The organism is bacterium (genome assembly GCA_024226335.1).
In the GTDB taxonomy this organism is placed as follows: domain Bacteria; phylum Myxococcota_A; class UBA9160; order SZUA-336; family SZUA-336; genus JAAELY01.
In genome coordinates this window covers 1-55530 of record JAAELY010000522.1, presented here as the reverse complement: position 1 = coordinate 55530, position 55530 = coordinate 1, and the positions used below count along the sequence as shown (strand labels likewise).

Here is a 55530-nt window from a genome sequence, read left to right as displayed (position 1 = left end):
TTGAGGTGCTGGAGGCCATACGAGACGTGGCGGGCTTCGTCCTGCATGACGAGCTGGAACATCCGCTTGTCGACGGGTGTCGGCGAGATGAACTCGCTGAAGCGGAACATCGTCAGAATATTCCCCTCGGCGAGCAAGTGCATGAAAGCGCTCGCCTCGCTGTACGTATCGCACTCGAGGATCGCCTTGAGTGAGTGTTCGGCTTGCGGGCTCCCCTGCATCAGACCGACACCGCCGGCCAGCGCTCGCTTGCGGAAGACCTCCGCGTGACGCGCCTCATCCATCGCCTGCCCCGCGATGAAACCCTTGACCTCGTGAAATTGATTGTTCATCCGCCAGCACCACTTCGCGGGTAGATCCGTCGCAATCATTTCGACTTCTGTGAACATGGTGCAGAGCTGTGCGAATGCGATCTCGACCTCTTCGGGCACTTCGTATTTGTCGAGGTCGGCCCAGAGAACGTCGGTCGTCGCGTCCCACTGGCGGCTTACGGATTCCTCGTAGAACGAGGCAACCTTGTAGGCCCACACGTCACTCTTGCGATTGAGCTCGGGCCCCAGATCAGCCTGGTTGTCGACGTCGTAGCTCGCGCCTCGTGGGGCGACACCGCGCGGGCCGCGCGGGATCTCCTGAAGATCGTCATAACCGTAACTACCTTTGTTCAGATCCAGATAGGTGAGCCCGCGCTTCTTGCTGGCCGCGTTGACCTCGATCTGCTCGGTGCCGGTCTTCATCCATTCGAGATCGAGGTTGCCCTTGCGGATGTCCTTCATGCGCAGCACGAAATCGTCATCCACCAGATAGTCGGTCGACCCGTAATAACTCATGCTTTCTCCTGTCTAGCTTTCGAGTAGTTTCAGGAAGCCCTGAAGTGGACTGCGGTCTCGGCGCTCGCCGAGTCCTGCGACGGCGCAGCGTTCGAAGTACTCTTCTGCAGCCTTGCGGTAGAAGGCGGCGACGGGCTCGACGCCGCCCGAGAGTACGATCAGTGGCTCGATCAGTTCCCGCGAGCCGAGGTAGCCGATGAGCCCGTTCTCGACGAGATCGAGGTGGTCATTGGTGATTTCGACCTCGGCCGGACGAGTCCGAACGAGTTGGCGAATGTGGTCGACGCCGTACGCGACGAAGCGCGAGGCGTCCTGCACCAGGCGGGTTCCGAGATAAGTGTCGGCGGCGTTCGACGACAAGGACTCGAAACGCCTCCCGAGGCTTTGAACGAACGAAAACAGCGTGATGTTCAGCGCTGCCGACGCCAGCGGGAAGGTCTCCGATTCCATCACGATCTTGAGCAGTTCGCCGAGTTCCCGAGAATCGTGCCCCAACGCGCCCCGGCCGTAGAGTGCACGCTTGCGGAAGGCCTCGGCCAGCCGCGAAGCGTCGAACATCTGCGCGCACATCCAGTATTTGATCTCGTGGAACTCCTGGTTCATCAACCAGACCCAACGGGAGGGCACGTCCGCTGAGACGAGGCTGATCGAGATCAAACTCGTGCACAGCTGGCGGATCGCTCTGTCCTGTTCGGGGCTGAACACCGTCTCATCGAGCACAGCCCAAGGGACGTCGTGAGCCGGCGCCCAGCGTCGAGACTTGCTCTCCTCGTACAGCACCGTCGCAGAGTCGGCCCAGACATCGCTCTTTCGGTTGACGCGGTAGCCGAGCGACGGCAAGCCTTCGGACAGGGTGCTGCCGCGCGGAGCCATCGAAAAGTTGTGCCGGACGATCTCCGGTATCGCCCCGGGCCCGTAATGCGGATCGTCGTTGATGTCGTCGAGTGTGAGACCGCGCCGCGCCTGTTTGGGACGGGCGGTCATCGGGTGTGGACGGTCCTTCATCCACTCCAGATTGAGGTCGCCGCTCATGACCCGCATGACTTCGGCGATCAGGTTGGTGTCTTGCGAAAAATCTTTCGGTCCGATGTACGCCATCAGCCTAGCCCCACATCGAGGTGTTGGGCCTCGTCCAGGAACTCCTGGATGGTCGCCATGAAGCGATAGAGTCGATCGTGGCCTTCCGGGTCTTCGTATTCGACCTTCATCACGTCGCCGATATGCGTCAGCGAATTGATCGTGTGCGCGGCATCCGCGCCCCCGTTCGCAACGACGGACTCGAACATCTCCTTCCACACCTCGACAGGCGCAGAGAGGACGAAGTCCAGCGAAGCCGGATCGCTCGCTTCATCGACCTCGGTGCATTCGTACACTTCAAATTCGATCCGATAGAGATCGCTGCCAACCCGAATGCCAAACGTAGTGTCGCAAACACCGAGTTTCTCGAAAACAGCTGCGTCGTCCTTCGTGCGCTGCTGCAGCGCCTTGAAGAACTCGAGGGACGGAAATCGAATGCTCATGTGGAATCTCCTCGGGGTCGTTTCGGACCCACTGCGCGGCCGTCGTGGCCGATCTCTTCTGGCGCTGGCCGCGTCCAAGCGGGCCTCGTAAGTAGTATCATAGTAATGGATGCCTTCCAATCGACGGTCCGTCCGCGATCCGGGTTCGCGAGACGGGTACTCGAGGAGCTGCCGCGGTCACGATTGGTCCGATTGAATCCATGCGACGGGTTGTTTCAAGGCATCTGGATGGATGCGCTCCCAGTAGCGCATTGCCGCGGCGAAAAGCTTCTCGGTAACCGCCCTCGCTTCTTCGCCATTGCCGGACTCGATCGCGCGAAGAATTTCCGCGCTACCCCGGACTCCGGCCCGGCGTTGTTTCGCATCGTGTTCGACTCCCGAGCTCTCAGACATCCTGTGCAGGGCATTGACGAGCAATCCGAGGACTGCATTTCCAGACGCGGCGGCGACGAGGTCTTGAAAGCGGCACAGCTCCTCGGTCAAGAGTTCCGTGTCGTCGATGACCAGGCGCATTCGGTCGATGCTCTGATGCAAGGTCTCGATGTCCTGATGCGTTGCATTTTCGGCGGCCTCACCGGCCAGCACGGGATAGATCGCTGTTCGGGCTTCGGAGACGGAGCGAAACGACGCATTGGCGAACTGAAGCTGAAGCGAAAGCACGCTCGCAAGATGGTCGGCGCCCGGGACGCTGACGACAGGTCCTCCGCCCGGTCCGGCCTTGATGCGCAATGCGCCTTGAAGCTCGAGGAATCGCAGCGCCTCGCGAACCGTTGCACGCGCGACACCCAATTTCTCGACCATCTTGTGTTCGGCCGCGAGTTTGGTGCCCGGCCGCAGCCGTCGGCGCCGGATCTCGTTGACGATCTTGCGCGCCACGCGAACGGCCGCGCGATCGGTTGTCTTCATTGCAGCCACTCTTTCATCCGATCGTTCCGTGTCGGATCGCTCTATCCGAGTCACGCTCAATCGAACTCATAGAGACTTCTAACGGCCCTCGACCCGATGCACCATTGACCACATCAGCCCGGGTACGAAGCGCCGGAGAATCTGGGCGAACTTCGTCGTGGCCGTCGGAAAGCAGAACGCCTTGCCCTTGGCGAGGTCCCGTTCGATTGCGTCGAGGACCTCACCCGGCTCGATCGGCTTGCCGCCCTGCTCGAGCATCTTGGGCTTCGAGGTCGCCTGCTCGAGCAGCGGGGTGGCCACCGGCGGTGGGCAGACGGCGATGATGCGCACACCCGTGTCCCGGTTCTCGTGGTAGAGAACCTCGCTGAAGGCCACCACCGCGAACTTCGCCGCGTTGTACGCGCCAAAGTGCAGAGTCGGACCCCAACCGGCAATCGAAGCGAAGTTGATCAGATCGCCGCGCCCGCGCTCGAGCATGCCCGGCAGGATGGCCTTGGCCACGTGGACCACGCCGTTGTAGTCGATCTCCATGACACGCAGTATCGTCTCCGTATCCTGTTCCATGAGCAGCCCGGTAGGCATGATGGCGGCCGCGTTGTAGACGCGATCAATGGGGCCGAGGCGGTTCTCGACCTCCTTCACCGTCGCGAGCACCGCTTCGCCGTCGGTGACGTCGAGGCGGAAGGTGTGAATGGCTTCGCGCGCCTGAGCGGTTTCGGCCAGCCCCGCCTCGTTGATATCGACGGCGGCGACCTTCGCTCCGGCGTCGGCCATGCGCTGTGCGGCAAGCCGCCCCATGCCGCTTCCGCCTCCCGTGACGAACACCACCTGATCTGCGAACGACATGACGTCTCCTAATCGTGGAAAGCTGCGAGAACCGACGTCCAATTAGTATCATAGTACTGGGACCCACTCAAGAATGGACCTATGGGCCACCTGGTTCCCGCCCGCCCGGAAGATCCGCCATGGGGTTATGCTCCTGTCATCCCTTCATTCAGTGCCGAATTGCAAGCGCGAGGGTCGACGGTTGGCGACAGATCAACAGATTGCAGACGACATGATCGATACGATCCGCCAATGGGTCGACCGCGAGGTCATCCCCAACGCGTCGGCTCTCGAACACGCCGACGAATTCCCTCAGCGCATGTTCGAGCAGATGTGTGAGTTCGGACTCTTCGGCGCGACGGTCGCACCCGAGCACGGTGGACTCGGCCTCGACGTCACGACCTATGCGCGCATCATCGAAGAGCTGTCGCGCGGTTGGATGTCTCTGGCGGGCCTGCTCAATACTCACAAGATCGCCGTCTCGATGATCAGCCGTTACGGCACCGAGGCGCAGCGCCAGGAGTTCCTGCCCAAGATGGTGGACGGATCCTACCGGGCGGCTTTCTCTCTATCGGAACCCGATGCGGGTAGCGACGCCCGCAACCTGCGCTGCAAGGCCGTGCGCGACGGTGCTCATTGGATCATCAACGGGACCAAGATGTGGGTCACCAACGGCAGCCGGGCCCGCCTAGTGATGCTCCTGGCCCGAACTTCCGACGACGGAATCACGTGTTTTCTCGTCGAGAAGAAACCGGGCCAGGCCTTTGAAGGCATCAGCGTTTCCAAAGAGATCGCGAAACTCGGTTACAAGGGAATCGAGACGGTCGAGATGGCCTATAGCGATCACAGAGTGCCCAACGCGCGCATACTCGGCGGCGACGAAGGCATCGGGAAAGGTCTGCGTTACGCACTGTCCGCGCTCGAAGTCGGACGCATCAATATCGCAGCTCGTGCGGTGGGGGTGGGCCAGGCTGCGTTTGACCGCGCCATGGACTACGCGCAGGAGCGGGAGGCCTTCGGCAAAAAGATCTTCGATCACCAGGCGATCCAGTTCAAGCTCGCCGAAATGGCCACCAAGCTTCGCGCGGCCCGGCTCATGACCTACGATGCGGCTCGGCGCTTCGATTCAGGAGCGCGTGTGGATCTCGAAGCCGGAATGGCCAAGCTCTTCGCGTCCGAAGCGGCGTTCGAAATCGCAACCGAGGCTTTGCGCATCCACGGGGGCAACGGCTACGCGAGTGAATACGACGTGGAGCGCTACTACCGCGACACACCGCTGATGATCATCGGAGAAGGCACCAGCGAGATCCAGAAGATGGTGATCGCCCGCAAGCTCCGCGAACGGGGTGGGCTCCGTTGAGGTCGCCATCTTGAAACCTCGAACCGAGCACTGGCAAGCCCTGTTCGAACCCGGGGGAATCGTCGTCGCCGGCGCGACGAGTCATCCGGGGAAATTCGGTTTCTCGGTTTATCACAACCTGAAGGCCATGGGTTTTGCCGGCGAGCTCTACGGAACCAATCTTTCTGCCGAGCCCGTGTTAGGCGATCCAACCTACACCAGCATCGATGAGTTGCCCGCCGCCGCGCGCGTAGATCTCGTGTTCTCAGGTGTTCCGCAACCCGCTGTCGAAGCCGTGCTGAGGCAGGCCGCAAACAGAGGAGCCCGTGCCGTCTTCATCGCGGGTGCCGGCTTTGCCGAAGCGGGCGCCAAAGGGGTCGCCGCACAGCGAGCCCTGGTCGAGCTGGCCGATGAACTCGATCTGCTCATCGTGGGACCGAACGGGCAAGGCATCATCTCGACCCCGGTATCGATGTGCGCCCAGATCGTTGCGCCCATGCCGCCGGCGGGCCACATTGGTATCGCCAGCCAATCGGGCGGCTTCATTTCGACCTTTGGAAACTACGCTCGCCAGTGTGGTATCGGGATCAGTCGGGCGGTCTCAGCCGGAAACTGCGCTCAGATCGGGGTAGCGGATTGTCTCGACTACTTTGTCGATGATCCAGAGACTCACGTTGGCCTCGTGTATCTCGAAGACGTTCAAGACTCCGACGATCTGGTGCGGCGGCTCGCACGGGCGAACGAGTGCATGCCGGTGGTCGTGGTGCGCAGCGGCGGTTCGCGAATCGGCCCGCGTGCGGTCTCCGCGCACACGGGTTCGACGGCAACGGGTCCGGGCTTCGACGATGCCCTGCGACGCGCAGGCGTGACGATTGCGCCATCGATTCCAGAAGCCTGGGATGCGGCCGCGGGATTCGCGACGCAACCTCTGCCCGCGGGTCCACGTACCGCGGTGTTCAGCACGGCCGGTGGCTGGGCGATCCAGACGGCCGAGGCCATCGAGCGCAGTGAATTGGAACTCGTTGAACTTCCGAACGATCTGCGAGAGACGATCGACGGGCACATCCCGCCCCGCTGGAGTCGGCACAACCCGATCGATCTCGCCGGTGGCGAGACCCGGGACACGATCCCCGATCTGATGGAAGTCGTCGCTGCACATCCCGAGATCGACGCCATCATCTACCTGGGCCTCGGAATCCAATCGAACCAGGCCGCTCTTCTGGCGGCCGGTCCCTTCCACGCCGATCCCGGACTCGAGCGCATCGTGGCCTACCACGAACGTCAAGACACCCGCTTCGCAACAGCGGCCTCCGACGCTTCGGCGAAACACCACAAACCCATCCTCACGGCAACGGAGCTCGCGATCACGAACCCTGAAAATCCGGGACCGACCACGGTGCGGGCCACTGGCCGGATGTGTTACGCATCGGGCAATGCGGCCGTGACGACACTGGAGCACCTGTGGCGCGACTCCCGCTTCCGTCGCAATCGGGCTCGCAACTCCGGGGAATCAGACTGATGGCCACGCGCGAAAACTACGGACGCTACTACGAGGACTTTCGAGTCGGCGAGGTGATCGAGCACTGGCCCGGGCGCACGATCACCGAAGCGGACAACCTGCAGTTCGCACTGCTCACCATGAATCAGCACCCTCTCCACATCGATGCCGCCTACGCTGCACAGACGGAGTTCGGCCAGAGGCTCGTGGTGGGACCGCTCGTATTCAGCGTCGTCGTAGGAATGACGGTGGCCGATATCAGTGGCAAGGCCATCGCGAATCTCGCCTACGAGAACATCGACCACGTCGGCCCGACCTTCCACGGCGACACGCTGTATGCCGTGACCGAGATCCTGGAGGCGCGCAAATCGAAGAGCCGGCCCGATCAGGGCATCGTTCGCGTCGAAACCCTCGGACGCAACCAGCACGGTGAAATCGCGATTCGTTTCCGGCGCAGCGTGCTGGTTCCGTGCCGACCCAAAGCGTCGGGCTAGCCTTTCACCCCTGCACGAGGCCGACTCGCGCGGCCGCTTTCCTCAGCGCGCTAATCAGGTCCTTCGCAGTTTCCTGGAGCGGGGAGCCGATCGGATACGTCACCCCGATATCGGCTGCTGGAGTACCCAGATCGACGCGAAGTTCACGCAAGCCGAGGACCGCGCCAAACGTCGCTTGGGATCTCTGAATGACACTGAGTAGATTCGATGTGGCCACGGTGTACATCTGAAACGGAACATCCTCGGATTCGATCCTGGGTGGTGGCGCTGAGAGCCCAGCGCGCCGAAACACAAGATCGACGCTCGATCGCTCGTGCGACCCGTGTGGTGACAGTAGCCATTCTTGATCCGCCAGATCTTCGAGTGACAGGACCCCCCGGCGTCGCGCGAGCGGGTGCGACTTTCCCGCGATGACGCACAGATCCTCGCTGAAGATCTTCGTTTGTTCGAAGCCAGGCCCGGCTTCACCTGGATCGGCGAGTGGTCCTAGAACGAGGTCGACGTGTCCCGCCGCGAGTCGTTCGAGGAGCTCGCTCTGCGGCCGGGCTTCCATGCGAATGATCGTTTCGGGATGAGCGCAGCGGGTCTCGGTGATTGCATCGGCGACCAGCGGTGCCGCGACGACTGGAACCACACCCAGCCTTATGGGTTCGGCCTCGGCACTGCGCAGTGCGTCGAGGTCGAGCAAGGTCCGTTGGGCTTCTGCGCGGATGACCGTCGCGTGGCGAGCTACGGCGCGGCCGAATCGAGTCGGTGCGACACCGCGCGGACCTCGTTCGAAAAGGCGAACGTCCAGAATGCGCTCCACCTCGCGCAGCGTTCGCGATAGCGCCGGCTGGGACGTGCCGAGTGCGACGGCCGCGCCCCGCAGAGTTCCGTGCTCGGTGATCGCCAACACCGAGAGGAGTTGATCGACGCGGATGTTCAAATGCATCGAACCACGATATATCAAAATGATATCAATCGGCAAGTATTTGATAGTTCTCAGACATATCGTAGCTCGATATAAGGTCTCTCGAGGAGGACGAGATCGTGAAGTTCGGAGTCTGGTATGCCGCCGTGATGACCTTCGCTGGACCGGAGGGCGCCCGGGCGATCGCCCGAGGAGCCGAAGAGGCCGGTTTCGAATCCCTGTGGACAGGCGAACACGTCGTGATGCCGACCGACTACACCTCGTCCTATCCATACTCCGACGATGGTCGTGTGCCGGGTGAAGGTCGGGCCGATATGGCCGATCCGCTCGTCTGGTATGCGTATGCCGCTGCGATCACCGAACGCCTGCGTTTCACGACCGGGATCCTCGTCCTGCCTCAGCGCAACCCACTCGTCGTCGCGAAACAGGCTGCGACCCTCGATCGGTTGAGCGGGGGCCGCTTTAGTCTGGGGGTTGGTATCGGCTGGTTGCGCGAAGAATTCGACGCACTTGGCGTGCCGTTCGAGCATCGAGGCCAACGTCACGATGACTACGTGGGCGCCCTTCGTGCGTTGTGGAGTGAGCCGGTAGCCACCTACGAGAGTACGCATGTCAGTTTCCAAGGCACGCGCCTGACACCGCACCCGGCCTCGCCGATCCCGATCGTCATCGGTGGACATAGCGAAGCCGCAGCGCGTAGAGCCGGCCGAATTGGAGATGGCTTCTTTCCGGCCAAAGGGTCCCCGGAGGAGCTTTCGGCCCTCTTCAAACTGGCGCGGACCAGCGCATTGGATGCGGGACGCGATCCCAATGCCCTCGAGTTTACGGTCGCCGATCCGGCCGTCCTCGGGCCCGACGGCTTCGACGTCGCCCGTCGTTACGAGGATCTCGGCGCCCACAGAATCCTGGTTCCGCCACCGAGTTTCGATGTGAAAGAAATCGGTCCGGCACTCATGAACGTGCGTGAACTAACAATTTCCCGATGGGAGGAATGAGAATGAGCGTTGATCGCGAGACACTGAGGAAGGAATTGCTGAGAGCCGTCGAGACGGTTCGCCCGACACTCGAGGCATCTGCGGCGGCGTCCGAGGAGGCGCGCTGCCTCGACGGATCGGCCGTCGAAGCCTTGCACGCTGCGAAACTGTTTCGCCTGTGCTGGCCCACAGAGTTGGGAGGCTTCGAGGCCGATCCACTGCTCGAATTCGAAGTCGTTGCTGCACTGGCGGCCGCCGACACATCGGCGGGTTGGAACGTGGCCGTGGGGTCGACGCATACCGCGATGATGGGTGCGTACATCAGCCAGGAGGCTGCGGACGAGATCTTCAGCAGCGAGGTCGACGCGGTCGTTGCGGGTCAACTCGCACCGCTCGGGCGGGCGCGCCGCGTAGAGGGAGGCTTCATCGCGAGTGGTAGCCTGGGCTATGCGAGCGGCATCCACCAATCGGAATGGACCCTATCGGGATGCATTGTCGAGGCCGAAGGTGACGCTCCACCCGAGGCAATACAGGTCATCATCCCGAAAACGAGCGTGCAAGTAGCCGACAGCTGGCACGTTGCAGGCCTCAAGGGCACCGGGAGCTGCGACTACTCGTTTGATGAAGTCTTTGTGCCCGAGGGTTTCACCTACGCGTTCCCGAACCCCGAGCCACTTCGCGGAGGTCTGAGGTTCCGGCCTGGAGTCGTGCCGCAGGTTGCACCCATACATGCCGGTTTTGCCATCGGAGTCGGAGAGAGAGCGATCGAAGAGCTCACGGTGGTCGCGAAATCGAAGCAACGCCTCGGGTCTGGAACGTCCGTTGCCGACCGGGAGTCATTCCTGCGCGATCTCGGCGTCGCGCAAGCATCGCTCACAGCGTCGCGCCTCTATGCGATGGATGCGATCGGCCGAATGGAGTCCCTCAGTCGAGCGGGTGACACCGTGCCTCCCGAATTGGAGATCGAACTTCGCGCGATGGCGACCCACGCCACCCAGGCCGCACTCGACGCCGCCACGATGGGTTTCCGGTATATCGGGGCGAGTGGTCTCTACTCGACCAGCCCGATGCAGCGACTGCTCCGAGATCTGCTCGCCGCATCGCAGCACATCTTCGTCGTGGACAGCAATTTCGAAGCCTTCGGTCGCCAGCTCGTCGCGCAAGCGCCGACCCGCTAACGGAGAATGAAGCCGTGAATCAACGCGTAATCGGACAGAAGGACGCCTTGCACGTCGCCTCCGAGGATGGCAGCCAACGGGTCTGTTTCCTCATCGACCGTGGGAACTGTGGCTCCGAACGGACGACGGCCGGGCTCTATTGGCTCGCACCCGGTCGCGAAGGATCGCCCGACGTGCACCCATCGAGCGACGAGATCTACTACGTCGTCGCGGGACGGGGGAGCTTGCAGCTCGACGGCGATCACTACGAAGTCGAACAGGGACAGGCGATCTTCGTGCCCGCTGGCGTTACTCACACATCGCGCAACACCGGTGACGAGCCGCTCTGCTATTTCTTCGCCTATGTGCCGCGGCCACCGGAGATGACCGATGAGCTACCACCGGGATTCTCGATCGTCCCTCCGCTACCTGCACCCTGATCGCAAGCGAGAATCGGGCGGAAGAAGAGAAGTGAGCTGAAGCGGCCCGGCCGCATGCGCTAGTCTGCGGAATGAGGAGGGACCCGAATGTCGAAATCCGATGACGATCCGACCGATGCGGCGACCTTCGACTGGAGGGCCTTCACGCCCGAGGACTCGCCCAAGGGTCTTCCCGATATCATGGCGGACCCCGACCAGAAGCGACTGGCCACCGCCGACTTGGTCGAAGGCGACATAGCTTTCGACTTCGAGTCTCCCGTGGCCGATTTCAGTACCGGCAGCGAACGGTCGACCGGGGAGATCTTTCATCTCCAGGCCCTCGCCGCCGCTCGCCCGGTGGCGCTCATCTTCGGTTCCTACACCTGACCTCCCTTTCGCGTCCAGTTGGACGCGCTGCACGGGTTGTGGGAGCGCTATCGCGATCGCGTCGATTTCGCGGTGGTCTACATACGAGAAGCACATCCGGAAGATGGCTGGGTCGTGAACATGAATCGCGACCAGGACATTCGTATCAACGATCCTACGACGGACGCCGAGCGGCACGAGGTCGCGGCGACTTGCGCCGTTCATCTGAAGATTCGGATACCGGTCGTGATCGACGGAATCGGCGATGAGATCGCCAGCGCATACGGTGCCCTTCCGACTCGGCTCTACCTCGTAGGGCGGGGTGGGAAAGTGGCGTTCCAGGGCGATCCCGGTCCCTTTGGCCTCAAGCCCGGCGCCCTGGAAGAGGCGATTCAGAGCGAGCTGAAGCGAATTGCCTGAGATTCAACGGGTGGCGGGAGTGACTCGGATGAGGCAGGTACTCGGTAGACGGTGGATCATCCTCACGCTCGGCCTGACCTACCTCGTGTCACAACTGACGATCCTCTCGATCATCGAACCTCTGGACAGGCTACAAGTGTTCCGACTCCAGACCGCTCTATCGCCTGAGGCATTCCTGGCGATCAAGCAGTCGTGGGTTGATGCAGGTGTACTCGACGCCTACTGGCGTCACTTTGTCGTCGATTTCCCGCATCCGCTCTGGTACGGGTTGTTCCTTGCAGCTTGCGCGGCCAGTGCGCTGAACTTCTCAAATCGCCCGGATTCCTGGAACGCCCTGATCGTGCTGCCTGTCGTTGCAGGAGCATGCGACTTCGTCGAAAACAGCTTTCACGTCGTCTTCCTTTTGGAACCGGCCGCAATCGCGCACCCGTGGATTGCGATCAGCGGACTCTTCTCGCACGTGAAGTGGCTTCTCCTCGCCTCGTCGATCCTGATATCGGTCGCTCTATGCGCCACGGGTGCGAGAATCCGGATCGCAAAAAGGCACCAACTCTGAATCGAGTGTGATTCGGTGTTGCCATCCAGCGCGTCGCCTCGATCCACATCGAGGATGTCGAAGTACAGGATGTCGAACTGGCCATCTCGTTGCGCGGCACCGGCGTGCGCATCGACTATCCGCGCAAGCGCCTCGGCCTGACGCCGTACTCGAGCGATCGACCGGGCCCCAACTAGTCGTCGCCGACTCCGCCTCCGTCGGTTTCGGCATCGGTTCCCGGTAGAACCGCATCTCCCGAAACCCGACACAAGCGCAGTCCGATTCCGGTGAGCAAGCCTGCGAGTAGCAGCCAGCCGAGGGACGTATGGGGTTGGCTCAGATCGTCGAAGCCGCCGATGCCAAGCATCTGATTCTCTGCCGCCAGGCGAAGGATTCCCCAGGATGCATGCAGCGCGAGGCAGGGCAGGATCGACCCGGTTCCGTGACGCAGGATGCCCAGGACCAGTGCATTCATGATTGCGGGTACGATCGCCCAGGGGTTGAACAGGCCCATTGCAGTGGCGTAACCGCATAGCGCCGCGGTCAGGGCGATTCCCGCGCGTGTGCCGAGTTCGGCTACCAGCACCGGTTGCATCGCACCGCGGAAGAAAAGTTCGAAGGCGATCGGGAAGACCACCACGTAGGTCACGATCGAACCCAGACCGCGGTAGAAGCCCCCTTCGGGATTCGGCTCGCCTGCGTCGAAGGCGGGCATCGGGAAAAGGGCGCGGACGATATTGTCGGTTTCGCTACTGAGCAGAATCGCCCAGACCAAAAAAGCGACGGCGATCCACGCGATGCCGCGTGGAATGACGATTCCCAGATGCAATCCAGCCGGCTCCGGGATGCGCTTGGCGCAGGCCGTCAAGAGCAGCACGTAACTGAAGATGGTGGCCATGCCCGCTGAGGCGGCACCCGCAGGCACGCCCGGGCCGTTGACTAGCAGCACGAAGAACACGATTTGCAGTAGTGGTGCGGCCAGAGCCAGCACCAGCAGAAAGCCGGTATTCAGCGGCGGCGGCGGCTCGTACTCGTAGTCCTCGTCACTCATCTACTTCCGACCGAAGAGCGCCGGTTTCAGGGCCTGCCCCGTGTAGGACAGCGCGTTGTTTGCGACCTCTTCCGGAGTTCCCGTGGCGATGATCTCGCCGCCTTTGTCTCCGCCCTCGGGTCCCAGATCGACGATGTGGTCCGCGGTCTTGATTACGTCGATGTTGTGTTCGATCACCACGACCGTGTTTCCGCGTTCGACCAGCTTCGACAGTACTTCGAGCAGCTTTTCAACGTCGGCAAAGTGCAGCCCCGTCGTCGGTTCGTCCAGGATGTACAGCGTGCGTCCAGTGGCCCGCTTCGATAGCTCCTTGGCCAGTTTTATGCGCTGTGCTTCACCACCCGATAGCGTGGTCGCCTGCTGGCCCAGGTGGATGTAGCCAAGTCCCACCTCGGCCAGCGTCTGCAGGCCGTTTCGCACGCCGGGAATGTGTTCGAGAAACTCCAGGGCCTCGTCGACCGTCATCTCGAGTACATCGGAGATCGTCTTGCCCTTGAACTTCACCTCGAGGGTCTGCGGGTTGTAGCGCTTGCCCTGACACTCCTCACAGGTCACGAATACATCGGGCAGGAAGTGCATTTCGATGCGCAGAATTCCGTCGCCCTGACACGCCTCACAGCGGCCGCCCTTCACATTGAAACTGAACCGTCCGGGCTTGTAACCGCGTTGGCGACTCTCCGGAAGTTGCGTGAACAGCTCGCGAATGCCCGTGAAAATCCCCGTATAGGTAGCCGGGTTGGAACGCGAGGTTCGCCCGATCGGCGCCTGGTTTACATCGATGATCTTGTCGATGTGTTGCAAGCCGTCGATCTTCTTGAAGCTCCCCGGTCGATCTTTGCTCTTGTAGAGTTTCTGGGCGAGTGCACGGTACAGAGTGTCGTTGATCAGAGTCGACTTTCCGCTGCCCGAGACACCCGTCACCACCGTGAGCACGCCATAGGGGATGCGCAGTGTCACGTCGTGGAGGTTATTGGCAGAGGCACCGACCACGGTCACGAACTTGTCGGAGCCTGGTCGACGGCGTCGCGGTACCGCGATGGAGCGCTTCCCAGACAGGAACTGGCCCGTGGCCGACTTTTTCGACTTTGCGATCTGCGCCGGAGTTCCGGCAGCCACGATCTCGCCACCGTGCCGTCCCGCACCCGGGCCCAGGTCGATCACGTAGTCGGCCGCGCGGATCGTCTCCTCGTCGTGCTCGACGACGATCACGGTATTTCCCGTATCGCGCAGGGAGAACAGCGTGCGCAAGAGCCGCTCGTTGTCGCGCGCGTGCAGGCCGATCGAAGGCTCGTCCAGGATGTACAGCACACCGGCCAGAGCTGACCCGACCTGAGTCGCGAGACGGATTCGCTGGCTCTCGCCGCCCGATAGAGTGCCCGCCGTGCGGTCGAGAGTCAGGTATTCGAGGCCGACATTCTGCAGGAACGAGAGCCGCTCGCGGATCTCGCGCAAGAGGCGGGTGGCGATCTCCTGCTCCTGCTTGCCCAGCCGGATCTTTTCAAAATGCTGTACCGCCTGTGTGATCGTGAAGTGGCAGACCTGATCGATGCTCGTGTTTGCGATGCGCACCGAACGCGTTTCGGGGCGCAGGCGGGTGCCTTCGCATTCCGGGCACTCCGTATCGTTCATGTATTCGCGCAGGGCTTCGCGAACATTGTCGCTCTCACTATCGCGATAGCGTTTGTTCAGGATTCCCGATACGCCCAGCCACTGGCGATCGAACTTGAACTTGCGACTGCGCCCGAAGCGGAAGGTCACATGTTCCTTGCTGCCGTCCAGGATGGTCTTGCGCACCTTCAGAGGCAGCTTCTTCCAGGGTGTGTCGACCGAGCAGCCCAGATGGTCGGCCAGCGACTTGACCATCGACATGTAGTAGCCGGTGGCGCGTCCCCGTCCCATGAATGGCGCGATCGCTCCGCCGGCCAGTGACAGACTGGGATCGGGTACCAGCAGTGCCGGATCGAAGAAGTCCTTGGTTCCCAGACCATCGCAATCCGGGCAGGCGCCGTGCGGACTGTTGAAGCTGAACATGCGCGGGTTGATCTCGGGATAGCTCGCGCCGCAGTCGACACACGCGGCCAGTTCCGAGAACAGCCACTCCTCTTTACCCGGGCCGATATCGATCTTTGCGAAACCACCGGCTACGCCGAGTGCGGTTTCCAATGAGTCGGCCAGGCGTTGAGCGACTTCGGGCTTGAGTACGATGCGATCGACCACGAGATCGATGTCGTGTCGTTTCTTTCGATCGAGTTCCGGCGGGTCTTCCAGTTCGTGCAGATCGCCGTCGATGCGTACACGTACGAAACCCTGACGCGCGAATTCCTTCAACTCCTTCTTGTATTCGCCCTTTCGGTCGCGAACGACCGGAGACAAGACCTGCAGGCGCGTGCCCTCATCGAGTTCGAACACCCGATCGCACATCTGCTTGATGGTCTGAGCCTGGATCGGCTTGCCGCAGTTCACGCAGTACGGCGTGCCGATGCGCGCGTACAGCAGACGCATGTAGTCGTAGATCTCGGTTACCGTACCGACGGTGGAGCGCGGGTTGCGACTCGTGGTCTTTTGCTCGATCGAGATCGCCGGCGACAGGCCTTCGATCGAATCGACTTCGGGCTTGCTCATCTGGTCGAGGAACTGGCGCGCGTAGGCGGACAAGCTCTCGACGTAGCGCCGCTGACCTTCGGCATAGATCGTATCGAATGCCAGCGACGATTTTCCCGAACCCGAAAGTCCGGTGATCACCACCAGCTTGTCGCGCGGGATGTCGATATTGATCGACTTCAGATTATGTTCGCAAGCGCCGCGAATCACGATGTCCTGGGGGCCGCTGGTCATGCTTCGGTCTTCCTCGCGTTCGAGCTCAATTCGATCGCCAATCGTAGCGCTTCTAGCATCGATCCGGGATCGGCTCGGCCGCTTCCCGCGATTTCAAACGCCGTACCGTGGTCGACGCTGGTACGGATCAGTGGCAGGCCTAGCGTTACGTTGACCGAGCGATTGAAGGCGTGCGTCTTCAACGGACCCAGCGCCTGGTCGTGATACATGCCGAGTACGGCATCGAACTCGCCCTGAAGTGCGCGGTGGAACAGGCTGTCAGCCGCCCAGGGGCCGCTCGCGTCGATACCGTTCTTGCGCGCGCGTGCGATGGCCGGCTCGATCACCCGGAACTCTTCGTCCCCGAACCGGCCCGACTCTCCGGCGTGGGGATTGAGTCCACAGACGGCAATACGCGGATCCGGGATCGCGAAGCGTCCCGTCAGGTCGGTGTGCATCACGCCCAGCACTTCGGCGATGCCGTCCACGCTCAATCGTTCCGGAACGTCGCGCAGGGCGCAGTGGATCGTCGCCAGACCTACGCGTAGTCCGCCTCCCACGAGCAGCATCACGGCTGGTTCGTGCCCGGCGACCTCCGCGAGAAGCTCGGTATGGCCCGGAAAGGAAAAGCCGGCGTCTCCGATCACTTGTTTGGAAATCGGAGCGGTCACCATCGCGTCGAGTTCACCCGAGAGACAGTCCTGGGCAGCGCAGCGGATCGCGTCGATGATGCCATCGGCCGCAGCGGAATCCGGCTTGCCCGGCTCCACCGGCGCGGAGCAGAAGTCTCGAGTCTCGAATTTCCCGGGCAGTGGGCCGCAACGCTCGACGGCCGCGACGTCTCCATAGATGACTAGCGAGGCCGACGGGCCCTCGCGCAGCACCGCCGCGACTAATTCCGGACCGATCCCCGCCGGGTCTCCGACCGTCAGACCGATGCGGGGGGCACCTGGCTTTCGCGCGTTCCGGGGGGAGGGGCGCGCTGGACTCACTTCAGATCCGGATGCATGACCTCGATGTACCGGGTCTCTCGGATATCGTCGAGCCACTTCTTGAACTCGGGTACCGACTTGCGCTCCATCAACTCGGCGCGCAATTTGTCTTGGACCTGCGCAAGTGTGATCGTGCTCGGGTCGACACTTTCGAGAAACTGGAACAGGTTGAGCCCGTGACCCGTCTCGACGATCTCAGTGATCCCGCCGGGTTCAAGGCCTTCGAGTGCCGCCAGGATCTCGATCGGGGCATCCCGCTGGACGAAGACCGTCAGTCCGTTCTCGCGTGCGCTGGGCGCAGCAGAGTGCGCGCGCGCCAAGCCTCCGAAATTGCCGCTCTCAATCGCCTGCTGTCGCACGCGCTGGGCGAAGTCCGCGGCCGCCGTGCGTTGAGTGGCTGTGGCTTCTTCGGAGACCGGAATCAAGATGTGCAGAACGCTCAGACGGTTGCCCGGGCGCGCAGCGCCGTAGCGTTTCTCGAAGAGTGCCAGGATTTCCTCGTCGCTCACAGAGACTTGCTGCTGGACCAGACTCGAGATCAGTTTCATATGCGTGAGCTGCTTACCGATCTGTTTGCGGTACGCTTCGCGCGCCAGGCCGTGGCCGGCGACCTCCTCGTAGATCCGGTCGACGCTGGTTCCTTCGTCTGCGGCAATTCCGACAATTGCCTGATCGATCTCTGCGGGTGTCGCATTCAGGTTGCGGCGAGTGGTGATCTGGCTGATGAGCCGCTCGTCGATCAGGCTCTGAAGCGCCTGGCGTCGCAGTACACGCAACTCTTTGGGGGTCAGGCTGCCGTTCTGTTCTCGGATCTGTTGCACGGCGCCGTCGGTGGCCTCATCGAGCTCCGAGCGCAGGATGACGTCTTCGCCCACGATCGCAGCTACGCCATCGAGCAATTCCGCATGAACGGAACTCGAGACAAGGATGGACAATAGTAGGGTCAGCACGGTCTTCATCTCGGGGAATTCACCTCAGGGTTTTCAGTAGTTCGTCGTTGACCTGGATGTTCGCGTCGCGCCTCAGACCTCGTAGCCATTCCCGGCGCAGTTCTTCCAGCCGTTGGCGCTCCAGTTCCATCACAATCTCTTCCCGGACTTCCTGGAACTCTCTCTGCTTCGCCTTGGTCCTGGACTCGAGTTTGAAGACGTGGAAACCGTAGGGCGACTCGATGACCTTCGAAAGGGCGCGCTTTCCCTTCTTCAGCTTGAAGGCTTCGTCGAAAGCCTCGGGCAGTTCGCCCGCAGCAAACGGCGGCAGCAAGCCGCCTTCGCTCGCTTCGGGCGCGAGACTGTGTTCATCGGCAAGTTCGGAGAAGTCGGCACCGCCCCTCAATTCCTTGCGCAGTTTCTCGGCTTTCTCGCGTTCTTCGACCACGATCTGACGGATCTGCACTCGCACGGGTTGCTTGTATCTCGCCTTGTTTTCCTCGTAGTGCAGTGAGATCGAGGCTTCGGACACTCGCATCTTCTTGGCCAGGTCGAAAAGTGTCATGCGCTCCAGAGTCATTTCCCGGCGAACGCTCTCACGGAATTCCGTGTCGATCTTGCCGAAGTCCGGACCGTGCAGTCGCCGCAAGCGCCTATCGATTTCCTCGTCGATGACTCCGACGCCCGCCTCTTGGGCTCGATTCAAAACCACCTGGTCCGAGACCAGGCGATTGAGCACCTGGTTCAGCAGATCTTCGCGACGAGTTTCCGGATGCAGCTTTTCGCCTTCGGCGATCAGGCGCTGCAGCTCTCCGAAACTGATCGGAGCGGAGTCTACCCGGGCCACCCAGGTGTCCTCGTCCGGACCCGAACTACACGCGAAACAGAATAGACCCAGTACCAGAAACAGTCCGCGGTGGATCGAGTTCTTGGGCCGCGTGGGATCGTGCGCAGGCCCGGTCATTCTCTCGCTCATCTCGCTTCCTCTTTCGCTGCGCCGGTTTCGCCGGCCGTGCCGTCTTCGTTCTTCTCCGGTGCAATCAGGTCCAGCAGTCCGAAGGCCTCTGCCAGGGAATCATCGCTGCGACGCAGCGCCAGACAAATCTGACGCTCGGGGGTGACGCGAATGGGAGTTCCCGGGCGCTCGATGAAGCGCACCAGCTGACGCGGATCGATACGCGCCTGTTCGGCGACTCGCATGACCAGTTCTCCATTTTTGACCTCGGCGGATTCGATACCGAGCGTGCGACAACGGACCTTCAAACGAATGACCTCGCAAAGGCACTGCGCTTCGGAAGGTAGTGCTCCAAAGCGGTCGAGCAGGTCCGAGCGCACATCATCGAGATCTTCGACGTTGCGTGCGGACGAGAGCCGCTTGTACAACACCAGCCGCTGACTGACGTCTGGAATGTAGTCCTCGGGCAGCAATGCCGGAACCGGCAGGCGGATCTCGGGTTCGATGAACTCCTCGATCCCCTCGCCCTGCAAGCGCGCGATCGCCTCCTCGAGCATCTGCATGTACAGGTCATAGCCGACCGAGGCGATATTCCCCGATTGCTCACCGCCCAGCATGTTTCCGGCGCCCCGGATCTCCAGGTCCTCGGTTGCCAGACGGAAGCCCGCCCCCAGTTCCGACAGGTCCTGGATCGCTTCGAGCCGGCGCAGTGCGTCTTCGGAAATTCCACCACCTGGCGGCAAAAACAGATAGGCATAAGCCCTGCGATCGCTGCGTCCGACGCGCCCCCGCAGCTGGTAGAGCTGTGCCATTCCGAACATATCGGCCCGGTTGATCAGGATCGTGTTGGCGTTGGGAATGTCGAGACCCGACTCGATGATCGCCGTGCACAGGAGCACGTCGTAGTCACGCTTCATGAAGGCCAGCATCACCTCTTCGAGTTTCTGCGCATGCATCTGGCCGTGCGCGATGGCGATGCGAATATCCGGCATCAGGTTTCGCAGGAAGTGGCCCATCTCCGCGATCGTTTCGATGCGATTGTGGACGAAGAACACCTGACCCCCGCGGCGTAGCTCGCGTTCAATCGACTCTCGAATGATCTCGTCGCCGAAGCGACACACCTGGGTGCGCACCGCCAGGCGTTCTGGAGGCGGTGTGGCAATCACCGAAAGTTCGCGCATGCCCGAAAACGCCATCTGCAACGTGCGTGGAATCGGTGTGGCCGAGAGAGTCAGCACGTCGATGAGTTTGCGCATCTGCTTGAGGCGCTCTTTATGAGCCACGCCGAAGCGGTGCTCCTCGTCGACGACCACGAGTCCCAGATTGCGGAAGCTGATGTCTTTGGAAAGCAGCCGATGAGTGCCGACGACGATGTCGATCTGTCCCGCGGCCAGGCCTTCACGAACCGCTCGCGCCTCTTTGGTGGACGAGAGACGCGATAGCGAAGCCACCTGCACAGGTGTTTCTGCGAACCGCTCTTTGAGCGTTTCGAGATGCTGCTGGCACAAAACGGTCGTCGGAACCAGGAACGCGACCTGCTTGCCAGCGGCCGTTGCGACAAAGGCCGCTCGACAGGCGATTTCAGTCTTGCCGAAACCGACATCTCCGCATACGAGCCGGTCCATGGGCTGCTCGCGTTGCATGTCCTCGAGTACATCCTGACTGGCGCGGTTCTGGTCCGGTGTGTCTTCGTAGGGAAAGCGCGCTTCGAATTCCTCGTAGCTCGGGTCGGGTGGTGGGAAAGCGAAACCTCTCAACACTTTGCGCGCGGCGATCACCGCGAGCAACGCGTCGGCCATGTCGCGTATGGCCTTGCGCACACGCGCTTTCGTACGCGTCCACACCTGGCCGCCGAGTTTGTCCAGAGAAGGCGTCGAACCGTCGGCGCTGGCGAAGCGCTGTATCTGACCGAGGCGCGAAACGGGAATATACAGCTTGTCGCCCTGGCCGTATTCCAGCAGCAGGAATTCCTGTCGCACGCCTCCGGCGTTCAACTGGAGCAACCCGCCGTACAGGCCAATTCCGTGTTCCGCGTGAACCAGGAAATCGCCCTGTTGGATCTGCGCCAGCCGATCGATCGATTGGCCCTCTCGCGTGCGACGCACAGGTCGGCGTGACTGTAGGCGTGTACCGAAGATGTTCTGTTCGGTCAGCAGGACGAGGTTCTCGTCGGGCAGTTCGAAACCGTCTTCGAGTTTCGCGAGGGCGATATCGACGGCACCGGGCTCGGGCCAGTCGGTCCACTCACCGGAGCGCTCTTCACCGCCGGTGCGCGCGATTGGGAGGTCGCGGTTGTAGTCGGCCAGAATGTCGGCGAGGCGTTCGGCGGCCGAAAGCGATGGACAGGTAATGCGCACGCGCCGACCTTCGGTCTGCCAGCGCTCGAGTTGGTCGGCCAGAGGTTGCAGGGCGCGGCCGCTACCGCGGTTGTCCTGGATCTCCTGGCGCAGAACGCGGTGATCTTTCGCCTGAAGATCCGCGATCTCCTCGTTCGCAGCCAGATCGCGGACGCCCAGACGGTCGAGCAGTACGGGCCGCCGCGCCCTGACCAGGTCGAAAGCGGTGTCGTCGGCGATGAAGAGACTCAACGGATCGCAGACGAGCTGATCCAGAGCCTGGGCGTGGGAGTGACCCTGAAAGATCTCTTCGGTGTAGGCCTGGGCGCGGGTCGCGATCGCTTCGGGATCGTCCATTACGATCAGCGTCGACTCGGGCAGGTAATCGAAAACCGTCTCCATGTGATCGTGGAAAAGCGCTTCCAGGTTCTCGATGCCGGTCGGCAGATGTCGGCGGGCCAATGCTTCGGTCAGCGAGTAGATGTTCGATTCGGGAATGCGTGCATCGCGCCCCATCTCACGCACACGCCTGACCAGGTCGTCCAGATTGTTGGGCAGGCGATAGGAGCGTGGAGGGATCGCGACGAAGCTGCGAAGTTCGCTCTCCGAACGCTGGGTCGCTGAATCGAACTGCCGGATCGAACCGATCTGGTCGAAGTCGAACTCGATGCGCACGGGCTTGTCGAAGTGCGGCGGAAACAAATCGAGGATCCCGCCGCGGGCCGCGACTTCGCCGCGTTCTTCGACCAGACTCGCGCGGTGGTACCCCGCCGAGACCAGGACCTCGAGCAACGCGTCGCGGTCCAGAGTCAGTCCGCACTCCAGATGCGTGATGCGCCCCCGCAGCTCGGACCGCGATGGCACGCGTCGCATCAGCGCGGTCCAGGGCGCGATCAGTGTGAGAGGTGTATCCCCGCCCGCCGACAGCAAGGAGTACAAAAGACTCATGCGTCGGTTCTCGATCTCGGGATGGGGCGAGAAGCGATCGTAGGGCGGAGTGTCGTGGCGCCGGAAGATCGTCGTGTCCGTCTCCGGCGAAAACGCCCGCAACGCACCGTCAAATGTCTCGGCGGCTTTCGAGCTGGGCGAGATCACGAGCAGTGGACCCTTGTGCTCTGCACGCAGGTGCGCGACGAGGAACGCCCCGGCCGTTCCCCGCACGCGCAGTAGTCGCAGTGGCCGTTCTCGGCCTGCGACACTCTCGATCAGCTCGCTGACTCGCACCGATCCCTCAATTCCAGGTCGTTAACGCAAAGATGCCCACCGCCGGAGCGATCCGGGGGGTGGGTCTCTTGTTTTCCAGGCTTTGACTATACGAAACGGTGCCGTTTCGGGCACGAAGCCGGCGCAGCTGGGCACGAGGCAGTACTCATGACGGGGCTGTCCCGGGGGAACTACTTTTCCTTCTTGCCCCCCAGGAATCCTTTGAGCTTGTCCACAGCCTTGCCGGTGCCGCTGGTTACGCCCTCGACCCCGGAGCCAAGAGCTTCTGCGGCTTTTCGGCCCGTGTCGCCGAGCTTGTCGGCCGTCCCGCCAAGCGTGGTCGCGACTTTGTGAACGGGAAGTGCCGCCGATAGTTTGTCGAGGCGACCCGTCAGATCGCGCGCGAGCCCCAGGGGTAGCGCGCCCGATTTCTTCACGACTGCGCGCAGCACCGTCTGTGTTACCAGCGCCATGACCTCCGGTATCGAGATACCCCCGCCTTCTTCTCCGAGGTTCGTCAGGCGAATTTCCGGAACCTGGAACTCGATCTCCGGAAGGGATACCCCGGCGCGCGAGAATTTCGTGTAGGCGGAGATGTCGCGAATCAGCAATTCCCGAATCACGACGCGTTTTTCGGCACCGGGCTCGGTTTCGCTTTCCGGCTCGCCTCCCGGGCTCAGCTTCTCGAGGTTATCGAGCACTGTTCCGTAGTTGGAGCCCCCGCTGTTCTGCTCGAGAGTCATCTCGAATCCCGTGAGATCGATTTTCGGGATCACGATCACATCGGAAGTGAGACTCTGCAGGTCCACGCTGGCGCTGGCGCTGCCCAGTTTCATGAAGCTGGGGCGTTCGAATCCCGGAGGGTTCTTGATATCGAGTCCGGAAAGCCCGATTTCGCCCCGAATCGGGCGCAGCCGGAAACTGGAAAGGACGGTCTCTACCCCGAGCGCATGGCTGGCGCCGCCTTCGATCCCCGCCCGAGCGATGTTGTTGAAATAGATCACGATTCCGCCGATCAGCAGGACGATCAGCAGGAGGGCGAAAAGGCCAAGGCGCGCAAAGAGCCGCATAGAGGGTTCTCCAGACAAGAGGTGATCCACAACGGTCGCGCATCGGTCGCCTCGCCGCTATAATGCGCCGCCCCTCACAGGAGGGTGCGCCCGAGCAAGGGCGCCAAGGAGCTGGTCTCGTGGAAATCGTTGGTCGCAAACTGGGAATGACGCAGATCTTCAGCGAAGACGGGAACCGGGTTGCCGTCACGGTCGTGCGCGCGGGGCCCTGTACCGTGGTCCAGAAGAAGAGCGAGGAGACCGACGGCTACTCCGCGGTCCAGCTCGGCTTCGAGGAGCGCAAGGAAAAGCACGCTACCAAGGCCCTGATGGGCCATTTCAAACGGGGCGGAGTCGATCCCAAACGCGTCCTCTTCGAGGTCCGCCTCAGCGAGGAAGAGCTGGCCGCGCTCGAGGTCGGCCAGGAGCTCGGCTGCAGCACTTTCGAGGAAGGCCAGGACGTCGACCTGAGTGGAACCAGCAAAGGTCGCGGTTTCAGCGGCGTGGTCCGGCGGCACAACTTCCAGACTCACAGCCAGACCCACGGTACCCATGAGTACTACCGCCACGGTGGCGCGATGTCGGCGGGAACCTATCCCGGTCGCATCCTGCCCGGCAAGAAGATGGCCGGCCAGCACGGCAATACGCGCACGACGATGCGCGGTCTCAAGGTCGTAAAGATCGACGCGGAAAAGAACCTCCTGTTCATCAGTGGTTCGGTTCCCGGCCATCGCAACGGCCTGGTCCGCATTCGTCCCGCCGTCTAGACCGGACCTGAAGGCGACTGGTCACGGCTCGCTACGAGCGCCAGGATTCCTTCTACCGCAAGGCGAAGGAAGAGGGTTTTCGCTCTCGGGCTGCTTATAAGCTGGAGAGCCTGCTCGGAAACTTTGCGCGGCTGAAGCCCGGTGATGCCGTCGTCGATCTGGGTAGCTGGCCCGGCGGCTGGTTGCAGATCCTGGCAGAACGCGTCGGAGAGCAGGGCTTCGTGATCGGCGTGGATATCGACGAGATCGAACCCCTCGCGCCACCGGTCGTGTCGCTACAGCTCGATATGACGCAATCTGACGCGGCTGATCAGATCGCTGCACATCTGGGAGATCGCAAAGCCGTCGCGGTGCTCTGCGATGCCGCGCCAAAGCTCACGGGCATCAAGGACGTGGATCGCGCCGCGATCGAAGAGTTGCACGAAGCGGCTCTGGCGGTCGCGGATCGGGTCATGGAGCCGAAGGGCACGCTGGTCGTGAAGGCCTTTCCCGGGCCTCAGAGCCAGGCTTTTCGCGGCGTGCTCAACAAGCGCTTCGGCCACGTGAGCGAGGTGCGCCCGGAGGGAAAGCGCGCCTCCTCCAAGGAATTCTACTGGGTGGCCGGTCCGAAACAGGCTACTGGAGGGACTAGCGGCGGCGGTCGCGCGAGGAAGCGCCGCCGGCGCGGCTCTTCCGGCCGCGGCTCCCGCTCGGGCGCTTGAGATTCGCGCCCGGTTCGGCCGTCGCACCGTACTCCGCCAGGAACTCACGCTTGAATGCGGGGAAGCGAGCCGCGCGGATCGCCTCGCGCATGTCCTGCATCAGGCGCTGATAGAAACGCACGTTGTGAATCGCGCCGAGAATCGTGCTGAGGATTTCGTTTGCCCCGTACAGGTGATGCAGATAGGCGCGCGTGAACGTGCGGCACGCGTAGCAATCGCAAGACGGGTCGATTGGGAAGAAATCGCGCCGGTAGTTCTTGTGCGTCATGCGAATACGGCCGCGCCGTGTGAACAGCGTGGCTGAACGCGCATAGCGCGTTGGAATGACGCAATCGAACATGTCCATGCCGCGCTCGACCGACTCCAGAAGATCTTCGGGTAGACCCACGCCCATCAGATAGCGCGGCTTGTCCTCGGGTAGTAACGGCGCGGTGACCGAGACGATGCGTTTGAGCTCCTCGATCCCCTCACCTACCGAAACTCCGCCAATCGCGAACCCCGGCAGATCGTGTGCGCAGACGGCCGCGGCACAGCGCTGACGCAGGTCGGGATAGACCGACCCCTGCACGATGCCAAACAACGCCTGCTCGCTGGAACCGTGCGCTTTGACGCAGCGCTCCAGCCAGCGCAGGGTGCTGTCGACGCCCCGCTGCGCCATCTCGCGATCTGCCGGGAAGGGGGTGCACTCGTCGAAAGCCATGATGATGTCGGCGCCGAGAGCGTGCTGAATCTCGATGGAGCTCTCGGGTGTCATGAAAACTTCGTTTCCGTCTATTTCATTGCGAAAACGTACGCCATCGCGCTCTATTTCCTTGTTTTTCAGGCTGAATACCTGAAATCCCCCGGAATCGGTCAGGATCGGACCATTCCAGGCCATGAAGCGATGCAGGCCTCCGGCCTTGCGCACCAGGTCGGCACCGGGCCGCAGCATCAGGTGGTAGGTATTGGCTAGCAGGATCTCGGCTCCCGCGTCGCGCAACTGGTCCGGGGCCATCCCGCGCACTGCGGCGCGGGTTCCGACGGGCATGAAGATCGGTGTCTCGACCTGACCGCGGGGGGTTTCCAGGTGGCCGGTTCGCGCCGCGCACGAAGGGTCAGTCGCCTCGAGGGTCCACCGGATCACCGGGGGACGTTCACTTCTCGCCGAGGAACTGCTTGGAGTGGCCGAGCAGCTTCTCGGCGGGGATTCGCACCTTGCGCTCCGGATCGGCCACTGCATGGCCGATCTGCCACGCCTGCAGGCCCGTCTCGCGCACGGCGTGGAGTGTCTTTTCGGCGTCGGAGGGCTGCACCACGAAGCACAGGCCGATGCCCATGTTGAAGACGGTCCGCATCTCGCCCCGGGCGACTTCGCCGCTGCGCTCGATCAGGCCGAAAATCGGGTTGGGTTCGGGCAGATCCGTGATCTCGAAGCCCACAGGCGCCTCGACGCGGCGCAGATTCAGCAGTCCGTCGCCCGTGATGTGCGCGATCGCGCGCGGCTGGATACCCGCCCCCGCTACGGCCTCGACCTGGGGCACGTAGATATGGGTCGGCTTGAGCAATTCCTCGCCAATCGTGCTGCCCAGTTCCTCGATGTACTCCTCGAGCTTGAACCTGTTCAGCACCTGGCGCGCCAGGGTCAGCCCGTTGGAGTGCACGCCATTGGATTCGACACCGATCACGATATCGCCCGGCTCGATCGTGCTGCCGTCGATCAGGGCACCCTCGGGAACGAATCCGACGGCCATGCCCACCAGATCGAGTCCCTTGCCCTCCGACACGCCCCGCACCATGGAGGGGACCTGAGCGGTCTCGCCGCCCACGATGCTGACTCCGGCGAGCTTCGCGCCTTCAGCCAGACCGCGGCCCAGCTGGGAAAATATCTCGGGGTCGGCCTTTTCACAGGCGATGTAGTCGAGCATGGCGACCGGCTTGGCGCCCACGCAGATCAAGTCGTTGACGTTCATGGCGACACAGTCGATGCCGACCGTGTCATAGCGCTCGATCGTCTCGGCGATCAGCAGCTTGGTTCCAACACCGTCGGTGGTCAGCGCCAGCTGGACGGGCCCGACGCGGATTACGGCCGCGAAATGGCCCACGCCGATCTCGCTGGAAGCGCCAAAGGCCTGGGTCGGTGCGACCTCGAGCAGGAGTCTCGCGAGAGCGCGATCTGCCTCGTCGGTGTCGACGCCGCTACGAGCGTACTCGCGCGTGCTCATGGGGGTCGAAGCGCGGCGCTAAGGCCGGCTCTGCTCGCCCTTGCTTCGGCGCAGCCGGACTCTGCGGTTCTTCGCCTTGAGCTTGGCGCGATGGCGGGCGCTTCGGCGACGGTTGCGGTGCGGCAGCTTGGTCGATTTCTTCATGGGAGGCGGAGCATATCCAAGGCTGGGAGATCTTGCTACCAGAGCTTTCGCAGCCGGCCTCTTGTCCCGAGGGCCGCCTTCTCAGCGGCCCGGATCTCGTTCCGTTCGATGCGCTCACGCAGCTGTTTCCGCTTGGTTTTCAGCCGCCCAGGAAGGGCTTTCTGCGCCGCTGGGGTCCAGGGCCGCTGCTCGACCGTCTCGCGGAAATCGCAGAAATCCCGATAGCCGACCAGCTCGTGGCGCAGCTCCCGGGTCACGAGCTCGATCATGATGGCATCGTCCAGGAAGCCCAGACCGGGGACCGGATCAGCGATCAGGTCTTCGGCGTCGGTGAAGTAGGCCAGAGCACCGAGCACCTTGCGTTTCACGGAAACGGGCAGGGCCCAGTCCTGATCGTTGATCATGTCGACGAAACTCTCGAGTCGCTCGACTCGCTCCATCACGTATTCGGGAGGGCTGAACTTGCGAACCTCGCGCGCCAGTACGAGCGCTGCGCCGATCACCCCGTCCTCAGTCTTCTTCAATACGCTCGATTGGGAGCGCTGCAGGATCCGGCGCAAATGGTCGACGTCCTTGGCATCCAGCGTGAATGTGACCTTCAACTCTTTCAACGCCGTCTCCTGTGCGAGGATGCGTTCATGAAGGGTCCTTCCGTAGAGCAGAACACATGAGTGCGCGAGTCCACCTTAGCGCTCCGATCCCCGAAGTGGGCCTGGAACGGCTCCGCGCCGCCGGCCACACCGTTACGACAGGTGGGCTGGGGATTCAAGATGCCGACGCACTGCTGTCGCTTCTGACCGATCGGGTCGACGCCGAACTGCTCCGTTCTGCAAAGCGCTTGAAGATCGTCGCGAACATGGCGGTGGGAACCGACAACATCGACCTCGATGCGGCCCGCGACCTGGACATCGCGGTCAGCAACACCCCTGACGTGTTGACCGACGCGACCGCAGATCTGGCGTTCGCGCTCTTGCTGTCGGCGGCGCGGCGCATTCCCTGGGGGGACCGGCTGGTGCGCGGCGGCGGCTTCACGGGCTGGGAGCCACTCCTGGGTATCGGACTCGACGTGACCGGGCGCACGCTGGGAATCGTGGGCGAAGGGCGCATCGGACGGGCCGTCGCTCAACGCGCCGAGGGCTTTCGCATGCAGGTGCTCAGTTGCGGTCGCGATCGCGGACTGGATCTGCCCGAGTTGCTGGAGCGCTCGGATTTCGTGTCTCTGCACGTTCCACTGACGCGCCAAACGCGCCATCTGATCGGCGAGGCCGAACTGCGACGGATGCGCCCACACGCCGTACTGGTCAATACCGCGCGGGGAGCGGTGATCGATGAGAGCGCGCTCGTGCACGCACTCCGAGAGGGCCGGATTGCCGCGGCTGGGTTGGATGTCTTCGAGAACGAACCCGCCCTTTCTCCAGGGCTCGCAGAGTTGCCACAGGTGGTGCTTGCGCCCCACGTGGGCAGTGCCACGATTGCCACGCGCAATCGCATGGCGGAGATTGCTGCCGAGAACATCGTCGCTGTGCTCGCCGGACGACCGTTGCTCAATCCGGTGTAGTCGCGGGGAAAGCGTCGCTAGGCGGGTCAGCCGGAAACGCCGCTCGAGCCAGGAAAACGGTTCGAGCTAGAAGAGCGGCTCGAGTTTGGCAGCCGTGCCAACGGCGTGCAGGCGTAGTCCCGAGACCTCGGTCTCCGCCTGGCAGGCGAAAGGATCCAGGGTCACTTCGAGGCCAACGACGGCATTGGCACCAAGCGAGCGCGCCTTGTCGCGTAGCGACTCGAGCAATTCGCGTTCGGCCTTGCTCCAGGCGGCGGAGCGATCCTCGAAGCTCTCGTCTTCGAGAAAGAGTTCGGAGCTGATCGGGCCAAAGTAGGCCGCGGCCCGGGTGCCACTCACCCAGGGCGACGTGTAGAGTTCCACGTCGTTTTCGGAATTCAGTTCTTCGGCCGAATCAGACTCTGCCATCGCAAACCCTATCGGCCCGGCGTATCTCAGACTGTATTGGATGGTTCACACAGTCGTGTTGGTGCGGGAGCGGTGCCTCGGTTAACTTCGGCGCCCGTGAGATTGACCGGCAAAGCAGGCGTACTCGTTTTGGCTCTGGCGAGTCTGAGCGCGTGTGGCACGCGAGGGGAACCCGACCAGGAGGCGCAGGTTCGGGAGCGATTCGGTGTTGCTCCGCTCGTGGCCGCCGCCGATGCGGCTTTGAAGGTGGGAAACTACGAAGTGGCGATCGACGCCTACGCAGAGGCACTCGAACGCACTCCTTGGAACGATCGCTTGCGTCGCGCGTGGGTTGCCGCACATATCCAACGGGCCGCGCGAACGCGCGATGCGCGCAAGGGCATCCAGCCGCTGATCGAGGCCGAGTCCGATCTGCGCAAAGCCCTCGTCGCATTGCCCGATGATTCGGAACTGGAGCACGCGCTGGCGGTCATTCTCCTGGACCGCGCGGCGTTCGAGCCCGACGATGAGCTGTCGGAGCGTCTGCGCGGTGAAGCAGGCGTGCTCGCCCCCGATCTCGAAGCCCGGACGCCGATCTTCCGAGCAGGTGTGGAACGGCGACTCGATCTGGCCTACGAGCTGATCGAGCGGGGTCAGATCGATGCCGGGATCGACAGTCTCGAGCGCCTGCACAAGACTCGACCCGACAATACAGATGTCACCCGCCTGCTCGCCCAGGCGTCCGTACGTCGCGGCCTGCAATTCAGTGAGCGGCGCAACTACGCCCGGGCCGCAGGGCGCTTCGCCCGGGCTACCGGCCTATACAGGGACCTACTGCCCTGTGACGGCGAACGTTGCGATTCCGTCGAGCTGAGCGTCGCGCACCAGAACCTGATCGTCTCCCTGATCGAGGCGAGACTCTGGTCGGAGGCCGAAGCGGCGCTGTCCGAAGCTGAGAGGATCGGCCTGAGCTTTCCCGAGCTGACCGAGGGCTTGCGGGAGATGCGCTGAGGAAGATACGGGAATAGGCGTTCTGGCCCGACTCCCAACCACAGCGCCAGCCCTGCTACTCTGGGCGCGAATTTCTCGGAGGAACCCCAATGCCAGTTCACGGTGGCAAACTCGCCGCGCGCGCTCTCAAGGCGGCCGGCGTCGACTGTATCTTCACACTCAGCGGTGGGCACGTCATGGCCATCTACGATGGTGCGATCGACGAAGGCATCCGCATCATCGACGTACGCCACGAACAGGCCGCGGTCCACGCAGCAGACGCGTACAGTCGCCTGAACCCCGGAAAGATCGGCTGCGCAGTGCTGACCGCCGGACCCGGTGTGACCGACGGCGTGACCGGCGTCGCGAACGCCTGGCGAGCGAACAGTCCCATACTGGTGATCGGCGGACAGGGGCCATTCGACAATATGCGCCGCGGATCGCTACAGGAGATGGATCACGTTTCGGTGATGAAGCCGATCACGAAGTGGGCCGACGCCTGCTACGAGACCAAGCGCATTCCCGAGTACATCGAAATCGCGGTTCGCCATGCGGTGTCCGGCGTGCCCGGTCCCTCGTTCCTCGAGATTCCGATGGACATCCTCACCGGTGCTTCGGAGTTCGAAGATGCCTGGTTCCCGACCTTCCGTCAGGCCCCGCGCCTGCAGCCCGATCGAACCGCAGTGCTCGAAGCTCTGCAGATCCTCAAGGGGGCCAAGCGTCCGATCATGATGGCCGGTACCGGCGTCAAGTGGTCGGAGGGTTCAGAAGCACTGCGTCAGTTCGCACAGGAGACCCGACTGCCGGTCTTCCTGAACGGCATGGGCCGGGGTCAGTTGCGTTCCGACGATCCGCAGTTCTTCAATCGCGTGCGCAAGGACGCGATGAAGCAGTGCGACGTCTTCGTGCTCGCCGGTGCATTGCTCGACTTCCGCCTGCGCTACGGCCAGTCGATTCCCGCCGACGCGAAGATCATTCAACTCGATATGGACAATACGTTGATCGGCCAGAATCGTTCGCCCGCCGCTGCGGTCGTGGGCAATATCGGAACGGCGCTGGAGACCATGCAGCAGTTGATGAAGGACGAGTCGATCCAACTGGACTTCACCGCCTGGCGAGATGAACTCCGGGCGAAGGAGACCGAGATCGAGGCGAGCTTCCAGGACCAGTTGAACTCGGACGAGGTGCCGGTTGACCCGCTGCGGATGGCGCGTGAGATTCGCGACTTCATCGACGAAGACACGATCCTGATCGGCGACGGCGGCGACATTGTCGCCCAGGCGGCGAAGGTCTTGCCGGTTCTCAAGGAGAACTGCTGGATGGATCCGGGACCGCTCGGAACTCTGGGTGTCGGTATGCCGTTTGCGCTGGCCGCGCAGGCGTCGTTCCCGGACAAGAAGGTCCTGATCATCTACGGCGATGGTTCGTTCGGCCTCAACGGTTTTGAGTTCGATACCGCGATTCGCTTCAACCTGCCGATCGTCGGCATCATCGGAAACGACGCGGCGTGGGGTCAGATGCTGCGTCCGCAGGTCGCCTTGTTCGGCAAGGATCGCGCGGTCGCCACGCACCTCAACTACACGCGTTACGACAAGGTCGTCGAGGCGATGGGTGGACACGGCGAGTACTGCGAGAAGCCTGACGAGATCCGTCCGGCGCTCGAACGCGCCTTTGCGTCGGGCAAGCCCGCGTGCATCAACGTCAAGATCCGCAAGGACGAAGGCGCGCCGAAGGGCAGCACCTACGTCTGATCCATCGCGCCTGGCCAACCCGTTGGCAGACCCGGCCTGGGGGCCGGTGATACCGGTCGCGGATTCTTCCGGACACCCGGTTGCGAACCGGGCTTGCGGGGGAGTTGCGCGCGAGAACGAGGTCCGGTTCTGCGGTGCTCGCATCGACGCCTTCGTGCGCTGCGAGCGGCGCTTGTTGCGCACCAACGAAGCCGACGAAACGCAATACGGCGTCGCGCAGGTGCGGCGCATCTTGCACACACCGGATCTCGCGCTTTTGCACCTGGTCTTCGCGCCAGCCGGAGATCATCCTCTGCTGTTCTCGCTCGTGCGCCTGGAGAACCTCGCCGACTCGCCTGTATATCTCGAATATTCCGAGACCTGGGATGTGTCTGATGGGGTGTACCGCGCGGGAGATGGAGCATGCGAACGAGTGACCGAGGGCGAAGCTGGCGAGTGTGTCCGCGCGCTGGCCGAGAGTTCTTCAGTGATCCGCGCGCGGGCGCCCGAGCCCGGGCCGCGGGTGGGTTTGGCGCTCGACCTGGGCATCGCACTTCCGCCCCGCGCGAGCCGAAATCTGAGCTTTGCCTACGTCGAGCGCGAACAACCCGCCGATCTGGTTCGGGCCTGGCGCGGGGATGTGGCGCGCGAACTCCAGCACACGGCTTCGAACTGGCTGGAGGATCTGGACCCGACCGCCGACCCGATCGGAGCCTACCGAGAGCGCGTCGCCGAGTGGGTGGCTTGAGCGCCGACTCGCTACACTCCGCCGCCGTGAAATACGCGCTTGCCGTCACTCTCGTAACAGCACTGTCCAGCTTCGTCGCACTACCCGTCGCGGCGCAGGTTGCGATGCCCAAGACCACCTCCATAGTCGAGGAAGTGGCGAACACCGTGGCCGAAACCGGTCGCGTGATCAACGCGTGGTGGTTGCCGCCGGAGTACTGGGTCGCCTCCGCCCGCGAGCAGAAGATGAGCGCGTCGGAGATCGACGAGGTGCGCCGAGTCTTCGACGACTACCTGATCATCGGTGTGGTCGAGGCGACGGTGGTTGCGGACGCCAAGCCCCGGATGACCGAGATTGCCGAGTTCGTGAAGCGCTCGACGATTACGGTGAACCTGAAACCGTTCGAGGTTCTGCGCGAAGTCAATCCGCGACTCGCCGAACTCGCACCCAAGCTGATCTATCCGCTAAAGGCGTCCCTGTCGCTATTCGGCGACGGATTGCGCCTGCTTCCGATCAACAACACGGATCCTTCTGGCAAGCCGATCCTGCTCGGTGGGCAAGAAGGCGAACTGCGCCTGGAATACCGCATCGACGAGGCTCGGCTCCCGATCGTGTTCCGCTGGCGCGCCCCGCTCAGCTCAGTCGCGGGAACGCGAATCTGTCCGACCGGCGGCGAAGATCTGGAAGCCAACTGGAACTTCTGTCCCTACCACGGGGCGAAGCTGCCCGCTCGCTAGCTGCCCCGCTAGGATTTTTCGACGACCGCTTCGATCACGTCCAGGGCTTGATCCAGTTCGTCCCTGGGGATGTTCAGTGCGGGGAAGAGTCGGATGACCCGCTCGGCGGTCAGGTTGACCAGCACGCCGCGTTCGCGGGTTTCCGGGTGCACCGCCGCAGCGAGTTCGGCATCGCGGAGTACCAGGCCCACGAGCAGGCCCGCGCCGCGCACGGCCTCGACCTTGTCGGCCTGGCGCTTGGCGAGTGCCCCGAAGCGCTCCATGATGTGGTCTCCAAGCACTCGCGCGTTTTCGACCAGTCCATCGTCTTCGATCACCTTCATGACGGTGGCTGCGGCCCGGCAAGCCAGCAGATTACCGGCGTAGGTTCCACCGTGATCTCCCGGCACGATGGCGTTCATGACGTCGTCGGTCGCGCTGAACGCCGCGATCGGAACGCCACCCCCAATGCCCTTGCCGAAGGTCAGGATGTCGGGTTGTACACCGCTGTGCTCGAGTGCCATCCAACGTCCGGTGCGACCACAACAGGTCTGGACCTCGTCGAGGATCAACAGCGCACCGACATCGCGACAAGCTTTCTCGAGACCGGTCAGATAGTCGGCCGGTGGAACGACGACCCCGCCCTCGCCCTGGATGGGCTCGACGATCACGGCGGCCACGTCTTTGTCGATCAGCTGCTGGGCGGCTGCCAGATCTCCGTAGGGTGCGAAATCCGCCTCGTGCACGATGCCCGCCCAGGGTTTGCGGTACTTCTCCTGGCCGAGGCATCCCATGGCGCCGAGTGTGCGTCCGTGGAAGCTATTGAGTGTGGCGACGAACTTGCTGCGCCCGGTCCGGCGAACAGCCAGCTTGAGTGCGCCCTCATTGGCCTCGGCGCCCGATGACGTGAAGAACGAGTGCTGCATGTTCGCCGGGCTGATGCGGGCGATGCGTTCTGCCAGATCGAGTTGTGGCTCGGAGTACACGACGTTGGTCGTCTGCATGAGTTTGCTCGCCTGATCTGCGATCGCTTCGGCCAGCGCCGGATGGCAGTGACCGATTGAGGTCACACCCCAGCCCGCCGTCAGATCGAGAAACTCGCGGCCTTCAACGTCCCAGACCTTGGAGCCCGCTCCTCGATCGAGCGCAAGCGGCCAGCGTCGCACGCCCGGTGCAAAGACCAGCTTCTCGCGGTTCAACACGGCTTCGTACTTTCCGGACATATCGGCGCTCTCCTTCTGGCGAGAATCTCTCCCGAATCCTCTCCCGTTTCGATTCGGTCGCGGAGCAGGAAATCCGTGGCCGCGTGGGTGAAGAGTTCGGGTTGTTCAAGATAGACGAGGTGGCCCGCGCCCGGAATGATCTCGAGCCCACATGTGGGAATCGTCTCGGCCAGGGCGAGGGCGTGAGCCGGGGGCGTGAGCCGATCGTCTTCACCGGCGATCACCAGTGAGGGTACCGTCAGATCCGCCAATCGGTCGAGTGCGTCGTGGCTTGCACACGCCCGTGCCTGGAAGGCGTAGTCGTCCGGCCGATCCGCGCCGAGCTTCGTCTTCAGGTACGGCTGGACCGCTGCTTCGTTCTGCAGGGCTTGCTGGCCGAGGCACCAGAGCATGGAGCTGCGGTGGCGGATCTGGGCCGGGACTCTTTCTTCTGCCATTTCCGCCCAGAGCTCGAAGATCGCCGAAACGTGAGCGTCGCACCGGCCCGTGGTGGCCACCAACACCAGCTTGGAGACTCGCTCGGGCGCGAGCAGCGCGAGTTCCTGGGCGATCATCCCGCCCATGCTGCGACCCATGACCGGCACGCGTTCCAGCCCCAGGTGATCCATGAGTGCCAGCACATCTAGCGCCAGATCGCGGATCGAAACCGGACCCTCGAGCGCAGGCGCCAGGCCCGCGCCGCGATTGTCGAAGGTCAATACCGAGAAGTGCTTGGCGGCCGTCTGCAGATATGGGCGCCAGCTCGTGCCCTTTCCACCGAGGCCGGCGATCAAGAGCAGCGGGGGACCGCTGCCGCACCATGCATGGGGTGCCACGTAATCCGAGAAGTGTGGGTTTTGGGCCATGACTCTTCCATCTGGAGGCGGGTGGGCCGCCTGATTCCGGGCGAACGAAGGACTCGGTGCCGTGTCCGAGCGGGCGGAAACACGACCCGTTCAAAAGTCCCCCGACGGCGCCGGAGGGTCGACAGACCTATCCGCGCCGGGGGGACCCCGTACGGGTGCGGCGGATTGGAGTGCTGGGAATTGCCAGGAGCAAGGCCGCAGTCTGTCGCTGGGATGGAATCATCAGGCAGCGCACGATGCCCCAACCCACCCGGGGTGTCAATTGCGCATTCATCCCCGCGGCTCTCGATCCGTTAATCTAGGCTCGATGTCTACGCCTCAATCCCACCCCGCCGTGATCCTGACCCTGTCGGCCACGGGTCTGGCCGTGGCGCGTTCGCTCGCGCCTCGCGGCGTGAAGGTCTGGGGCGTCGATAGCGAGCCCCAGGCGTTGGGTCATAGCTCGCGCTGGGTTTCGGGCGACCCACGCTTTGCCTCGCTTCCGGCAGGGCCTGAGTTATTGGCCGCGCTCATGAAGTTCGGCAGTGAACAGGAGCATCGGCCGGTCATCTATACCGCGGGCGACCCGTACATCGACTTCGTGGCCGACCACAACCAGGCGTTGCGCGATCACTTCATCCTGATGCAGTCGATGAAGCCCGAAGTTTCGTCGCTCCTGATGGACAAGCAGACATTTTACGGACGTTGCGAGGGGCTCGGCATCGTCATGCCGCGGACCTTCTTTCCGGAAGACCAGGCCGATGCGGAACGCGCCGCTGCGGAAGTGCGCTATCCCGCGATCGTCAAACCCACACAGGGCCACCTCTTTCGTCGCCACCTGGGCGGCGAGAAACTGGTCGAGGTCGAGGACTCCGCCGGTCTCGTGCGCTGGTGGCAACAGTTTCGCGACTGGGGTGGAGATTCGGTATTGCAGGAAGTCATCCCCGGGCCCGAGACGAATATCTTCGTGGCCGGGCTCTATACCGATGCTCAATTCAAGTGCCGGTCGTTGTTCACCGCGCGCAAGTCGCGCCAGTACCCGCCGCGTTACGGTTCCGGTTCGTACATGGAGGCGTGTTGGTCCCAGGAGATCGCGGACCTTTCGCTCGAACTGGTGGCGAAGCTGCGTTATTCGGGCATCTGCGGAACCGAGTACAAATGGGACCCGCGCGACGAGGCGTGGAAGCTGATCGAGTTGAACCCCCGTCCCACGCTCTGGTACTCGCTGCCGCGCGCCGCCGGAGTCGACGTGGTCTGGGACGCGCACTGCGACCTGACGGGCAATCCGAATCCGGTGCACATCGACGAACAGGATGATTCGGTTCGCTGGCAGCTGCCCGTTCGCGATCTGCTCGCATCCTGGCACTTCTTGCGCACCCGCGAACTGGGATTGCTCGAGTTCCTGCGCACGACGCTCGATCCCCGGAACAAGGACTTCGGGGATCTGGCGCTATCCGATCCTGGTATGCTTCTGGCGGTGCCCCGGGACGTGATTTCCAAGTACTTTACTCACGTCCGGCGGCCAACGGATCGAACCGATGGTCCTCCGCGACCGTCCCAGAGCGGAGACTCGGAGTAGGCGTGGCCCGTAAGACCAATATGCTCACGATCGATGTCGAGGACTGGTTCCATATCCTCGAAAGCGACGATGCCCCCGGACGGGACGGCTGGGAAGATCTGCCCTCCGGGGTCGAGCGCAATACCGATCGTCTGCTGGAACTGCTCGACGAAGGCGGCGCGCACGCCACGTTCTTCACGGTCGGCTGGGTGGCGTGGAAGTATCCGGAGCTGATCAAGCGCATCGCCGCGGCGGGCCACGAGCTGGCCAGCCATTCCTTCTGGCACGAAGTCGTGCGACGACACGACAGGGCATCGCTGGCCGGCGATCTGGCCGCATCTCGCAAGCTGCTCGAAGATCTGACCTCGCAACCTTGCGAGGGTTTTCGCGCACCGGGGAATTCGATCACACCCCAGGATGCGTGGGCTTTCGAACTGATTGCCGAGGCCGGTTTCAGCTACGACGCATCGTTGTGTCCGGCGGCCTCGAGTCACGGAGGCTTTCCCTCTCCGTACAAGCAGCCACATATCGTGCGCTGCAATGCCGGGGATCTGGTCGAGATTCCCGCGGCGACTTTCGGGTTCGGTCGCTTCCGCCTTCCCTACGGCGGGGGGGGGTATGTGCGCTTGTTCCCCTGGAGTTTTCTGCGTTTTGCAATCGCCGCAGACAATTCACGCGGTCGACCGACGAACATCTACATTCATCCGCGCGAAATCGACGTAGACCAGCCGCGTATTGCGCTGCCGCGTCTGCGCCGCTTCAAGTACTACGTGGGGCTCGAGACCACCGAGCGCAAGCTGCGCGCGATGATGGAGCACTACCGCTGCATAGGCGTGCGCCGTTGGATTGCCGAGAATCACCCTGCGGTGATCGGCAAAGTGCTCGACGTGCGCGAGCTGGCGCGCACTACGCAGCCTACGCCGGATCCAATGCACCTTCCGCCCGCGCCTCCGTCAGCCGCGGCGCGAGTCTGAGTCGCGCGTGCTGGGCTGGGTTGCACTCGTGGGTTGGGTCGGGGTCGCTGGGCTCGCTGCTGTGCTTTCGCGCATGTACCGAGAGGAAAGCCGCGACGATCGCATTCTCTGTTTGCTCTACCATCGCGTCATTCCGCGTTCTACCTACGACCGGTTTACAGGTACCGAGCAGATCTTCTCGATGCCAGACGATCGCTTCAAGGAACAGCTCGTCTGGTTGCGCGCGCACGGTTACCACTTCATAGGTCTGGATCAGCTGGCCGCGCATCTGAGCACGAAGGCGCCTCTGCCCGACAATCCGGTCTTCATCTCCTTCGACGACGGTTGCGAGAGTGTGTACAAGCACGCGCTCCCGATCCTCTCGGGCCTGGGTATACCCTCGACCGTGTTCGTGACCATCGATGAGGACGCCTGGATCTTTCACGAAGGCGAATACTTCGAACGTCGCATGACGATCGAAGAGATGCGCAGCTGTGCAGAGGGCGGGATCCAGATCGGATCACACGCCGTCAGCCACCGCGGGCTGAACGAGATGAGTCGTGAGCGGGTCCTGGACGAACTCGTGCGCTCGAAGAAAACACTCTCGGAGTGGATCGACCGCAAGGTCGACCACTTCGCCGTACCGCTGAACTTCTACAAACGCGAAACCCTGGAACTGTGCAAGGAAGCGGGTTACGCGTCAGTCTGTACTTCAGACAACGGCACGTGCAATCGCGATACGGACCCGTTCAAGATCAAGCGCTTCATCATCGAAGGCAGCTACGACCTGGCCGCATTCGAACACTCGTTGTCGCCTCGGGTGATTCTGCAGCGTCGCATCATCAACGCAATGAAAAAGCTGCCACCCAAGATTCTGGGCGAGCGCATCTGGATGCCCTTGCGTCAGGCCATCTTCAACAGTCCGCTCGGTCCCTTCCTGACGATCGGCCGTCTGCGCATGATGCTCTTGGTCCTGGCTGCGCTCGGCGGTCTGGGGTTGGTCGCGATTACGCTCGTCGCCCTGGGCTGAACTCGCTCTCTACGGCGTCTGATCCGTTTCCAGGGTCTTGAGGAAGGAGATCAGGTCGTCCACCTGCTTCTCGGTCATGGGCTGCTTCACACAAGCGGTGACGGGAACCTTGTTCTTGCGCGTCCTGGTCCTCAGTTCTTCAGTCTCGGGATGTCCACTGCGCCAGGTTCCCTGTGGATCGTTGAGCCACATGCGAAGCCAGTCTTCCGTGTGGCGCCGGGTGACGTTTCTCATGCCGGGACCGACCATGCGTCGCTCGTTCGTGTAGTGACAGATCTTGCAGTTGCCTCCGCGGATGCTGTCGAAGAACTGCTTTCCCGCATCGGGATCGGGAGGGCCCTGAACCACGGGCTCGACAATCACGGCGACAGGTGGAGCCTCTGGACTGGTCTGGAGATTGGCCTGCGCGCAGGCTCCCAGGAGCACTACCATCGCCAACGCGAGGCTCGCGATTGTAGAATTCGAAACCGCGCCCATCTTCTCTCCCATTTCCTAGCGGCCCTCGATCCTTCGTTCGATTCGATCCAGGACTCGTCCCTTCAGGGGGACGCCTCGCGCGTGGATTTCTTCAAAGCTCGGGACGCCGATCTGGCGCCTCACTTCATCGAGAGGCAGGGGTAGCACGGCTTCGTAGTCGACGCAGAAAAGAGAAGGAGTTCTGTGTCCGTGCTTGTAGGAGTTCAGGACGTAGCGACACCAGCTGATCGGATCCGACGGCTTGAGGATCAGGAAGTACAGCATCATCAGGCGAATCGGGATCAGCGGGATGTGCCCAGCGGTGAAGGCGTCCACGCCGACTTCGCCGGTGATCGTGCGATCGTAGCCCCCGAGGACGTGAAACAGGTCGTGGCTGTTCGCCATGCGTCTTACGAACCAGAGCTGATCATCGCTCCAACCGAAACGCCTTGCCTTTTCGTCGAGGCCGGCCGCTTCCAGAAACGCGTCGGCCGGGGCCATGCCCACATCACCCATATAGATGAGATAGGCGTCGGCGAAGCTGCCCTCGGGCATCGCGCGCAATGTTGCTTGATCGGCCAGCAGAGCATTCAGATCCGGACGGGGAGATTCCTTCAGCAGTCTCTGTCCCACCGGATGCGCGGCGAACTTCTCGAATTCCCGCTCGACGGTGGGGCCCGCCAGCGCGAACATGGCCTCCATGGCGCTATCGAGGCCGCCCTTTCCCCTGATGAATTGCCAGAGGCTGCGAAATCCGAGAAGCCACTCCCGACGCAGTTTCATTCCCTGGTCGCTTGGCATGGTGTCTCCTTTCGGAATCGACACCAGCCTATCACCGCGAGCGGGGAGTTTCCGTCAGGTCAGGGTTTCCGAAAAGAGGGATTTCAGAAAAGGGGTTCGCGAAAGGAGGTTCGCAAAAGGCATGTGAAGGACGGCGCGAAGCTCTGGCGCCGATGGACGCGGCTATCGGCGGCCCTTCTTGTCTTTCTTCGGATCCTTGTCCGGCATTCGGAAGCGCCAGGCGCCTTCGGTCTTGGGCGCGAGTTTCGGGATCACTTGACTGACCACGGCCCGAAACCTTTCGTCAGGAGCGACGAAACTGACCGCGAGGCCTTCCGAGGTAAAGCGCGCGACCCGTCCGGTCACCGTCAGATTCGTCGCGTCTGCAATCACCGTGAACAATACCGTGATCGAGGTGCCCACCGGAACGTCCATGGTTCCCGGTTCGATGAGTACACCGCTCGTGGAGAGATTGCGCACAGTACCGCTTCCGCACTCGCAGCCACCGGTACTGGTCAATTCCACAGATGCCGTCAGATCGAAACGTTGAGCCACGCGAATCGCGCGAGGCTCGTCGCCCGAGGCCTCCTGCGAGACCTTCTTGGGCGTGACCTTCATCTTCGGCTGCTTCTTCTTGGATGCCGTTGGCACCCGAGCCTTGACCTTGGTCGCCTTGGGCTGTCGAAACAGTGATAGTACGGAGCCGACGATATCGGTTCCTGTTGAACGTTGTCGCGCCATCAGCGAATTTTTCGGAATCGGCGGGACAGGACTTGAATCACATCCCGTCTCCGAGGCAAATCAACGCCGATAGTGGACTGCTCCAAGGATACTGGGTGCGGCCTGCCGCTTGGCTGCGCAGGTCTTGCTAGCGTTCGGGTTTCCAGGTCCCGATTCGTTCGCCGCGCAGCCAGCGCATTCCGCCTACGAGAAACGCCAGGTTGATCGTCACGAAGAACAGCGGGATGCCGGTGGCTCGTGCAATCAGGCCACGCGAGCCTTGCATCAGATAGCCCGCCCCTGCTAGCGCATAGAACAGGAGTTGAGCCGTGAGTGCGCTGACGGCGAGCGTCGATTGAGACGCGAGCAAGGCGCTGCTGGCCAAGAACCCGAGTAGCAGGAAGGGTGAGAGCCAGCGCAACACCTTGTGGCTGAGCATCTGGAACACATAGCGGCGATTCTGGCATTCGCGCAGGTGCGACAGGAAGTAGGGGAGGAAGCTGAAAGAGAAGACGGCCATGCGGACTCGGGCGCCGAACTCGCTTGCAGCTTCTTCCCGCGCTTCCTCACCCGAGGTCGCTTCCGGTTCGTAAACGGTGCGGTATCCCGCAAAGGCAACGTGCAGTGGATTGGCCATGTCGAAGTCGAGTTGGCAGGGAATTGCCCGAAACAACTCGCGGCGAATTGCGGTGATGCTGCCGCTGGTCGAAGTCTCGGTACCCCATTCACCGTCGGCCTTGCGCGCGAATACCACCAGCTTCTGGTAGGCATCGAAACCTTCGGCGGATGCGGACCCGCCGTACGTATATGTAACCCGCCCGCTGACGGCACCGACCTCGGGATCGGCGAAGTTCCGAACCAGGGCCCGAAGTGCATCGTGACCGTAGACGCCCGTCGCGTCCGAGAACACCAGGATATCGCCCTGGGTGCCGGGTACGACGCGATTGGTGGTTCCCGTTTTGCCCGGATGTTCATCCGCGCGGAACAAGCGCACGCCCCGATCGGCGAATCCTCTGACGATTTCGTCCGTCCGGTCCTCGGAGCCGTCCGAGGCGACCACGATCTCGAGCTTGTCGCTCGGGTAGTCGAGGGCGAGGGAATTTTCCAGTTTGGCCGCTATGCCGCGCTCTTCGTTATAGGCCAGGATGATCAGCGAAACGCTGGGCTCGATTGCGTCTCGGCGATGCGGACGGGCGGCGATGCGTGCAAGCAAGCCCGACAGAAGGGGGTAGCCCGCATACACGTAGGTGAGCAGCCCGCCCGTCGCTATCCAGATCGTCCACAAGACTCCGGCCATGGGCGCAGGCTAATACACCGCGGCGCCGGCCGCTCTGGACAGGGTTGTCCTACAGTGCCAAGACATGCATATCGCCAGCGACATCCGGTGGATCGGGAAACTCCTGTTGACGATTGCGCTCGTACTCGTCGGCGCGGCGTGCAGAAGCATGCCAAGCGGTGTTCCAGCGGAACACGTGGTCATGTTCGATCGCAAAGGCCAGCCGGTTGGCCCCGATGGATCCGTCTTCTCCAAAATCACACCCAGTCGATACGAAACACTGCCGCTGGACTGGGACGGGAAGAGCAATCCGTTCCCCGACGTGATCGCCGGATTGCGCAAGCCCGATGCGCCCAGGAAAGTCCTGATCTTCATTCACGGCGGGCTGAATGAGCAACGCGAGACGCTGGTTCGCGTGCTGACGCTCAGCGAGCAGATGAAGGATTTCTACCCCATCTTCGTGAACTGGGATTCGTCTCTGGTATCGAGCTATTTCAATGAACACCTCCTGCGCACCCGCCAGGGCAAAGAATGGCCGACGGGTCTGGGAATTCTGTGGTCGCCTGTGGTGCTCGCCGGAGATATCGGGCGGGGATTGACGCGCGCACCACTGGTCTGGTTGCTCGAGGCCCAGGCGGCACTCGATTCGCTCGGTTTTGTCCCCGTACTCGGAAGCGTCCAGCGTAGGATGCGCGGGCAGATTCCGATGGTCGAACCGGATGAAGACGAAGTCGCGCGCCGGACCGGCGAGGCGCTCGTGTGTCGCGACAGCGCATGTGATTGCGCCAAACCCGGCAGCTCGGAACCGCAGATCTCGATTGGTCGCGCAGCCGGAGGCGGTGGAACGATCGGCTCGGCCGTCCGCAGTCTGTTCTGGCTGCCGGTGCGGGTGGCGATCAGTCCGATTGTCGAGAGTGGAGGCGCAGCAGCCTGGGCTTCGATGAAGCGCCGCGTGCGCCTCCTGTTCAACAACGAAGCGGAGTTCCTGCTGGAACCCGAAGAGGCTTCGGCCCACGCCGATGACTACTCCTGGGTCGATCGGGCGCCCGAAAGTGCATTGCGTCGCTTCATGCGAGCGTTGCGCGAAGAGCAATGCGGTCCGCAAGGGGAGCACGCAAGCTGTGACCGGCTGGAGATCACGATCGTCGGGCATAGCATGGGTGCGATCATCACCAATGAGCTGCTGCGCGTCGCAAACTTCGAACCGACGCGAGGCGAGGTCGGTGTTCCCGAGTTCAAGAATATCGTCTACATGGCTGCTGCGGATTCTCTGCGAAGCTACCTCGAAAGCGCGCTGCCCTATCTCGATCGTCATCCGGAAACGAATATCTACCATCTCACCTTGCACGAGCACGCGGAGGCGGCCGAACGCTTTCCCGATCGGAAAATCCTGGGCATGCGAGTCTTCGATCTGGCTCCCCCGGGTTCGCTCCTGGTCTGGATCGATTCCTTCTTGGAAAGCCCCGACACTCTCCTCGATCGCACTTCTGGACGCGCTCTGAGCCTTTTGCACGGCCATCGCTACGTTCCTGACCACCTGCACGATCAGATCCACTTCAAGCTCTTCCCGGGCAGCGGACCCGGAGTTCCCATTCGACACGGTGACTTCACCGATCTGGAGTTCTGGCGGGAATCCTTCTGGAAACCCACCTGTGGCTGTGAAGAGCCCGAGCAGTGGTATCACTGTGGACTTCCGCCAACGCAGTCGCGGTAGGATGGCGGAATGCGAAAGCCCTCCAAGGTCGTCGACAGCAGAGAAGTCGAGCGGTGGGACGTCGAGACGGAAGTCCTGGTGGTGGGATGCGGCGCTGCCGGCGCTGCGGCCGCGATCGAGGCTTCGCGCGCAGGGGCGCGGGTCACCCTCCTGGAACGAGCCAGTGGAGGCGGCGGAACATCTGCGATGTCGGGCGGAGTGCTCTACCTGGGTGGGGGTACTCCTGTGCAAAAGGAGTGCGGCTTCGAAGACACGCCAGAGGAGATGTACAAGTATTTGATGGCCGCGTGCGGGGAGAAACCCGACGAAGCCAAGATTCGCCTGTACTGCGACGGAAGTATCGAGCACTACCACTGGCTTGCCGAACTTGGAGTTGCCTTCAAGCCAGTGTTCTATCCCGGCTATAGCGGTGAACCACCGACCGATGACGGTCTGGTGTACTCGGGCAATGAAGCCGTTGCGCCGTTCAATCGAATTGCCCGGCCTGCGCCTCGCGGTCACGTGCCACAGATTCCCGGGGCGGCGGGCGGCCTGCTCATGCAAAAGCTCGTGGCCAGTGTGCAGCGCACGTCGACGGAGTTTCTCACGGATGCTCGTTGTCAGACGTTGGTGGTCACGCCGCAGCGCGAGGTGCTCGGTGCACTCGCGAGCATCGGCGGAGCAGAACTGCTGATTCGCGCGACCCACGGTGTGATTCTGAGCACGGGTGGCTTTATCAACAACGACGAGATGCTCGACCAGCACGCGCCATTGCTGCGCCGTTGCAATGTGCGCGTCGGAGCCGAAGGAGACGATGGCAGCGGGATCCGCATGGGAGTCGGCGCCGGTGCCAGTACAGTGAACATGGGGATGGGTTCGATCTCGTTGCCCTTCACGGAGCCGAAGGAATTGCTCAAGGGCATCCTGGTGAATGCTCAGGGTCAACGCTTCATCAACGAAGATGCCTATATGGGACGACTCGGCGAATACGCTGTGTTCCGCAACGATGGGCAGGCCTTTCTGATTCTCGACGACGAGACGTTTCTGCGACCAAACGTGCCGCGCGACGTCGCGGCGGTCGGCGAGACGATCGAGGAACTGGAAACTCAGCTCGGTCTACCCGACGGAAGCCTGCAGACTTCGCTGGCCCTGTACAACCGACACGCCGAACACGGAGGCGATCCGCTGTTTGGCAAGGATCCGAAGTGGCTCACGCCACTTGTCAATCCGCCTTATGGTGCGCTCGACTGTCGTACACAGAGTTCGCTGTACGCCGCCTTCACACTCGGCGGTCTGTCGACTACGGTCGACGGCGAAGTACTCACGCCCGACGGTGAAACGATAAGAGGCCTCTACGCCGCCGGTCGCGCGACTGCATGTCTGGCGGCTCCCGGGTACGCCAGCGGCCTGTCGCTCGGGGACGCAACATTCTTCGGCCGAAGAGCGGGCCGCAAAGCTGCGGGGGTATGATGGGCGCATGAGTTCCCAACAGCTCGAGTTCGACGCACAAGCCGCAAAGACGCTGGAACGCGTCTATCTAACACCCGATATCGTGGTGCAGCGTTGCCGAGTGCTCGAAACTCTGGCGATGCGCCCCGGAGAGCGCGCTCTCGATATCGGTATCGGTCCCGGGTTGCTCGCTTTCGATCTCGCCGCGGCGGTCGGCAAGACGGGGTTCGTCGCGGGCATCGACAAGAGCGAACCGATGCTGGCGATGACTCGAGCACGTTGTGCAGAACAGGCGTGGACCGAATTCAAACAAGCCGATGCGGAAGAACTTCCGTTCGGCGACGAGAGCTTCGATGCAGTCGTGTCGACCCAGGTCTACGAATACGTGCCCGATATGGGCACGGCACTCGCCGAAGTCGCCCGTGTGCTCAAGCCCGGTGGTCGCGTGGTGATTCTGGATACGCACTGGGACAGCGCCGTCTTCCACACAAGGGATCCGGATCGTCTGCGCCGCATCATGGATGCCTGGGAGGAACACCTTCACGATCCCGGTCTTCCGGCGACGCTGGGGCCACGCCTGGAAGCAGTTGGATTGCGCGTGCGCCGCGTCGAAGTCGTTCCGCTGCTCAACACCGAGTACCAGCAGCACACCTACAGCTACGGAATCACCCGCGCGATCGCCGCCTTTGTCGCTGGGCGGGCCGGCGTCAGCGAGGAAGAAGTCGAGGCCTGGAAACAGGAGTTACGCGAACTCGGTGCGGCGGGTGAGTACTTCTTCAGCCTGAATCGCTACCTCTTCGTGGCGACGAAGAGCTGATCACAGACCCGGTCCGGTCGTCCACTCGTAGTGCTCGACGCTGGGAAAGGGATCGTAGAAGTGATGCAGTAGCTCGCGCCACTTCTGGTATTCGGATGAGCCGCGAAAACCCTCGGTGTGATCTTCGAGGCTGTCCCAACGGATCAAGAGTAGATAACGCGAGTCGTTTTCGAGACAGCGCGAAAGCTCGTGCGAAACATACCCGGGCATCGAGGCGACGATCTTCTGCGCCTTCTCGAACGCGCTTTCGAACGCGTCCTCCTGGCCCGGCTTCACGTTGAGAAGGGCCTGTTCCAGTATCATCTCGAGTCCTCTCTACTCCTGGAGGGAGAGTTCGCGTTTCAGGCCGAAACGCAATAGCAGGTATAGAAGCAGGCCTAGCGGTCCGAGCATGAGGGTGAACACCAGACACGGTACGACGGCCAGATGAGGCAGGTCCCGACGCTGGGCGTCGCGCAACTCCCAAGCGCCTACGAAGAGGTCGAACACCAGGTAGTGAATCCAGCCCGCAAGCGCGGACTGGGCCGATGTGAAAAACAGCATCACGCCCTGTAGCGACCCGAAACTGGCGCCGTCGGGTGTGCCGCTATCGCTGAGGATCGCCCAGGCGTACACCGGACCCAGCAGTACGGGAACCCACACGGCGTGCACGAGCCGTTGAGTCCACTCCCATCTGGGAGCGAAGATCAGCAGGCACCAGGCTGGCAGGATTCCGTAGTTGCAGATCAAGAAGAGCTGGTCGGCGCTCATCAAACTCGGGCCTCGCGTCTGGTTTTCCTCGGTTTCACGGAAGATCGGATTCGGTCGCTGGCGAACTGACCTCGAAGCGCACCTTCGAGACGACGCGACCGTCCAGATAGAGTTCCGCTGTGTAGATGCCGATCGGGTCGTCCGCCGCCAGGACCGAACTCAGAAACGTCTCGCCACGAGCCATCTTCATGGACGTACGCGCGGCGTAACCCGAGTCGCTCTCGAGTTTCGAGCCCACCAGAGTGGAGTGGGGTGGAGGCTCAGGCATGTACAGCACAGTGTAGGCCTCGAAAGGTACGTTATAAGAAGGCAGTACGCGGAAACCGACTTTCCGCCCCGCCTCCGTCAAAACGATCGCGCGCGAGGCTTCGACAGCTTGTTTTCCCGCGTCGTCGGAGCCGACGATGCCGAATTCGGTGATGAACGGTCCTGCGTAGGCCGATCGCGGGTCTCCCGGTCCGACCAGCGCACAGCCGAAAGCCCAGGTACTTGCCAGAATCAACAACGCTATGCGGCGGTATACCGAACTCACGAGGCGCACCCAGCGACTGCAATTCCCGGAATTTCGCGCAGATCGCTGACTACGAACTCCGGTGCACGGCCCTTGTGACGCTCCAGATGCACTCTGGGATCCGAAACCCTGCGTGTCACCCAGACGGTGCGAATTCCGAGTTTCGCCGCACCGTCCACATCAGCGTCCAGGTTGTCGCCCACGTGAATACCCTCGTCCGGTGCGATCGAAAGCCGTCGCAGCGTTTCTTCGAAGATCTCGGCGCGCGGTTTGCGATAAGCCACATCCACCGAAATCACGACCTCGTCGAGTTGCTCGGTGAGTCCGGCTTCCTCGATCACATCCAGACCCGTGGGGGCATGGCTGAAGTTCGAACAGATGGCGGTCTTCAAGCCTGCGTCTCGCAGCTCCCGCAGCAGGTCCACGTGATGGGGCAGGTAGCGGACCTGGTCCTGGATGGCCCTCATATGCGTGCGCGTCAGGGTTTCGGGCAAGTCCGGGTCGTCCGTTCCGAGTCGCTCACAGATCTCTTCGAAGCGCTGCAGGGTCGGAAACTCCAGACCTTGCTTGTAGCGCGTTTCGCGGGAGATCTTGTCGACCTCGCGCACGATATTCAGGAATTCCTCGATCTCCATGTCGACGTGCCGCACAATCTGCTCGTGGAGGGCCCCGAGCGTGGAGGGAATCTGACGCTTGCCCAGGGTAACGCGGGGCAGGTTCTCCATGTGGAGATCCACCAGTGTGTCGAATAAGTCGAAAATGACTGCGCGCACGCTCATGAGCGCAGGATAACCGCGTGAACAGAATCCTGCTTGGCGACAACGAAGTGCTACTGCCCGAGCTAGCGGACGGCTCGGTCGATCTGATCTATGTAGACCCGCCGTTCAACACGGGTAAACCGCAGCGCCGAACTCGGATGCGCACCAGGCAGGATGCCGCTGGAGATCGCGTCGGTTTTCAGGGCCGACGCTATCGCACCGAAGTCGTGGGTACGAGCGAATTCGCGGATTCTTTCGATGACTTCCTGAAGTTCATCGAGCCGCGGATTCACCACGCCTACCGGATCTTGAAACCGGACGGCTCCTTCTTCCTGCACCTCGATGCCCGCGAAGTTCACTACTGCAAGGTGCTCGTGGATCAGATCTTCGGTCGCGACGCATTCATGAACGAGATCATCTGGTCGTACGATTACGGCGGGCGTCCGAAGAGGCGCTGGCCGGCCAAGCACGACACGATTCTCTGGTACGCCAAGGATCCGTCAAACTACACGTTCAATTACGATGAGATCGATCGGATTCCCTACCAGGCTCCCGGTCTGGTCGGGGCAGAGAAAGCGGCTCGCGGCAAAACTCCGACCGATGTCTGGTGGAACACGATCGTGCCGACGTCGGGTCGGGAGCGCACGGGCTACGCCACACAGAAACCGTTGGGAGTGGTCGAGCGCATCGTGCGCGTGCACAGCAATCCGGGCGATCTCCTGCTCGACTTCTTCGCGGGCAGCGGAACGCTCGGCGATGCGGCTGCGCGCAATCAGCGCGAGTTCGTGCTGATGGATTCGAACCCCGAAGCGATCGAGGTCATGCGCAAGCGTCTTACCTACGCAGAACCGGAGATCGTCGACATCCCGGCGAAGCGGCCGGTTCCCTAACTGTTCTAAAGATGCACGCGATCTGGGACGATTTCCGAACGCAATGAGCCTCCGACTCCACGCCCATACCCACTTTCTGCGCAGCCTTCTGCTCGTCGCATTGCTCGTCTGGGTACCGGCCGCGACTCGGGCTCAGGAGGAATTGCGGCAAGACGACCCCGATCAGATGGACACGACTGCTGATCCGTTTCTGGATTCCTCTGCGCCGCGAGTCAAATCCCGGGAACAAGCGGCACCGGCGCGGCGCATCCAGTATCCGGCGGGGCTCACGGGAGAGCACATCACAGTCGATATTCCGGCGGGCTGGACGGATGTGCCCGAGGAAATCTTCGATCGCATCGACGCGCTTGCCGAGAAGGTGCGCGATGAAGGAGGAGCGACCGCTTTGATCACCGCGGTCGAGTTCATGCCGCGGAACCAGGCCGATGGCTACGCCTTGTTCACCATTACAGCGATGCTGGGCAAGAAGTACACGGCCACAGAATTGGCGAGTTACGAACGGGTGGCAGACGCGGAGCTCAGTGCCCCCACCCGCGCATCCATACCCGGTGTCCCGTTCAGTTACGAGCAGATTCGCTACGACCGGGAGCGCAACATCATCTGGACGAAAGGGGAGATCAAATCCGGCGGCAACCTGGCGACGCTCACTGCGATCATCCCGACCGAAGTCGGATCCCTGGTGATCCAGGGCATGAGCGATCGGCTCGCGGTCCATCGCGCAACCTTCCACGAGATGATCGAGCGCGTGCGCGTCTCCGAGCCTCTGCGCTACCGATCGGAAACAGCCCCACCCGAGCGCGAGACCGCCCCAGACCCCGCGATTGCCGAGGTCAGCCCGCCGCCCGCCGAAATCGTTCCCGAGCCAGCTCCGGCGGAGAAGTCAGGCGTATCCGCCTGGGGGACGTTCATCGGTCTGCTGGCCTGCCTGTTTCTCGTGCTCACCTGGTTGCGACTCGAACGGACCGCCACGTCAGCCGCGGCTCGCACCACGCAAAAAGCCCTGGCGTTCGTTGTCGTCGCCGCCGTCATGAGTCTATTGGTCGAAGACCTTCCACAGGGTGTCGATGCCGGACGGGCTTTTCTGGCCGGGCTGATCGCGCTCGCATTGCTCCGCGCGTTGGCCGGTACCTTCCGGCACAAGGCTCAGCCCCACTGAATCCGCTCTCCGCCTCTGTCCCTGCCCCCTGTGCTATCGTTCGAAAACAGCACTGGGGGGTGCGGTCGCGGGACAGAGGAAACGGGTCGAACGGCCCGGGACACGGGAGACGGGATTGGCGCTGACCCGCGCGGAGCAGATCGAAGCGATCCGGAAGGCAGTCGACGCGGAGCCCCTGGGCCGCGGCGCGGCGTTGGAGATCGCCTGGCAACTCGATCGCGAACCCGAGGCGATCCTGCAGCCCCTGCTCGAGGCCGCTCAGGAACTCGGTATTCGCGGGCACGGGCGCGAGATCACCGTCTCGCGAAACGTCTTTATTCCGCTCACCAATCTCTGCCGGAATCGCTGTGGCTACTGCACTTTCGCCGTTCAGCCCGACGATCCGGACGCTCATACCTGGCCGCTATCGGACGTTCGAGCGATGGCTCGCAAGGCCTTCGCCGCCGGCTGTCCCGAAGCGCTCTTCTGCCTGGGCGACAAGCCCGAAGTCGCCTATCGCGGCTATCGCGGCTGGTTGCAGGAGCAGGGTTTCGCGAACACCACGGCGTATCTGATCGAGGCGTGTCGTGTGGCCTACGAGCAGGGGGTCTTCCCGCACACGAATGCGGGCATCATGAGCGCCGAAGAGCTGACCCGGCTGCGCCCTTTCAACGCGAGCATGGGGCTGATGCTGGAAACCGTCAGCCCGCGCCTGCGCCAGAAGGGTGAAGCACACTACTACTGCCCCGACAAAGAACCCGAACTGCGCCTGCGCATGACGCGCGAGGCGGGAGAGCTGAAGATTCCGTTCACCAGCGGAATCCTGATCGGAATCGGTGAGACGCCAGCAGAACGCGTCGATACCCTGCTGGCGATCCGCGAGTTGCACAACGAGGGCGGGCATATCCAGGAAGTCATCGTGCAGAATTTTCACCCGAAGTCGGGCACGGCGCTGGCCGATCTGCCAATGCCATCGGACGAACTGATGGCCGGTACGGTTGCGCTCGCGCGTCTCCTGCTCGGTCCGCAGATGAATCTGCAGGCGCCACCGAATCTTTCCCCCACATCGCTCGAGCTACTGGTGCGGTCCGGACTGAATGACTGGGGCGGGGTGTCGCCCGTCACGATCGATTTCATCAATCCCGAAGCACCCTGGCCCGAGCTAGAGGAGTTGCGCGCCCGAACCCGGGCCGCAGGCTATACACTTCGCGATCGGCACTGCGTGTATCCTGCGTATATCGTGCAGCAACCCGAGTTCTTCGATCCCGAGATGCTTCGGCGTTTGCGCGCCGCAAGCGATGCGGACGGCTATCCACTGCCGCCGTCGAGTGCGTCTGAAGGAGCCTGAATGTCAGCCCCCCAGTCCCTGTCCGAGAAACTGTTGCGCGGAACCGATCACCACGTACACGCTGCCCTCGAGAAGTCTCTCGAAGGCCGGGAGCTCTCGCAGGCCGACGCAGCCACGCTTCTGGGCGCGCGTGGCCGCGATCTGCAGATCCTATGCGCCGTCGCCGATTCCGTTCGCCAGGACGATGTCGGTGACGAGGTGAGCTATGTGGTCTGTCGCAACATCAACTTCACCAACATCTGCTATGTCGGTTGCAAGTTCTGTGGCTTCTCCCGACACAAGCACAATTCGGACGCTTACGAGCGCAGTATCGAGGAAATCCTGGAACGCGCGCACGAAGCCTGGAAGGCCGGGGCTTCCGAACTCTGCCTCCAGGGCGGGATCCACCCCAATAAGGATGGCTTCTGGTACGCGCAGATCATCGGCGCCATCAAAGCGGAGCTGCCCAATATCCACCTCCATGCACTCTCACCCGAAGAGATTCACTTCGGCGTGCAGAAGTCCAATGGAATGTCCCTGCGCGATTACCTCTCGATGCTCAAGGACGAGGGACTGGGAACGATGCCCGGTACAGCCGCAGAGATCCTCGACGATGGAGTGCGCAAGATCATCAGCCCGAAGAAGTTGATGACCGACCGCTGGGTCGAGATCATCACCACGGCCCATGAACTGGGGATTCGTTCGAGTTCAACTCTTCTATACGGGCACATCGAGACGCCCCAGCACGTCGCCAAGCACCTGGATCTGCTGCGCGATATCCAGAAGAACACCGGGGGCTTTACCGAGTTCGTCCCGCTCGGTTTCGTTCATCACCAGACCAAGCTCTACCGCAACGAACACTCTCGTGCGGGGGCGAGCATGCAAGAGGACCTGGCGCTACTGGCCACCGCGCGTCTTTTCCTGCGCCCGTACATCAAGAACGTGCAGATCTCGTGGGTGAAGATGGGATTCAAGCTCGGTCAGGTCGGACTGATGTCGGGGGCCAATGACTTTGGCGGAACTCTCATGGAGGAGTCGATCAGCAATGCCGCGGGATCGGAGCACGGCGATCACGTCGAGGTACCTACCATCCGGCGTTTGATCCGCGAAATCGCTCGTATTCCCTACGAACGCACGACTACCTATGGACGCAGGGCGACACCTGCGACCGAAGCGACCGCCTTCGCCGAACTCGAACTCGCACAGCCTCAGGCGTTGTTTGCCACCGGCATGGGGAGTGGCTACTAGGATGGTATGAAAGTCCTGGTTACCGGCGGCTGCGGGTTCATCGGTTCGAACTTCATCCGCCTGCTGCTCTCCGAACAACCGGAAGCGCAGATCATGAATCTGGATCTGCTCACCTACGCCGGGAATCCCGCCAATCTGGCAGATGTCGCGGAATCAGCGCGTTACCAGTTTTCCAGGGGAGATATTCGCGATCCGAAAGCCGTCGCACGCCTGATCGAGGAGGCCGACTGGATCGTCAATTTCGCAGCCGAAACCCACGTGGATCGTTCGACCAGCTCCGAGCGTGCCGGCGAGTTCATCGACACGAATGTGTACGGTACCTATGTGATGCTCGAGGCGATGCGCGAACACTGTGCGGGTGCGCGTTTCCTGCAAGTGGGCACAGATGAAGTCTACGGCGACGTCGCGTATCCGGGTTTTCCAGACGAGACGACCCTGCTCGCTCCATCGAGTCCCTACTCTGCAGCCAAGGCCGGGGCCGACCATCTCGCCCTCGCCTTCTACCGAACACACGGACTCGATGTGATCGTTTCGCGTTGCACGAACAACTACGGTCCCTACCAGTTTCCGGAAAAGATGATTCCGCTCTTCGTCATCAACGCGCTCTCGGACGAGGCGCTGCCCTTATACGATGGGGGGACGCAAGTGCGGGACTGGCTGCGCGTCGAAGACCACTGTCGCGCCCTGCTGCTACTATTGCAGCGGGGTGAATCCGGTCAGGTCTACAACGTGGGAGCGAACCAGGATCCCGAGGTTCCCAACAAGGAACTGACGGAGATGATCCTGCGCTGTTGCGGAAAACCCGATTCGTTGATCCGGCCGGTGGAAGGACTTCGGCCCGGTCACGACCAGCGCTACGCCGTCGATACGGCAAAGATTCGCGCACTCGGCTGGTCGCCACAGGCTGATCTCCAGGAGGGAGTCGCGCGAACCGTGGCCTGGTATGACGAGAATCGGGACTGGTGGGAACCGATCAGGTCCGGCGAGTACCTCGACTACTATCGGAAGCACTATGGACAGGATTCGGCGAATTGAGGCGTGGCAGGAGTGCTTCGATCTCGTAGCGGAATTGCGCGCTCTCGCGCATTCGTTGTTCCACGGCGTTGATCGAGTACAGGACCGTCGTGTGATCCTTGTCGAAAGCGCGCCCGATATCGGCGAGTGAGGCTTCGGTGTAGCGTCGGCACAGGTACATTGCGATCTGTCGAGGCCGACTCACGCTGCGTCGTCTGGAGCGACTGCGCAATTGGGTTTCGTTCAAACCGTAGACGCGACCGACCAGTGTGCGCAGTTCTTCCACGCGTCGGGGACGACCCGGTACTTCGACGGCGCTCAGCGCTTCGCGTACGAGGTCAGTATTGATGGGCCGGTGCAAGAGGGTGGAGCGTGCAACCACTTGATTCAGTCCGGCCAGCAGGTCGAGAACGCTTTCAACCGGCCGTTGCGCGAGCAGTTCCAGGCAATCTTCGGGGACGCGGACGCCTCCGCCCGCTGCTTTCAGGCGCAGGGTCTGTAGACGGGTTTCAAAAGGAGGCGGTGCAATACAGGCGACGAAGCCCGAACCCATCCGCGAAGCCAGCTTGGGATCGAGTCCATCGATTTCGAAAGGCGGCCGGTCCGCACTCAGGACGACGGTCCGGTCGCGGCTCATCAGGTGTTCCAGGGTGTGGAATAGCTCCATCTGTGTGGCGCGTTTGCCCGCCAGGAACTGCACGTCTTCCAGGATCAGTACATTGGCCGAGCGCCGGTAGCGATCGCGGATCGATGCCATCTTTCCGGTGCGCATCGCACCTGTGACTTCGCTGGTGAACTCCTCAGCCGAGCGGTAGACGACGTCGCGGCCCAGAGTTTCCCGGATTGCCTTGCACAAATAGGTTTTTCCCACACCGCTGGGACCGGCGAGATAGAGAGGGCTGCAGCGATTGGCCCGGCCGCGTGCGACCGCGCGGGCGGCTTCGAGGGCCAGGGCGTTACTGGGTCCCGAAACGAAACCCGCAAAGGCATCGAGACGGCCCTGCTCGGCTTCGTCGGGGATCTCTGATTCGCTCGGCTCGATCGCGGGAACCGGCATTGCCTCGTCTTGAAACAACGCCGGATCCACGCGGTACTCGATGTCTCGAACGCCCGAAGCTGCGGCGCGAATGACCCCGTCGTAGTGCCGGCGGATCCAGTTCACGCTGAAGCGATCTGGACCCTGGATCACCAGAGATCCGTCCTCTAATAAGACTTCGACTCGTCCGAACCATTTGTCGTACGCAGACGAACCGACAGTTCGCCGGACCGCGTCGCGAACGACGTCCCAACCCCCCTGAATTTCCACGGACGGTTTGCCCCCAAAAAAGCCAAAACGTTGCCAATGAACGTGCCGGTCAACCTCTCACCGGGAGCCGACTTTCCCATGAGAGGCGGCCAAACGGCAACGTCGATTCGAAGCGGTTGCGTTTTCGCCTGAGTGCGACACCGAAACGCGACTGAGGAGTCTGCGCGGGAAATCCCCGACAGTCCGCGAAGCTCGCGAAGTTCCCGGGTTCTCCGCCCTCAGTGAACGACGACAGGCTCGTTCTGCACAGCGGAATCCACAGATGGTGCAAGAGCGAAGAAGCTGGCCGTCAACAGGACGGATTCTACTGATTCTCCACTAGGCGACCGATTTCGTCGAAATTCGTCGAAATACTCGAAAATCAGTTTA

General features: G+C 62.3%; 55 protein-coding genes. 27 read left to right on the top strand and 28 right to left on the bottom strand.

From position 1 onward, the window contains the following. From GY725_25435 to GY725_25415, 5 genes are all read right to left on the bottom strand, one after another. Positions 1–827, bottom strand: an 827-nt coding sequence (locus tag GY725_25435; protein ID MCP4007537.1) for a ferritin-like domain-containing protein, incomplete at its 3' end; no start/stop codon positions are given. A 12-nt stretch (positions 828–839) separates the two neighbouring features. Continuing rightward, a complete protein-coding gene (locus GY725_25430) occupies positions 840–1925 on the bottom strand; it encodes a hypothetical protein (GenBank protein MCP4007536.1) in 1086 nt (361 codons plus the stop codon). Next, positions 1925–2347 (bottom strand): hypothetical protein, encoded by a 423-nt coding sequence (locus GY725_25425; GenBank protein MCP4007535.1) that lies wholly within the window; start codon positions 2345–2347, stop codon positions 1925–1927. Before GY725_25425 ends, GY725_25430 begins: the two co-directional genes overlap by 1 nt. A gap of 177 nt (positions 2348–2524) precedes the next feature. Next, positions 2525–3253 (bottom strand): FadR family transcriptional regulator, encoded by a 729-nt coding sequence (locus GY725_25420; protein ID MCP4007534.1) that lies wholly within the window; start codon positions 3251–3253, stop codon positions 2525–2527. 78 nt (positions 3254–3331) lie between these two features. Beyond that, positions 3332–4099 (bottom strand): SDR family oxidoreductase, encoded by a 768-nt coding sequence (locus GY725_25415; GenBank protein MCP4007533.1) that lies wholly within the window; start codon positions 4097–4099, stop codon positions 3332–3334. 127 nt (positions 4100–4226) lie between these two features. Between GY725_25415 and GY725_25410 the strand changes: the two genes are divergently transcribed. The 3 genes from GY725_25410 to GY725_25400 are packed head-to-tail and all read left to right on the top strand — an operon-like array spanning position 4227 to position 7409. Further along, positions 4227–5438: an acyl-CoA dehydrogenase gene (locus tag GY725_25410; GenBank protein ID MCP4007532.1), complete on the top strand. Its 1212-nt coding sequence runs from the start codon at positions 4227–4229 to the stop codon at positions 5436–5438. 10 nt (positions 5439–5448) lie between these two features. Further along, entirely contained in the window at positions 5449–6936 is a 1488-nt protein-coding gene (locus GY725_25405) for a hypothetical protein (GenBank protein ID MCP4007531.1), read from the top strand. Then, complete coding sequence (locus GY725_25400; GenBank protein ID MCP4007530.1) at positions 6936–7409, top strand: MaoC family dehydratase; 474 nt, start codon at positions 6936–6938, stop codon at positions 7407–7409. The genes GY725_25405 and GY725_25400 overlap by 1 nt, the downstream gene beginning before the upstream one ends. A 4-nt stretch (positions 7410–7413) precedes the next feature. On the opposite strand, the gene GY725_25395 is transcribed toward GY725_25400, so the two are convergent. Continuing rightward, positions 7414–8343, bottom strand: a complete 930-nt coding sequence (locus GY725_25395) for a LysR family transcriptional regulator (GenBank protein MCP4007529.1) — start codon at positions 8341–8343, stop codon at positions 7414–7416. Between the two features lie 98 nt (positions 8344–8441). On the opposite strand from GY725_25395, the gene GY725_25390 reads away from it, so the two are divergent. From GY725_25390 to GY725_25365, 6 genes are all read left to right on the top strand, one after another. Further along, on the top strand, positions 8442–9317 hold the full coding sequence (locus tag GY725_25390) for an LLM class F420-dependent oxidoreductase (protein MCP4007528.1): 876 nt from the start codon (positions 8442–8444) through the stop codon (positions 9315–9317). Between the two features lie 2 nt (positions 9318–9319). Continuing rightward, positions 9320–10474 carry a hypothetical protein gene (locus GY725_25385; GenBank protein MCP4007527.1) on the top strand — a complete coding sequence of 385 codons (1155 nt, stop codon included), beginning with the start codon at positions 9320–9322 and terminating at the stop codon, positions 10472–10474. 14 nt (positions 10475–10488) lie between these two features. Continuing rightward, positions 10489–10893: a cupin domain-containing protein gene (locus GY725_25380; protein MCP4007526.1), complete on the top strand. Its 405-nt coding sequence runs from the start codon at positions 10489–10491 to the stop codon at positions 10891–10893. 87 nt (positions 10894–10980) lie between these two features. Then, on the top strand, positions 10981–11259 hold the full coding sequence (locus GY725_25375) for a hypothetical protein (protein MCP4007525.1): 279 nt from the start codon (positions 10981–10983) through the stop codon (positions 11257–11259). A gap of 18 nt (positions 11260–11277) precedes the next feature. Further along, positions 11278–11658 (top strand): hypothetical protein, encoded by a 381-nt coding sequence (locus GY725_25370; protein ID MCP4007524.1) that lies wholly within the window; start codon positions 11278–11280, stop codon positions 11656–11658. Positions 11659–11686: 28 nt separating this feature from the next. Beyond that, complete coding sequence (locus GY725_25365; GenBank protein ID MCP4007523.1) at positions 11687–12214, top strand: hypothetical protein; 528 nt, start codon at positions 11687–11689, stop codon at positions 12212–12214. 172 nt (positions 12215–12386) lie between these two features. Here GY725_25365 and GY725_25360 read toward each other — a convergent pair whose 3' ends face one another. The 7 genes from GY725_25360 to GY725_25330 all read right to left on the bottom strand — a co-directional run bounded on the left by GY725_25360 (position 12387) and on the right by GY725_25330 (position 23543). After that, the gene (locus GY725_25360; GenBank protein ID MCP4007522.1) at positions 12387–13244 is read right to left on the bottom strand and encodes a CPBP family intramembrane metalloprotease; all 858 of its coding nucleotides are present in this window, start codon (positions 13242–13244) and stop codon (positions 12387–12389) included. Then, positions 13245–16079, bottom strand: a complete 2835-nt coding sequence (gene uvrA / locus GY725_25355; GenBank protein MCP4007521.1) for an excinuclease ABC subunit UvrA — start codon at positions 16077–16079, stop codon at positions 13245–13247. Further along, positions 16076–17050 (bottom strand): 4-hydroxythreonine-4-phosphate dehydrogenase PdxA, encoded by a 975-nt coding sequence (pdxA, locus tag GY725_25350; GenBank protein ID MCP4007520.1) that lies wholly within the window; start codon positions 17048–17050, stop codon positions 16076–16078. Before pdxA ends, uvrA begins: the two co-directional genes overlap by 4 nt. Then, positions 17047–18000 (bottom strand): hypothetical protein, encoded by a 954-nt coding sequence (locus tag GY725_25345; GenBank protein MCP4007519.1) that lies wholly within the window; start codon positions 17998–18000, stop codon positions 17047–17049. Before GY725_25345 ends, pdxA begins: the two co-directional genes overlap by 4 nt. Before the next feature lie 19 nt (positions 18001–18019). Continuing rightward, on the bottom strand, positions 18020–18955 hold the full coding sequence (locus GY725_25340; GenBank protein ID MCP4007518.1) for a hypothetical protein: 936 nt from the start codon (positions 18953–18955) through the stop codon (positions 18020–18022). Beyond that, positions 18952–22494, bottom strand: coding sequence for a transcription-repair coupling factor (mfd, locus tag GY725_25335; GenBank protein MCP4007517.1), 3543 nt, complete (start codon positions 22492–22494; stop codon positions 18952–18954). Before mfd ends, GY725_25340 begins: the two co-directional genes overlap by 4 nt. A gap of 170 nt (positions 22495–22664) precedes the next feature. Next, on the bottom strand, positions 22665–23543 hold the full coding sequence (locus tag GY725_25330) for a hypothetical protein (GenBank protein ID MCP4007516.1): 879 nt from the start codon (positions 23541–23543) through the stop codon (positions 22665–22667). Between the two features lie 62 nt (positions 23544–23605). Here GY725_25330 and rplC point away from each other — a divergent pair, with 62 nt between their 5' ends. After that, positions 23606–24289 carry a 50S ribosomal protein L3 gene (rplC, locus tag GY725_25325; protein ID MCP4007515.1) on the top strand — a complete coding sequence of 228 codons (684 nt, stop codon included), beginning with the start codon at positions 23606–23608 and terminating at the stop codon, positions 24287–24289. 17 nt (positions 24290–24306) lie between these two features. Then, positions 24307–24990: an RlmE family RNA methyltransferase gene (locus GY725_25320; protein ID MCP4007514.1), complete on the top strand. Its 684-nt coding sequence runs from the start codon at positions 24307–24309 to the stop codon at positions 24988–24990. Here GY725_25320 and tgt read toward each other — a convergent pair. From tgt to GY725_25305, 3 genes are all read right to left on the bottom strand, one after another. Beyond that, positions 24917–26209: a tRNA guanosine(34) transglycosylase Tgt gene (tgt, locus tag GY725_25315; protein MCP4007513.1), complete on the bottom strand. Its 1293-nt coding sequence runs from the start codon at positions 26207–26209 to the stop codon at positions 24917–24919. The genes GY725_25320 and tgt overlap by 74 nt on opposite strands. Further along, positions 26124–27191 (bottom strand): phosphoribosylformylglycinamidine cyclo-ligase, encoded by a 1068-nt coding sequence (gene purM / locus GY725_25310; GenBank protein ID MCP4007512.1) that lies wholly within the window; start codon positions 27189–27191, stop codon positions 26124–26126. The genes tgt and purM overlap by 86 nt, the downstream gene beginning before the upstream one ends. A gap of 179 nt (positions 27192–27370) precedes the next feature. Beyond that, a complete protein-coding gene (locus GY725_25305) occupies positions 27371–27946 on the bottom strand; it encodes a DUF1232 domain-containing protein (GenBank protein ID MCP4007511.1) in 576 nt (191 codons plus the stop codon). 56 nt (positions 27947–28002) lie between these two features. On the opposite strand from GY725_25305, the gene GY725_25300 reads away from it, so the two are divergent. After that, the gene (locus GY725_25300) at positions 28003–28893 is read left to right on the top strand and encodes a D-glycerate dehydrogenase (protein MCP4007510.1); all 891 of its coding nucleotides are present in this window, start codon (positions 28003–28005) and stop codon (positions 28891–28893) included. Positions 28894–28959: 66 nt separating this feature from the next. On the opposite strand, the gene GY725_25295 is transcribed toward GY725_25300, so the two are convergent. Continuing rightward, positions 28960–29301, bottom strand: coding sequence for a heavy metal-binding domain-containing protein (locus GY725_25295; GenBank protein MCP4007509.1), 342 nt, complete (start codon positions 29299–29301; stop codon positions 28960–28962). Between the two features lie 102 nt (positions 29302–29403). On the opposite strand from GY725_25295, the gene GY725_25290 reads away from it, so the two are divergent. The 4 genes from GY725_25290 (at position 29404) to GY725_25275 (ending at position 33464) form a co-directional block, all read left to right on the top strand. Then, entirely contained in the window at positions 29404–30291 is an 888-nt protein-coding gene (locus GY725_25290) for a hypothetical protein (protein ID MCP4007508.1), read from the top strand. A gap of 89 nt (positions 30292–30380) precedes the next feature. Further along, positions 30381–32021 (top strand): acetolactate synthase, encoded by a 1641-nt coding sequence (locus tag GY725_25285; protein ID MCP4007507.1) that lies wholly within the window; start codon positions 30381–30383, stop codon positions 32019–32021. 22 nt (positions 32022–32043) lie between these two features. Next, positions 32044–32748 carry a hypothetical protein gene (locus GY725_25280; protein ID MCP4007506.1) on the top strand — a complete coding sequence of 235 codons (705 nt, stop codon included), beginning with the start codon at positions 32044–32046 and terminating at the stop codon, positions 32746–32748. Next, on the top strand, positions 32745–33464 hold the full coding sequence (locus GY725_25275) for a hypothetical protein (protein ID MCP4007505.1): 720 nt from the start codon (positions 32745–32747) through the stop codon (positions 33462–33464). The genes GY725_25280 and GY725_25275 overlap by 4 nt, the downstream gene beginning before the upstream one ends. An 8-nt stretch (positions 33465–33472) precedes the next feature. Here the strand turns inward: GY725_25275 and GY725_25270 are convergent, their stop codons facing one another. Beyond that, positions 33473–34666, bottom strand: a complete 1194-nt coding sequence (locus GY725_25270) for an aspartate aminotransferase family protein (GenBank protein MCP4007504.1) — start codon at positions 34664–34666, stop codon at positions 33473–33475. Beyond that, positions 34639–35511 carry an alpha/beta fold hydrolase gene (locus GY725_25265; GenBank protein ID MCP4007503.1) on the bottom strand — a complete coding sequence of 291 codons (873 nt, stop codon included), beginning with the start codon at positions 35509–35511 and terminating at the stop codon, positions 34639–34641. The genes GY725_25270 and GY725_25265 overlap by 28 nt, the downstream gene beginning before the upstream one ends. A 307-nt stretch (positions 35512–35818) precedes the next feature. On the opposite strand from GY725_25265, the gene GY725_25260 reads away from it, so the two are divergent. The 3 genes from GY725_25260 to GY725_25250 are packed head-to-tail and all read left to right on the top strand — an operon-like array spanning position 35819 to position 39031. Continuing rightward, positions 35819–37069 (top strand): hypothetical protein, encoded by a 1251-nt coding sequence (locus tag GY725_25260; GenBank protein MCP4007502.1) that lies wholly within the window; start codon positions 35819–35821, stop codon positions 37067–37069. 2 nt (positions 37070–37071) lie between these two features. Further along, a complete protein-coding gene (locus GY725_25255) occupies positions 37072–38022 on the top strand; it encodes a DUF3473 domain-containing protein (protein MCP4007501.1) in 951 nt (316 codons plus the stop codon). A gap of 7 nt (positions 38023–38029) precedes the next feature. Further along, the gene (locus tag GY725_25250) at positions 38030–39031 is read left to right on the top strand and encodes a polysaccharide deacetylase family protein (protein MCP4007500.1); all 1002 of its coding nucleotides are present in this window, start codon (positions 38030–38032) and stop codon (positions 39029–39031) included. A gap of 9 nt (positions 39032–39040) precedes the next feature. Here the strand turns inward: GY725_25250 and GY725_25245 are convergent, their stop codons facing one another. The 4 genes from GY725_25245 to GY725_25230 form a co-directional block, all read right to left on the bottom strand. After that, the gene (locus tag GY725_25245; protein MCP4007499.1) at positions 39041–39520 is read right to left on the bottom strand and encodes a cytochrome c; all 480 of its coding nucleotides are present in this window, start codon (positions 39518–39520) and stop codon (positions 39041–39043) included. A 3-nt stretch (positions 39521–39523) separates the two neighbouring features. After that, the gene (locus tag GY725_25240; GenBank protein ID MCP4007498.1) at positions 39524–40288 is read right to left on the bottom strand and encodes a hypothetical protein; all 765 of its coding nucleotides are present in this window, start codon (positions 40286–40288) and stop codon (positions 39524–39526) included. A gap of 162 nt (positions 40289–40450) precedes the next feature. Then, positions 40451–41008, bottom strand: a complete 558-nt coding sequence (locus GY725_25235) for a PilZ domain-containing protein (protein ID MCP4007497.1) — start codon at positions 41006–41008, stop codon at positions 40451–40453. A gap of 127 nt (positions 41009–41135) precedes the next feature. Then, positions 41136–42284 (bottom strand): glycosyltransferase, encoded by a 1149-nt coding sequence (locus GY725_25230; protein ID MCP4007496.1) that lies wholly within the window; start codon positions 42282–42284, stop codon positions 41136–41138. Between the two features lie 106 nt (positions 42285–42390). Between GY725_25230 and GY725_25225 the strand changes: the two genes are divergently transcribed. From GY725_25225 to GY725_25215, 3 genes are read left to right on the top strand one after another with little or no spacing between them, the layout of a single operon-like run. Continuing rightward, on the top strand, positions 42391–43977 hold the full coding sequence (locus GY725_25225) for a hypothetical protein (GenBank protein MCP4007495.1): 1587 nt from the start codon (positions 42391–42393) through the stop codon (positions 43975–43977). Between the two features lie 9 nt (positions 43978–43986). Continuing rightward, positions 43987–45426 (top strand): FAD-dependent oxidoreductase, encoded by a 1440-nt coding sequence (locus GY725_25220; GenBank protein MCP4007494.1) that lies wholly within the window; start codon positions 43987–43989, stop codon positions 45424–45426. 7 nt (positions 45427–45433) lie between these two features. Further along, positions 45434–46222: a methyltransferase domain-containing protein gene (locus GY725_25215; GenBank protein MCP4007493.1), complete on the top strand. Its 789-nt coding sequence runs from the start codon at positions 45434–45436 to the stop codon at positions 46220–46222. Here the strand turns inward: GY725_25215 and GY725_25210 are convergent, their stop codons facing one another. The 4 genes from GY725_25210 to GY725_25195 are packed head-to-tail and all read right to left on the bottom strand — an operon-like array spanning position 46223 to position 48262. Further along, complete coding sequence (locus GY725_25210; protein MCP4007492.1) at positions 46223–46525, bottom strand: antibiotic biosynthesis monooxygenase; 303 nt, start codon at positions 46523–46525, stop codon at positions 46223–46225. It lies immediately after the preceding gene. A 12-nt stretch (positions 46526–46537) separates the two neighbouring features. Next, positions 46538–46972 carry a DUF4281 domain-containing protein gene (locus GY725_25205; protein MCP4007491.1) on the bottom strand — a complete coding sequence of 145 codons (435 nt, stop codon included), beginning with the start codon at positions 46970–46972 and terminating at the stop codon, positions 46538–46540. A gap of 34 nt (positions 46973–47006) precedes the next feature. After that, on the bottom strand, positions 47007–47504 hold the full coding sequence (locus GY725_25200; GenBank protein ID MCP4007490.1) for a hypothetical protein: 498 nt from the start codon (positions 47502–47504) through the stop codon (positions 47007–47009). Further along, complete coding sequence (locus tag GY725_25195) at positions 47501–48262, bottom strand: HAD family hydrolase (GenBank protein ID MCP4007489.1); 762 nt, start codon at positions 48260–48262, stop codon at positions 47501–47503. The genes GY725_25200 and GY725_25195 overlap by 4 nt, the downstream gene beginning before the upstream one ends. Before the next feature lie 17 nt (positions 48263–48279). Here GY725_25195 and GY725_25190 point away from each other — a divergent pair, with 17 nt between their 5' ends. From GY725_25190 to rfbB, 5 genes are all read left to right on the top strand, one after another. Then, entirely contained in the window at positions 48280–49131 is an 852-nt protein-coding gene (locus tag GY725_25190) for a site-specific DNA-methyltransferase (protein MCP4007488.1), read from the top strand. A 43-nt stretch (positions 49132–49174) separates the two neighbouring features. Then, the gene (locus GY725_25185) at positions 49175–50287 is read left to right on the top strand and encodes a hypothetical protein (GenBank protein ID MCP4007487.1); all 1113 of its coding nucleotides are present in this window, start codon (positions 49175–49177) and stop codon (positions 50285–50287) included. Positions 50288–50402: 115 nt separating this feature from the next. Further along, a complete protein-coding gene (cofG, locus tag GY725_25180) occupies positions 50403–51614 on the top strand; it encodes a 7,8-didemethyl-8-hydroxy-5-deazariboflavin synthase CofG (protein MCP4007486.1) in 1212 nt (403 codons plus the stop codon). Then, complete coding sequence (cofH, locus tag GY725_25175; protein ID MCP4007485.1) at positions 51615–52841, top strand: 5-amino-6-(D-ribitylamino)uracil--L-tyrosine 4-hydroxyphenyl transferase CofH; 1227 nt, start codon at positions 51615–51617, stop codon at positions 52839–52841. A 6-nt stretch (positions 52842–52847) separates the two neighbouring features. Next, positions 52848–53876 (top strand): dTDP-glucose 4,6-dehydratase, encoded by a 1029-nt coding sequence (gene rfbB, locus GY725_25170; GenBank protein ID MCP4007484.1) that lies wholly within the window; start codon positions 52848–52850, stop codon positions 53874–53876. On the opposite strand, the gene GY725_25165 is transcribed toward rfbB, so the two are convergent. Next, on the bottom strand, positions 53815–55161 hold the full coding sequence (locus GY725_25165) for a chromosomal replication initiator protein DnaA (GenBank protein ID MCP4007483.1): 1347 nt from the start codon (positions 55159–55161) through the stop codon (positions 53815–53817). The two genes, rfbB and GY725_25165, sit on opposite strands and share 62 nt — an antisense overlap. Positions 55162–55530: the final 369 nt, after the last annotated feature.

Coding starts and splice junctions, on each gene's coding strand:
- GY725_25430 (MCP4007536.1), bottom strand. CDS start 1,925: ATGGCGTACATCGGACCGAAAGATTTTTCGCAAGACACCAACCTGATC.
- GY725_25425 (MCP4007535.1), bottom strand. CDS start 2,347: ATGAGCATTCGATTTCCGTCCCTCGAGTTCTTCAAGGCGCTGCAGCAG.
- GY725_25420 (MCP4007534.1), bottom strand. CDS start 3,253: ATGAAGACAACCGATCGCGCGGCCGTTCGCGTGGCGCGCAAGATCGTC.
- GY725_25415 (MCP4007533.1), bottom strand. CDS start 4,099: ATGTCGTTCGCAGATCAGGTGGTGTTCGTCACGGGAGGCGGAAGCGGC.
- GY725_25410 (MCP4007532.1), top strand. CDS start 4,227: ATGCTCCTGTCATCCCTTCATTCAGTGCCGAATTGCAAGCGCGAGGGT.
- GY725_25400 (MCP4007530.1), top strand. CDS start 6,936: ATGGCCACGCGCGAAAACTACGGACGCTACTACGAGGACTTTCGAGTC.
- GY725_25395 (MCP4007529.1), bottom strand. CDS start 8,343: ATGCATTTGAACATCCGCGTCGATCAACTCCTCTCGGTGTTGGCGATC.
- GY725_25385 (MCP4007527.1), top strand. CDS start 9,320: ATGAGCGTTGATCGCGAGACACTGAGGAAGGAATTGCTGAGAGCCGTC.
- GY725_25375 (MCP4007525.1), top strand. CDS start 10,981: ATGTCGAAATCCGATGACGATCCGACCGATGCGGCGACCTTCGACTGG.
- GY725_25365 (MCP4007523.1), top strand. CDS start 11,687: ATGAGGCAGGTACTCGGTAGACGGTGGATCATCCTCACGCTCGGCCTG.
- GY725_25360 (MCP4007522.1), bottom strand. CDS start 13,244: ATGAGTGACGAGGACTACGAGTACGAGCCGCCGCCGCCGCTGAATACC.
- uvrA (MCP4007521.1), bottom strand. CDS start 16,079: ATGACCAGCGGCCCCCAGGACATCGTGATTCGCGGCGCTTGCGAACAT.
- GY725_25340 (MCP4007518.1), bottom strand. CDS start 18,955: ATGAGCGAGAGAATGACCGGGCCTGCGCACGATCCCACGCGGCCCAAG.
- GY725_25330 (MCP4007516.1), bottom strand. CDS start 23,543: ATGCGGCTCTTTGCGCGCCTTGGCCTTTTCGCCCTCCTGCTGATCGTC.
- rplC (MCP4007515.1), top strand. CDS start 23,606: ATGCGCCGCCCCTCACAGGAGGGTGCGCCCGAGCAAGGGCGCCAAGGA.
- tgt (MCP4007513.1), bottom strand. CDS start 26,209: ATGCAGTGGCCGATCCGGAGCGCAAGGTGCGAATCCCCGCCGAGAAGC.
- purM (MCP4007512.1), bottom strand. CDS start 27,191: ATGAGCACGCGCGAGTACGCTCGTAGCGGCGTCGACACCGACGAGGCA.
- GY725_25300 (MCP4007510.1), top strand. CDS start 28,003: ATGAGTGCGCGAGTCCACCTTAGCGCTCCGATCCCCGAAGTGGGCCTG.
- GY725_25295 (MCP4007509.1), bottom strand. CDS start 29,301: ATGGCAGAGTCTGATTCGGCCGAAGAACTGAATTCCGAAAACGACGTG.
- GY725_25285 (MCP4007507.1), top strand. CDS start 30,381: ATGCCAGTTCACGGTGGCAAACTCGCCGCGCGCGCTCTCAAGGCGGCC.
- GY725_25270 (MCP4007504.1), bottom strand. CDS start 34,666: ATGTCCGGAAAGTACGAAGCCGTGTTGAACCGCGAGAAGCTGGTCTTT.
- GY725_25265 (MCP4007503.1), bottom strand. CDS start 35,511: ATGGCCCAAAACCCACACTTCTCGGATTACGTGGCACCCCATGCATGG.
- GY725_25260 (MCP4007502.1), top strand. CDS start 35,819: ATGTCTACGCCTCAATCCCACCCCGCCGTGATCCTGACCCTGTCGGCC.
- GY725_25245 (MCP4007499.1), bottom strand. CDS start 39,520: ATGGGAGAGAAGATGGGCGCGGTTTCGAATTCTACAATCGCGAGCCTC.
- GY725_25240 (MCP4007498.1), bottom strand. CDS start 40,288: ATGCCAAGCGACCAGGGAATGAAACTGCGTCGGGAGTGGCTTCTCGGA.
- GY725_25235 (MCP4007497.1), bottom strand. CDS start 41,008: ATGGCGCGACAACGTTCAACAGGAACCGATATCGTCGGCTCCGTACTA.
- GY725_25230 (MCP4007496.1), bottom strand. CDS start 42,284: ATGGCCGGAGTCTTGTGGACGATCTGGATAGCGACGGGCGGGCTGCTC.
- GY725_25220 (MCP4007494.1), top strand. CDS start 43,987: ATGCGAAAGCCCTCCAAGGTCGTCGACAGCAGAGAAGTCGAGCGGTGG.
- GY725_25215 (MCP4007493.1), top strand. CDS start 45,434: ATGAGTTCCCAACAGCTCGAGTTCGACGCACAAGCCGCAAAGACGCTG.
- GY725_25210 (MCP4007492.1), bottom strand. CDS start 46,525: ATGATACTGGAACAGGCCCTTCTCAACGTGAAGCCGGGCCAGGAGGAC.
- GY725_25205 (MCP4007491.1), bottom strand. CDS start 46,972: ATGAGCGCCGACCAGCTCTTCTTGATCTGCAACTACGGAATCCTGCCA.
- GY725_25195 (MCP4007489.1), bottom strand. CDS start 48,262: ATGAGCGTGCGCGCAGTCATTTTCGACTTATTCGACACACTGGTGGAT.
- GY725_25185 (MCP4007487.1), top strand. CDS start 49,175: ATGAGCCTCCGACTCCACGCCCATACCCACTTTCTGCGCAGCCTTCTG.
- cofH (MCP4007485.1), top strand. CDS start 51,615: ATGTCAGCCCCCCAGTCCCTGTCCGAGAAACTGTTGCGCGGAACCGAT.
- rfbB (MCP4007484.1), top strand. CDS start 52,848: ATGAAAGTCCTGGTTACCGGCGGCTGCGGGTTCATCGGTTCGAACTTC.